The sequence below is a fragment of the bacterium genome, assembly GCA_016786595.1.
Classification (GTDB): domain Bacteria; phylum Bdellovibrionota_C; class UBA2361; order SZUA-149; family JAEUWB01; genus JAEUWB01.
The window spans coordinates 1-42566 of record JAEUWB010000026.1 but is presented as its reverse complement, the minus strand read 5'-3'; the positions used below and the strand labels follow the sequence as shown (position 1 = coordinate 42566).

Here is a 42566-nt window from a genome sequence, read left to right as displayed (position 1 = left end):
TGGAAATTGGAGATCTATTAATCTGTGAATCAACCTATGGAGACCGCTTACATGCAGCCGACCAAGGGGATGCTGAGCTTGCTGGGGCAATTAAAAATTCGATTGCACGAGGTGGCCCACTGATTATTCCTGCATTTGCCTTAGGTCGCACACAGCACTTACTCTATGCAATTTCCAAACTTGAGTCTGAGGGCAAGATTCCAGTAGTTCCTGTGTTTGTTGATAGCCCAATGGCTGTTGAATCAACGCAAATTTATCGTAAGTATAGTGAGCAGTTTGATAGTGAGGCTTTAGCTTTAATGAATCGTGGAAAAGACCCACTTGAGCCTAAAGCGTTGCAATTTTCGAAAACCAAGGATCAGTCAAAGCGCTTGAATAGTTTAGAGGGGCCACGAATAATTATTTCAGCCAGTGGCATGGCTACGGGTGGGCGCGTTTTGCACCATTTAAAAAACTGGCTTCCACATCCTGAAACAACAGTTTTATTTGTTGGCTATCAGGCCGCGGGATCGCGTGGCGAAATTATTCAGTCCGGAGAGCGAGAAGTTAAAATTTTCGGAATCAATGTTCCGGTGCGCGCCCATGTTGAAACAATTTCAAGTCTATCGGCACATGCTGATAAAAATGAGTTATTACGCTGGGCCAAATCCGCACACGGCACTCCACGCTATACACGCATTGTGCATGGTGAACCGGCAGCTATTTCCGCATTCTCCAGCACATTAAAAACAAATCTTGGTTGGGATGCTTGTGCAGCTGAGGATTTGGAAGTTTTAGAAATTAATTAGACTTTCTTTTTATGACTTCAATTCCAGAATTAGATCAGGCATCGCTTCAGCGTGTAGCTGAGATTAAAAAATTATCCCCGGGAGCAAAAATTCATTTAATTGGAATTTGCGGCACGGGCATGGCTGCTGTGGCGGCATTGCTTGTGCAACTTGGTTATCAAATTTCGGGAAGTGATAAAGCATTTTACCCACCGATGGGACCTTATGTGCGTTCACTGACGAGCGCGCTATATCAAGGGTTTTCTCTAGATAATTTTAAGATTAAGCCTGACCTGGTAGTGATCGGTAACAGCATTCGCAGTGACAATGTTGAAGTTGATTTCACGCTCAAGCAAAAAATCCCTTATGCTTCGATGCCCGAAGTCTTTGCCGCACTTCTAATTGGCGAAAGAGATTTTTGCCCAAGGTCAATTGTAGTCAGCGGCACGCACGGAAAAACAACAACAACTGCAGCAATTGCAACCCTCTTAGATCTTGCTGGCTTAAAGCCGGGCTATTTTATTGGCGGCGCTCCGCTAAACTTACCTGGAAGTATTCGTGTAGTTGATACAGAACTTGAAGTCAGTAAACGTACGGTTGTGCTTGAAGGCGATGAATATGACAGCGCTTATTTTGCGAAGTGGCCGAAATTCCATTCATACCGGCCAGATTTTTTAGTGATTACAAGCATTGAATTTGATCACGGCGATATTTATGCATCACTTGATGAAATTCGCACTGAATTTAATCGACTGATCAAGCGCGTGCCGAAGGCGGGCGCTATTTTTGTAAATGCAGATGACCCAAAACTTGTCGCCCAAGTTTCACAGTTATTTTCTGAAAATCAAATCCAGGCCCAAGTATTTTTTTATGGCTTAAGTCCAAGTGCAAATTTCCGTTTAGTTTCGAGAACGTCACTTGAGTCCGGAGGGCAAACTTTGGAGTGTTCACTGGACGGTCAGAACCTTGTAATGCAAACCAGATTAACAGGGCCGCATAACGCGCTAAATCTACTTGTCACGGCAAGCATTGGTAAGTGCTTGGGATTAAGTGCTGAGAAAATAAGGCATGGAGTTGCAGAGTTTCGTGGCGTTGCCCGTCGTCAACAAATCATTGATGAGAAAAATGGCATTACTGTCCTTGAAGACTTCGCGCATCATCCGACTGCTGTCGATCTGACGCTTAAAGGTTTAAAAGAAAATTATCCTGGACGAAGGCTCATTGCCGTATTTGAGCCGCGCTCAAATACGAGTCGCCGTGCTTTTTTTCAGGAGGCCTATACAGAAGCTTTTTCTGCATCTGATGTGGCTGTGGTAAAAAAAGTTTCTGATGCTAGTGGTTATGCCAAGGCTGAGCTTGAGACTAAGGCACTCGATGTGGAGCTTCTAATCGAAAAGCTAAAAGCAAAAGGCAAGCACGGGTTTAGCTTTAGTTCGGTGGAGGAGATCAGAGAGTTTTTGCTGCAATTTCAAAGTCCCGGAGATGTGATTGTTTTTATGTCGAATGGAGACTTTGGCGGCTTGATGGAACAATACATTCGATCGATCTAAGTCACTGAAAAACCTGCAAAATCAACAAAATAGCGGCTAGTATAATTGACTTTTTTACTAGATTAATGTCCTATGGCCTATATATTAAGGCTCCATGCAGGAAAATCAGGCGCAAGAAGTATTAGCTAATGACGTTTCTGAGCTCAACCGCGAGTTGGCCGGGAAGTATATTATTAAGCGTTTGATTGGCCGCGGTGGGATGGGCAGCGTTTATCTGGCAAGCGATCTCAAGCTTGGTCGAAACGTTGCAATCAAAACTTTACACTCCACAGTCGATTTAAATCCAATTAACCTGTTGCGTTTCCAAATGGAGGCGCACATCGCAGCCAATCTTGAACACCCTAACATTGTCCGCGTCTTTGAATTAATAGAAATTCAGGATCGCTCTGCATACGTGATGGAGTATGTTGAGGGCAAGACTTTAGCTGAGGTGATTTCCAGTCGCGAATTAACCGATCATCAACTTCTAAAGATAGTAATTAAAATTTGTCGTGCAGTACATTATGCACATGCCCACGGAATCATTCATCGCGATTTGAAACCAGGTAATATCCAAATTACACCGGAAGGTGTGCCCAAGATCATGGATTTTGGTGTTGCCAAAAGCAACAACACGGAAGATGCCTTCTTAAATGAACACGAAAAAATCGCGCAAGGCATTGTGGGCAGTCCGGCCTTTATGTCTCCCGAGCAGGCACAAGAAAAAAATTCCGGCTTAGACAACCGTTCAGATATTTTCTCCCTCGGGGGAATTCTCTATTGCGCATTAACTGGCAGTCCTCCATTTAATGGCGGTTCTGTGTTTGATACCTTAATTCGCGTTGTCAACGAAGACCCCACGCCACCGAGTCAAATTAATCCGCTTGTGCCTAAACAGCTTGAGGCGATTTGCTTAAAGGCGCTCAATAAAAATATTGAAGAGCGCTATCAATCAGCCGGCGAAATGGCACTAGATTTACATCGCTACATCAAGAATTTAGCCGTTTCTGCCTGTAAGTATTCCTGGCTAGAAAAAGCCCGATTTGCAATTGCCTTTCGTAAAGAATTTTTTGCCGTGTGCACATTACTGCTAGTCCTCATGTTTGGTGCATTGGCTTTTACTTCGCATACGCTAAGGAGCACCGCCAAAGAATCAATTGTCGATGAGCTCACCGAAAAGCTCACCAATTTTGCTCAAACTTCAACACTTTTGATCGATCCTAATTTAGTTAAACAGGTCCGTGGAAAAATTGATTACGGTAACGAGGCCAGTCGTTTACTTGCGCGAATTTTAAAGATGATTAAGCAGCGTGTTAGTCGCGTTGAATTTATTTATATCATGCAACGTTCAAATGACCCAAAATATCTTGAATTTGTAGTTGAAGATGATACCTATGACAGTGTCGCTGAGCTAGATCGCAACGGTGATGGTAAACTTGAAGGTATCGAAATTCCAGTCGGTCCAGGGACAATTTTTGAGGAATCACTAAAATTCCCTGCGGCTTTTGAGGCTTTCGAACGGCCCAGTGCCGATAAAGATATTACCATCGCTGATAAGTGGGATGTAGTTTTAACAGGCTATGCACCAATTAAAGACAAGCAGGGAAATTCGATTGCGGTCTTAGGTGTCGATATGAAGGATGACATGGTCAGAGAGAGTTTCTCAAAGATTGACCAGCGTTATTATCATTCGATAATTTTAGCCTTGATGCTTACAATTGCTTTATTTGCCGCATTGCTAGAGCTTACAATCGCCTTGTGGGAGAAGCGGATTTTTTCTTACGCTGAGTAGTTACACTCTAAAGCATCTCGTAGGGATCGATATCGAGCGCCATCCGCGTATCCTTATGACCTTTAATTGTATTTTGCCACTCACTTAGGCTTCGTGCGAGTTCAGAAACTAAGCGCACGGAATTTGATTTGATTAAAAAATGTAAGCGATAGCGGTTACGCAAGCGCTCAATCGGAGCTGGTGTTGGGCCAATAATTTGTAAGGGATTACTCGCAGCTGTTTGTTTTGATGTATGAAACTGACTTAAGAACTCTGCAACTTTCTTTGCGTAACTAACGGCATTTTCGAGTTTCGGTGCAGATACGATGATGCGCAGTAATCTCGTGAAGGGTGGGTAAAATAATTCTTTACGTTGAGTTAATTCATAACGCGCAAAGGCTTTATAGCGACCAGTTTGCAGTGCAACAATTGTAGGATGGTTTGGCTGAAAGGTCTGAACAATCACTCGCCCCGGGTGATTCCCACGGCCTGCTCGTCCGGCAGCCTGTGCAATCAATTGGTAGACACGCTCCGAGGAGCGAAAATCAGGTAGATTAAGTCCGACATCAGCATTAATCACGCCGACTAAAGTTACGCCAGGTAGGTCATGGCCCTTAGCAAGCATTTGCGTGCCAACTAAAATATCAATTTCACGGCCATGCATTTTGCCTAGTAGCTCGTTAAGGATTTTATGATTGCTGACCGAGTCCCGGTCCATCCGCGCAATTCGAGCGGCAGGAAAAAGTATGCCAAGTTCTTCAACCACACGCTCAGTGCCACCGCCACGTTGACGTAATTGACCTATTTTCGGCTCAGCATTTTTCTTGGCGGAAGTTTCATGATCATTTTCTGTTGTTTGCGCTAGTGTACGTTTGGGGTCACGGCAGATTGGGCAGAGCTCGATGATTTTTGTACGATAACCACAGTAGTGGCAGAGTAAGAAATTGCCCTGTTGATGCAAGGTCAAGGGGATTGAACAGTGCTTACAGCTAATCACGGTTGTGCAAGTTTCACATTGTAAATAAGTTGAAAAGCCGCGCCGATTGTAAAGTACAATTGCCTGTTGCTTTTGCTCTAGAGTGTTCTTGAGTGCACTAAATAATTCAGGCGAGATGTTCTCACTGGGACAGTCTTTTTTCCGAATTGCCGCAAAATTTACAATTTCAATCTTTGGAACTGTGCTTTGCGTTGCACGCTCGGGAAGCTCAAGCAGACTATATTTTCCACGTTCGACATTCAATAAGCTTTCAAACGCGGGAGTGGCAGAGCCTAGGAGAATTGTGCAATCTTCAATTTGTGCGCGCTTGAGTGCGACATCGCGCCCATGGTAACGCAGTCCATCTGATTGTTTTAACGAAGAGTCGTGCTCTTCATCGATAATGATTAATCCAAGGTTTTGCATTGGAGCAAAGATTGCAGAACGCGCACCGACTGCCACCCTGACATCTCCGCGCAGCAGTGCCTCCCAAGCGCTCCAGCGCTCAGTTGCATTAAGCTGACTATGTAGCACCACGGGCGTTTGCGAGAGGCGTTTCGTGAAACGGCTTAACAGTTGTGGAGTAAGGGAAATTTCTGGAACAACAACTAGGGCTGACTTGCCCTGGGAGAGTGCGTGCTCAATTACGTTTAAATATACTTCTGTTTTTCCGCTACCGGTTACGCCATGTAGGAGAAAGGGGTTGAAGTGTTGCTCGTCAATTGCCACATTAATTTTTGTGATAGCGTTAATTTGATCTGAATTGAGCTTGATTTCGCTATTCGTATCAGCCTCAATCAAGGTTGGCCCAATTGCTGGAATATATGGGAGATAAGCGGCTAAATTTTTATCGATCAAAGCTTTTAACCCGGACTTCTTTTTAACTGTTGCGAATAAGACAGTTTGATCGAGTGGAGTTTTCCTAGCAGCAAGTTGAGTTAACAGTTGTGCTTGTGCTGGCGAACGCTTTGAAAATTTTTCAAAAGCGGATTGATCTTCAAGAAATTTTTTCCCTGTCGTTGTAATTTGCACTTGAAAAAATGTTTTTGGGATTTTTACACGTTGGGGTAAGGCCGTGTCATAGATTTCTGCAAGTGTTACACCATAGTATTCACTCATCCATTGGAACAGTTGTGTTTGTGATTGTAGGCAAGCGGGTTTAAATTTGAGGACCGGTTTTAAATCGGATTGATGCTTTGTTTTTGATTCAAAGTTATTTCCAGGGAAAAGTGCAATTTGATGGTCGACTTTCTTTTTTTTGGAAAAGTCTACTATTTCCGACTTATTTTGATAGCCAATTATCCAGCCGCGGCGTTTGCTTCTTCCAACTTCAACTAATACTTCTGATCCAACTGCAGGGATGCTTTCTAAACTGTCGACACGATAAGAAAGTTCAATACTAATTCCAGGAATTGCTACAAGACAGATTTGATCGGGATTTGCTGGCTGCAGAGTTGCACTGTCTGTTATGGTCATGATCTGTATTAATAAAACTAATATCTAGGCTTAGGCACTATTTAATAACCTACCTCAAGACTGAAAAATTCAGCAAATATCCTAGCTTGAACAGTCATTAAAGGAACCTAAAGTTAGATCGAGCAGTGCCCGACAATATATTCTATGTAAAAAGGCCTTAACTATTAATAAGATTCAATGCTAGTCTAGCTCAACATTTGGGTCGAATTAAAACCATTTATTAAGAGAATTATTTGTGATTGCTAAACTGATTAAATCTGCTCTGGGAAAAGGTGGCACTACTAATGATTATGTTGGCATCGATATTGGTACGAGCACAACAAAAGTAGTTGAAATTGAACTCGGTGGTGAGAAGCCAATCTTAAAAAATGCAGGCTTACAACCTACGCCGGCAAGTGCCGTAAAGAATAACGTTGTTTCAAAGCCGGAAGATATTGCACTGGTAATTCGTTCAATTATCGAAGCTAACGGCATTACTGCAACGCGCGCAACTTTTGCCATTCCTAGCCCGGCGGTATTTACCAAGCGTATCAATGTTAGCGCTCATAATTTAAAGCAGCTTCAAGACGCAATGACCTTTGAAGCGCAGAATTATATTCCACATAACCTTGATGCCGTGCGTTTGGACTATCAAGTTGTGCAGACAAAATCTAATGGCACAATGGATGTCTTACTTGTCGCGGTGAAGACGGATATAATTAGTGGTTACACTCAGGCAATTGAACTTGCTGGACTTGAGCCAGTGATTGCCGATGTGGATGCTTTTGCTTTGGCTAATATGTTTATCATTAGCTATCCAGAATGTAATAATCAGACTATTTCCCTTGTTGATATTGGCGCAAAATTTACCAGTGTCACGCTAATTTCTAACGGTGACGTGTTAATTAGTGGAGATGCCTCAGTTGGCTCACGTTTATATACGGACGCGCTTTGTGAGACCTTATCTTTATCGGCAGCAGAAGCTGACCAAGCTAAAATCGGTCAGATTAAAGAAGGTGTTGATGCTGGACAGGTGCAGGAAATTATTGAACGCACAACAGAGCACATCTCTAGTGAAATTCAGCGTCAGATCGGATTTCTTTGGAGTGCATCTGGCACAGATAATACGATCGATGCAGTTTATTATTCTGGTGGTGGGGCAATGACTAAAGGCTTAGGGCAGGCGCTAGCTAAGAAAGTCAACGTAAAATGTGAGATTATCGATGCGATGCGCGCAGTGCAAATTCCCGATCAATTCGACCCGGAGTTTCTTAAAGAGATTTCATCAGCTGTGGCAATCAGTTTAGGTCTTGCCTTACGGCGCAAGGGCGATAAAAAACACAGCCTGGAGGCTGCAGACTAGTTTATGGCGGATACATTAATTAATCACAAATTAGTTCAAGTTAATTTGCTTGGTGAGAAGCCTGATTTCGCAGTGCGCCATGCACTACAAATTTTATTATTTGTAGGTTCAATCATTACTCTGACAATTAGTAGTTTTGTTCTTTATCAAAATGCATCAACTAAAAATGCTTTACTTGAAGGGCAAAAACAAACCTTTGAGACTCAATTAAATAAACTGCGCAAAGTTACTGCTGAAGTTTCTGATTTAGAGAAGAAGAAGCGAATGTTGCGTGAAAAATTAATGACGATCGCAGCCTTAAAAGCAAAAAAGCGCGGCCCAGTGCGCATCCTTGATGAAATCGGCACGTCAGTTCCAAAAGAAGCTTGGATTAAGTCACTTGAGGAGCGCGACACGGGAATTACCTTAAGCGGTGTGGCCCTTGATAACCAGACGATCTCTGCCTTTATGAGTAATTTGTCTAAATCAAAATATTTTACTGGCGTTGACCTCCAGCATTCTACGCAGTTTGAGTTGGAGGGCGTGAAGGTGAAAGAATTCGTTTTAAAAGTTGGACTTAAAGACGCATTAGCTGTGCAGGTAAAAATTGGCAGTGATACTGCAGCTGCTAAAAAATAAAGCAAAAACTATTGCGAATCGGTGTATTTAGGGATTTGACATGAAAACAACTGAAGGCAAATTACAGCGTATTTTGGAGCTTCCTGAGTTATACAAATTGGGAATTTTCCTCGTGACAGTTTGTGGATTAGGCTCACTTTTGTGGTTTGTTTTGGTCGGTCCTGAATTGGAAAAAACTAAAGAATTAAAATCTGCAATCGAAGGCTCAACTGGCTTGCGTGCGAGTTTAGCAAAAGAAGAATTGATTGCTAAGAATCTTGATGTTTATCGCAAAGAAGTAGTTGAGCTTGAAGTTGAATTGAAAAAAGCTCTGGCTGAGCTTCCCGACAAGAGAGAAATTGATGCTCTGCTAGCGCAAATTTCTAACGTTGGGCGTGATGCTGGTCTTGAAATGAGAGTTTTTAAGCCACGTGAGGAAGATAAGCTCGATTATTACGCCTCGGTGCCAGTAGAGATGGAGGTGACTGGAACATATCATCAAATCGCTTCGTTCTTTGATGAAGTTGGGCACATGAACCGTATTGTAAATTTACATGATTTTACTATGACAGGAGATCGTTCGGGTAAAAAATCACGAGACGAAGAACAGATGACGAGCGTTCGAGCTAGTGTAATCGCAACAACTTTTAGATTTTTAGAAGAATCTGAGCGTGTCAGTGCAAGCCCTGCTACTGCGCCTGCTGCTAAAACAGAAGTTAAAAAACAGCCGGCCGCTGGACACTAAAGAAGTTTTAAATAATAAATAGGCACAAAAAACAGGCTAAATTCTTTTGGCTAATACTTAGTGCCCTTGTAGGTTTTTATTATTATTATTAAAGAATTTCCCCTTTACTCTCTTAGCTTTGCAAGCTACAAGCTCTATACCTATATTTTTTAGAATCGGATTTATTAAGGCAGTCGCGTTTATAAATCCTATGTCGATGGGAAGATGTGTTTCGACGCGAACTCGTGGCTGAGGAGAATTACTATTCATGAGTGCTGGTAGCAAAGTTTTTATACAAACAATTGTAGTTGGTGCAATATCTGTAGCTGTTTGCGGATGCGCAACAATTTCAAAAACTTCAACAAGTGATAAATCGATGCAGCAAGCTTCTGCAACGACAGAAGATCACACCAAGGGGCAAATGGCTTCCACCACATTTGGTGTAACCGTTAACCAATTGGCTTTTAATAAATCAATTGCAACGCCTGGAGAAATTCAAGTGCTGCTTTCTGATGAAGCTGCATTCCAGCTTACTCAGACAACGCCAACTGAATACGTGCTAACAATTCCTGGTGCTTCAGTTGGGCAGCAAGCAGCGACTCCTTTACTTGCGCCAAAGAGTACTGTTGCTGGAATTCGCTCTGCGCGAGTTGTGCAAGAGGGAGCAAATGCTGCGCTAAGAATGTTTGTCGACGCTGGCGTAAAGCTTTCAGCACTTGCAACTGGCCGAGGCATTACTGTGAAGGCTTATCCGGTTGGTGGCGAGACAGCTGCAACTACGGCGATGAATCCTGGCGCACGCGCTCAGCAGAAACCTGCTGAAGCCGCAGCACCTGCAACTTCTGATGCCGCCGCACCACAAGCTGGCGCTGATACGACGGCAGCTTCTGCTCCAAGTGAAGAAGCGGGTAGCGAAATTATTTCAGCTGATGGATCAAAGCACTATACTGGTCGCTTAATCTCTTTAGACCTCCAAGACACTGACATCGACAATGCGCTTCGCATTATTGCTGAAGTCTCGAATTTAAATATTATTGCAAGTGACGATGTCGCGGGCAAAGTTACATTACGCTTGATTGATGTGCCTTGGGATCAAGCACTTGATGTAATTCTTAAAACTAATGGCTTAGATCAAGTCCGTGAAGGAAATGTGATTCGTATTGCTCCAGTTGATAAGTTACGTGACGAGCGTAAGGCTTTAACTGAGGCAAAACGTGCCGCTGAGCAGTTAGAAGACTTAGACGTAAATTATATTCGCGTAAGTTATGCGCGCGTGAGTGACCTCAAGGAGCAAGTTGAGTCACTACTTAGCGAGCGTGGAACGATTACTTCTGATGAGCGTACAAACCAATTAATTATTAAAGACATCGCGCGTGCGCAGACAGATGTTTTGGAATTAATTAAGCGCCTCGACTTAAGAACTCCGCAAGTTCTACTGGAAACTCAAATTGTTGAAGCTTCAAGAAATATTTTGCGGGATCTCGGATTTCAGTGGAACTTTTTCAACGCCAATGCACCTCAATATGGCAATGCGTTAGGCTATAATTTTCCAAATTCAGTGTTTGTGCGGGGCGATAATGGCGGAAACGCATTTAGCTTTCCAGCTGCGATTGGCCCTAATTCTGGAACTGCTATTTCTGCAATTTTAGACTCGGCTGATGGAAGTCGACAAATTGCAGCGCGTCTTACTGCGCTTGAAACAGAAGGCAAGGTTCGAGTAATTAGTAAGCCGCAAATTGCTACTGTGAACAATAAGGAAGCAGTAATTAAGAGCGTGGAAACGGTTCGCGTACGTTTGCCGTCCTCTGGTTCGAGTGTTTCAGTCGGTTCTGGATCTAACTCTGGCGGCGGTGCTACGGCTTTCGAGGAAATACCTGTTGGTATTGAAATGAGTGTTACTCCACAGGCATCTCCTGACTACTACGTGCTCTTAGATGTGCGCGCCTCATCAAGTACATTCGGGTCAAAGTCAGTCGATAATATTCCAACAACTGTTAACCGAGAAGCAACGTCATCGATTTTGGTTAAGAGCGGTCAGACTTTTGCACTTGGTGGAGTATATCGCATTGAGGACACAGACCGAATTGAAGGCGTGCCGTTCTTAAAAGACATTCCTTTCTTAGGGTATGCTTTTAGGCATTCATTTGTTGATAAGCGAGATGACGAACTAGTGTTCTTTATTACTCCTCATATTGTTGAGGGTAGTTTCGATCCAAGTTTAATGTAATTTAATCTTTAAAGAGTTATACACTGCGGAGGATTTTATCATGCGATTTTCAAGTGCAAAAAAATTACTTGGATTGCTAGTATTTGGTGGATTGATTGCTACCATTGCGGCATGTGGCACAGCATCTAGCAATGATCAAGGCACGTCATTTTTAGCACTAGGATTTTTTGCTGATTCTACAGGTAGCGAAGGAGACAACGGCACGATTTTTCAAATTCTCGATACAGGCGAGGGTTTACCTACTATCGTTCCTACTCCAGGGGGAGCAGGTGGTTTTATTGGTCTTGAAAATCGTTTAGTTAATCAATTTATCCGGACAACTACGCTGAATTGTAGTTATAATATTCCTGGTTCGAGCTTAGTCGTTCCTGATGACGCCTTTTCATTTACAGCTGTAATTTCTCCTGCTGTGATTAGCGCAAGTTCAAGCACTTCTGGTGGCGGCACTAATAACAGTTTGATTACTGGCACTAAAGCATATGCGCAGGTTCCCTTTGTTACTGCAGATGTTTTAGACTATATCTCTAATCATTTAAATGATCTTCCTCCATTGCCTTTTGAGATGGTTGCTTCCTGCAGAGTTACAGCTATCACGCAAGCAGGGGATGAACTTGAGACTAATCCTGTAAATTATACATTAATTTTTGTTGAAGCTAGCTCATCGACTACATCGTCATCAACGGGCGATACATCCGGTGATACTACATCTTCATCAACTGGCGAAGCGGCTGTTGAATAGAATTTAAATAACGGAGAGTTATGATCCACAAAGCACTAAGAAACATTAAGTTAGTCAGTGTGATATTTGTTGTTACTATCTGCGCAACACTTTTTGCCTGCACGCAGGGAAATACTGACGGTAGCGATGATGCAGAGACTAGCGGCACTGGTAAGGATGGTCGTTTCACTTCGACTGGCTCCTCTGGGTCGCAGTTAACAATTATTGCACCAGAAAAAGTTGCTGTCGGCGATACTTCGGGTTATCGAGTTATTGCTCAAGACCCAAGCAACCGTGCACTTAAAAATCTTTTAATTACTTGCGACTCAGAACAAGGGATTGCCATTCTGGAGCCAACAACTGGTGTTGAGCATACAGATGACAATGGTCAGATGAGTGGTGTGTTGGGTCTAGAACGGCCAGGCAGTTATGTTTTCGAATGTCGTGCATCTGGAGTCCATAACTTAATTGCTCGAACCACGATTATTGGCACTGGAACGATTCCGGAAGGCTTTAATGGTTTCGCTGGTGCTGCCGGTGGCGGACTTGGGGGCGGCCGTGTAACTGATGACGATACTGCAAATATTCGCATTCTTTCACTGGAATTTACTGATGCTGGTGGAACTTCAAAGTTTGGAACGATTGATACTGCGAGAATTGGCGATTGCGATGGCGACTCTACTACTGATGACCCAGAGCCGTTTACAAATACTCAGTATACAATCAAAATTAAAAACACTTCTAAAGTTCAAAGACTTAAAATTGAATCAGTAAAGTTTGAAATTAATGATGGAGCGGGATCTCAAACTGGAACTTTGAACGTCAATGCTGAAGCTGCACCTGACTCTGAGGTTGCTGTGAATGGATTATTTATTAACGGCGTGCCACCTAGCCAAGTATATACTGGCTCAAGTAATGTAGTTACAAGCGGCACACATGCAGTAAAAGTTACTGTCCGTGGTCGTCTTGGAAGTGGGGATAGTATCACACTGCAAAGCACGCAAACTGTGACTTTTGGTTCTGTAGATAACTGCTAATAAAATAGCTCTTATTGGTAATTTTTAAACGGGTTTTGACTTACAAAGTCAAAACCCGTTTGCATTTTTAGGCTAGAAATTGTTTTATTCAGTATTATGGTTGTAAATGCCAAGGAAAGAATCAAAGCGCTTAAGGAATTCTTAAAGCTCAATCCTGGAGCTCAGGAATTCGTAGAGCTAGCAACACTTCTTGCTGAGGACGCTCAGGAGCGAAGCCTCGCGCGGGAATATTGTTTTCGCGGGCTTGCGCATCATCCAAATAATTTTGAAGGGCGCTTACAATTAGCACGCTTATTTTATCTAGATGGGATGAAAGAATTCTGCGTGCGAGAGTTGCGTGAATTACGTACCCGCGGGGTTGAATCTCCAGCACTGGATAAACTTTTAGAGTTACTTGGGGAGGGCCCCGCTGAATCTTCTGAACAGGCAGCAAGTAATGCGGGGCATGATCAAGGTAAAAATGAGGCAGGGCATGCTGAAACACGACAGGCAACTAGTCCTGAGTCGGTCAGTAAAAAACCTGCTGCTGAAAAAATCGTTGGCGAAATCGATATCGACGCTGACTTTTCTGATATCCTGGATGATTTAGACAAGTGAAGATGGAAAAAATTTCTGTCCTCAATGGGCCAAATTTAAATCTCTTAGAGTTACGTGACCCTACATTATACGGAGGGATTAGCTTAGATAAAATAAATCAGCGCCTCATCGAAAAAGCTGTTACTCAGCAAGTGGAACTTCAGTTTTTTCAATCAAACCATGAAGGTGATTTGATTGAAAAAGTTCAAGAATTAATCCAATTGGACCGGCAGAAATATTTAAAAGGCATATTGATTAATCCCGGAGGATTTTCTCATACAAGCGTGGCGCTTCGTGATGCGCTAGAGATGATTACCTGTCCAATTGTTGAAGTACACTTAAGTAATATCTATGCGCGTGAATCCTATCGAAAACATTCAATAACAGCTGAGATTTCGTCGGCAATTATTGCTGGTTTCGGACCAATCGGGTATGAAATAGCACTCGACTTCTTAATGCGCTGACTGGTAGTATTCACAGTTCCTAAAGTATGTTTTTTATTCATGAATAAAAACTTTTAGGGACTAATTTTTAATTCGCAAAATAGCTTTCCCGCTTGAGGATTATGAAAGACGGAAATGATAAATTGAAGAGCCATAAAGCTGCTTCCACGCTTGGATTGACTGATCTTGAGGATCTTCTAGGCTTATTAAGAACCCATGATGTTTATGAATTTGAGCTTGATCGTGGCGGTGAAAAATTAAAGCTCAAGCGTGGTTCGCAACCGACTATAACCCAACAGTCAGTGACAAGCACTGCCCAGCCAGCAGTAGCTAGCCCACAAAATATTTCACATCAAAATGTAAATCCTAGTGCCACAAATGGCTTAGAATCTAAGGGTCCTGCGGCTAAGCCGACAAAAGCTGAAAAGTCTTCTGAATATAAAGAAGTTCGCTCTCCAATGGTTGGAACGTTTTATCGACGCCCCGCACCTGACGCCAAACCCTATGTTGAAGTCGGGAACTTTGTGAAAAAAGGCGAAGTGCTCTGTATCGTCGAGGCCATGAAATTGATGAATGAGATTGAATCTGATGTCACAGGCAAAGTTATGGAAGTTTGTCTCGACGATGGGCAAATGGTTGAATTTAACGAAGCCCTGTTTCGGATTGAGCCGGCATAGGTTGTAATCATAGTCGCATGCTACAGCCTCCATTTCGTAAAGTTTTAATTGCAAATCGTGGCGAAATCGCGGTGCGAGTAATCCGTGCTTGTCATGAATTGGGCATTAAGACTGTATCCGTTCATTCTACAGCTGATGCTGAGGCCTTGCATGTTAAGCTTGCCGATGAAAGCGTTTGCATCGGGCCTGCCGCGTCAACAGATTCCTATTTAAATATTTCAGCAATTATTTCAGCGGCCGCATCAACTGGGGCTGAGGCAATTCATCCAGGTTATGGCTTCTTAAGCGAAAACGCGCGCTTTGCAGAAATTTGCCAGCAGTGTGGCACGACCTTTATTGGACCATCTGCGCGACATATGCTGCTCATGGGCGACAAGGCAAGTGCAAGACGCATGGCAAAAAAATATGAGGTGCCAACTGTGCCTGGGAGCGAGGAAGCGGGAACAGATCCGGAGCTAGCACTGGAAGAGGCTGAGAAAATTGGATTTCCGGTTTTGATCAAGGCCAGCGCTGGAGGCGGTGGTCGCGGCATGAAAATTATTCACAGAAGAGAAGAATTTGTTGATGCCTTTAACCAAGCTAAACGTGAAGTTGAAGCTGCGTTTAACGACCCGCATATATATATTGAAAAATTTCTACCGCGTGCGCGTCATATCGAAGTTCAGATTATTGGTGATAAGGCTAAAAATATTGTGCACTTAGGTGAGCGCGATTGCTCGATGCAGCGGCGCTATCAGAAAATTATTGAAGAGACGCCTGCGGTAAATATGCCCGAGGCAGTGCGTAAGAAAATTCATGAAGCTGCAGTTCGTTTGGCGTCTGCGATGAACTATATCAACGCTGGGACGATGGAATTTCTGTATAGTCCAGACTCGCATGAATTTTATTTTATTGAGATGAATACACGGCTTCAGGTCGAGCATCCCGTGACTGAAATGGTAACTCGTACAGATATTGTTAAGGAACAAATTTGGATCGCGGCAGGTAAAGAGTTGTCCTTTTCGCAGCAGGATGTAACTGTTCAAGGTCATGCAATTGAAGCACGCATTAATGCGGAAGATCCTTTTACCTTGCGACCCTCGCCAGGTGAGATTATTGGATTTCATGCACCAGGGGGCCCTGGCATACGTGTCGACTCTGCGCTTTATGATCGTTATCGCGTACCTCCATACTATGACTCACTGATTGCAAAAATTATTGCACATGGAAAAAACCGTTCCGAGGCGATCGCTAAGTTGAAGGTTGCGCTGAAGGAATGCATTATCGGTGGAATCAAAACTAATATCGAGCTACATTTACGGATTCTGGATCATCCCGATTTTATATCAGGCAATGTGCACACTAAGTTACTCGACGCACTACTTGAAAAATTTAAAGAAGAAAGTAACGCCTAGTTAGCATTAATTCTAAAAGTAGATCATGATGGGGGAAATAATCGTGGCCATAAAAAATCGCCTCAAACTAATAATTGCCTGCTTATCTCTTGTCGCTGTGCAGTGTTTTGCTCAGGAGAACGTGCCACAGATTTATGTTGATGCAGTAACTCACAAGTTTGGGACAGTGAGTGAGGGGTTTAAAGTTAAGCATGATTTCGCAGTAAAAAATCTTGGTCAAGCGCCACTAGTCCTACGTCAGCTTCAAGCCGGTTGTGGCTGCACTGCCGCACTTGCAGATTCTTCAACAATCGCACCTGGTGGGGCAACTTTGATCCACGTAACATTCGATACATCGGGCTTTTATGGCTATAAAAGTAAAGATATTCGTATCGAGTCAAATGACCCGCGCCAACCAGTTTTAGTTCTGAATTTAGAGGGAATTGTTGAGCGTGAAATTAATATCGACCCTCCACGACTATATTTTGGTCAGATTCGTAAAGGTAGCGAAGCTTCACAAAGTGTCAAATTGAACTTGAAACAGAATGTCAAAATTCTTGAAGTAACTTCCCGTTCTGATGATTTTACAATTACTAAGCAAGCTGAAGATCAACTATTAGTTAGTATTAAGAGTAGTGCCAAAGTAGGCTTGCTTAAGAGTAGAATTGTCGTACGCACTACCAGCACATCAACTCCAGTTGTAAGTATCCCAATTTTTGCTGAGATTGTTGGCGACCTAGTTTTAACACCCAGTGATATTTCGTTTGGCATGCTAGTAAATCCTAATTCACAGCAGCTCACTCAGCGCGTTGAAATTCAATCTGCAAGTGCCCAGGCGTTTAAAATTATCAGTGCCAAAAGTTCTCTCGAGGCCGTCACTGTGATGGTCATTAAGCCAGAACTGGAAGCAAATACTCACCAACTCTTACTTGATGTCGATAAAAATTACGTTGGCCCGCTTTCAGGTGAAGTTAGTATCCAAACTAGTTTAAGTGATCCTGCTGAACAAAATATTACTTTACGCTTTTATGGAATGATTACTCGACCAAACACCTAATATGCTAAATTGTGAGACGCTCCGAGGTGCCGGTAAATTATTTCTGAGAGTTTCTCGATTGTTACGCGATTACCGGCTAATCTTGCTATTTGCATTGGTGTTTAACTTTAGCTTACAGGCCGATGCAGAGAATTTAAATTCTGACTCCTCACAAGCTACTTTAAAGGCAGAGCAAGAGTCGCTCTTACAGCAAATTACAGGGAAAGTTGCGAATGATAGTCAAGGAGCAGCTCAAGTCGTCTGGGAGGCTTTGCGATCGGGCGCTTTGCCTGAAGAGCAAATTATTCCTTTAGTGCAAAGGTCTGACCAACTGCAGATTGCTCTCTGTAAAATATGCGCTGAGCTCGAATTAGGCAATCTAAAAACTGGAAATGCAAACTCAGACTTGCAGCAGAGTATCAATAAGCTCGGACTAGCGCAGTGCCAAACGGAGTTGGAGCATTTAAGAAAATTATATTCTGATGCTAAATCTTTTCAAGGCAAGGAAGATGCTGTTGCAGTTGTGGCCTTAAGAGATTTTACTAAATCTGATCTTGAGAAAAAATTCCTTGAAGAAGAAATCACTGTTTTTATTTCCCAACTGGCGAGAAAAAATATTGAGAAGAGTCAATCTAATATTGCCTTACGGCAGCTTGCGGAAATAGATTTGGCATATCGATCGGAGTCTGTTTTTTCAATTGCTAGTTCGGCGATTGAAACTACCCTGGCAAATCTTGAGGGGCAGGAGTTTTGGCCGTTTGCAGACGAGAAAGTTAAAGGCTTGGTTGAACAGCTTGAGGCAAGTAATCCGCAAGCTACTCAGAGCCTATTAGCCATATTCACTTGGAGAGTTTTTGCCGCCTTAAAAAATCAGGATTCTGAAGCAGCGCGTCAAGCGTTTGATCAAATTCTTCTACGCCGACCCGATCCGAGTGAAGATAATGCAAAACTGCGCTTTGAACTTGCGTTGAATGCGAAAGGACCAGAGTTACGCGCATTTGCTCGCAGTCGCATTGATGAGCTTAAGCTGGCTCACCAACTAAATTATTTAATGCGCTTGAGGTTACTTTTTTCAGGTTTTTATGGAATGTTTTTCCCGGTTATTTTAACTTTAGCTTTATTAATTGCAATCTCAAGTTTGATTTTGCCGGGAATGGGCATTAAGTTTCCAGTTTTTCAATACTTAAAAAAAATTATTCCTGAGAAAACAATTCCCGGATACTTGCGACCGCGAGATGGAGTTGATGAATATTCTCGTTTGCTCCATCAATTCGGACTCGATGATGCAGCAACAGATGATGAGATCAAGCAACAATATCGACGTTTTGTGAAAGAGTATCACCCTGATACAAATCCTGACCCAGCGCGAGTAGAGCAATTTATCAAGCTCAAAGCTACTTACGAGAAAATTTTAGCGATGCGAAAAAATCGTTTCGGAAACTAAAATTAGCTATCTATGGCTATAAAATTGCTTAACTGTTTGAATCGTTACAAGAGCGACCGTAGCGAAAAGGGACAAAAAATGCGGCTTGATGCATTGAAGCTAAAGCCAAGATTTACCAAGCTAAGTAATAAGCAAGTCGCTGTTCTACACGACATATTGCTTTTTGAGTGTGCTCATCAGGACAGTAGGCGATTGTCTCGCTATGCTGAATTAAGATTAAATGATCTAAATCGCTTCATTTCACAGCGTAGAAAGAAAAACCCCAATTATTTACTGGATTCCGGCATTGCAGCGACAAATCGAGTGGATTGCTTCAGCTTTGATTTATTGAAGATTTTATCTACTGATCCTCGGCATGCTGCATCGATAGATTGGGATACGGTATTAAGTGAAGAGTCGGCTATTGATGATTTTTTGCAGGAAATTATCTTCACAATTGAGAGAGACGCAGTTTTAGATGAAGTTTTCTCAATTCAAAAGCAGTTGGAAATTTTATTGTCTCGTTCGAAGCTTAATCAACTTGGATGGCTACTGCTTCAATTTGAAACTTTGCCAACAACAGATCGTTTACGTGATTACATATTCAACTCGTTAGAGCTATGGGTACGCTGGAAAGCCAATAGAAATAAATGGTCACGTACATTTTTAAGATTTCCGAGGATACGCACTAAGCAAACAGGCTTAATTAAAATCTCGCATTCTAATGCTAAAAAACTTATTGATGTTTGTCGTGGAGCACTTGCATCTCGAGGACGAGAGACAGACACAGTAACCTATACGGATGCAAATTATGTGACATTTTATCGTTGGAGCAATGACCCCAAGATTGAAATTGCCCTATTTGAGCTTACTCCGACAAGACGCCTGCCAATTGAAACTTATGTGGGATTTGTTGTGGCCAGGAATCATGTGCCGATTGGCTATGGTGGAGCATGGATGTTTGGCTTTAGGGCAGAGATTGGGATTAATATTTTTGATGAATTTCGCGGGGGCAATTCCTACCATGTATTTCAAGCCTTGCTTGATATTTATCAGCAGCACTATTCAGTTAAGACCTTTTTGGTGCAACCTTCGCAATTTGGTGATGATAATGAGGAAGCACTAAAAAGCGGAGCATTTTGGTTTTATTACCGACTTGGATTTCGTCCTGATCACACAAAACTGGCGAATTTAGCTCTACGAGAAGCAAGAAAAAAACAGCAAGATGCGAACTACCGCTCATCAATCAAAACGTTAAAAATGTTATCCCAAAAGCAGTTATTGCTTGCGCTTGGAACCCAGGATCAAACAGCAGATAAGCACCTTTCAACTGTAAAAATTAGCTCTAAGCTAATTGCTCAGCATGGAAAAAATTTTGCTGGCGATCAGCATAAAGCCTATCAATTTGCAAGTCGCTGGTGGAAAAAATTTGGAGGAAAGTCTACCTGTCCTGAAATTGCGCGACTAGTTTGTTTGCTGCCCGATATTAACCAATGGTCAAGGGACGATCAATTAAAGCTGGTAGAAATATTTAATCTCAAGCAACGGGACTTAGAACGACAATTTGTTAAGGCTGTTCAAAAGCATTCACGTTTTAGAACAGCGCTAATCAAACAATTAAAACAGAGCTGATTTATTCTTCGCGCTTTAAAATTCTATGCAGTGAGGTGCGATCTAAGCCAAGTAGTTTAGCTGCTTGAGAAATGTTTCCTTTTGCTTCTGCTAGAGCTTCTTGAATTAAATTTTTCTCAAAATCCTGCACGCGCTCTCTCAAAGTTTGCGGGGATTTAAAGGTAAGCCGCTTACGTGTATCAATCGGAACATCCTCAGCTTGAATGATACGCTGACCTTTATATTGCGCTGTAAAGGCAGCACGTTCGACGATTGCTAAAAGTTCACGAACATTCCCTGGATAGCGGTATGAATTTAGTCGGGCGATAGCTTGAGTGGAAAATGAATGAACATTAAGATTATCACGCGTAGTTAAAAGCTGCAGGTGTTCAACGGCTAAATGTTCAATATCTTCCAAATGTTCTCGCAGCGCTGGCAATTCAATAATTAAGTGCGCGATGCGATGATAAAAATCAAGGCGCAATTTGCCAGGCTTAGTTAAATCATCATGTTTAGTATTGGTTGCGGAGATTAAGCGGAAATCAGATCGCAAGTCTTGATTTGAGCCGATTTGACGATAAATTTTTTCTTGTAGTGTATGCAAGAGTAAGATTTGAGTTGCCTCGGGTAGAGCGTCAACTTCGTCTAGAAAAAGCGTCCCGCCGTTAGCTTCCTCGATAATTCCACCGCGACTCTCTGTTGCTCCAGTAAATGCTCCTTTTTTATGCCCGAAAAGTTCGCTCGAGACGAGGTCAGCAGATCCAGTCGAAGGTTGATAGCGCACGAAACGTTTATTGGAGCGTTTTGAAATACGATGAATTGCTTGAGCAATTACACCCTTACCTGTCCCTGTTTCCCCGATCAGCAGCACGGGCTGGGAATGGGTTGCTGCAAAATGCACTGCTTCTAGCACTGCCTGCATTTTTTTGTTGCGACTCGAAAGGCCTGTTGCTTTTTTTAACTCTAAACTTAAGTTACTTTGGGCTTGATACTCTTGCTTAAGTTTTGCAAAACGAATTGCATCCTCCAGTAATGGCAGTAGCGTTGCGACCTCAACTGGCTTTGTCAGAAAACTTTGGGCGCCTAATTTGATTGCCCGCCTGCCGTAATTTTCAGAGCCATGTCCGGTAAGTACGAGTAAACGTGTTATGGGAGTGAGATCTAAGAGGCTAGAAAGTAGCTTAAGCCCACTCTCCGGGCCTTCTTTATCGTTTAGCGATAAATCGACGACCATTGCTTCGGGGTGAATTTTGTCGGCTAGCTGCAGTGCTTCTTCTGCCGTTGCTGCGGCGAGGCATTTAAAACTTGCGGCATGCCTTTCGAGGCTACGAATTAGTGTTCGCGAAGCCTGTAAATCGTCATCAACAAAAATTATTGTTCCTGACTTTGCTTCCACATTTATGTTCTTATTTTATTCAGACCATCGAGTGCCGCTACCTTGTAGCACTCACTGAGTGTTGGATAGTTAAAAACGCATGACGTCAAATAATCAAGACCGCCGCCGAGGTGTAGTACGGCTTGACCGACATGAATTAGTTCAGTCGCCCCCTCGCCTATGATATGTACGCCAAGAAGTTGCTTGGTCTCGAGATGGAAGATTACCTTAAGCATGCCAACCTCATCGCCAATGAGCATGCCACGAGCCATTTCTCGATAACGTGCAATCCCAGTTTCGTAGGGGATTTGCTTTTGTGTTAGTGAATCTTCGGTTTCGCCGACTAGAGAAATTTCAGGAATTGTATAAATGCCGTAGGGTAGCGGAATTTGCTTTGCATCGTCATGCACCCCGAAGGCATGGCTTGCAGCGATTCGCCCTTGGTGCATTCCTGTGGAAGAGAGCGCGGGGAATCCGATAATGTCACCTACTGCGTATACGTTTGACTGGGTTGTTTGATAATGCTCGTTGACCTTGATTCGTCCATAGCTATCTGGCTCAATCCCAAGAACAGCGAGATTTAACCCATCAACTGCGCCTTGTCGGCCAGCAGAAACTAAAACTACATCGCTGACAACTTTTTTACCACTCATCAAGCGTGTTTCCACTTGTCCATCTTCGCGGCGTGAAACACCAGAAACTTGCTCTCCTAGTCGCAAGGTAATTCTTAGCGAGCGTAAATGATAATGCAGAGCCTCGACAATTTCTCGGTCAACAAAGCTCAGCAATTGTTGTTTCTGTTCAATTAATGTTACTGGCACACCGAGCACAGCAAACATCGAGGCATATTCAACCCCGACGATACCACCGCCAACAATTGTCAGATTTCTAGGTAATTCTTTGAGGTTTAAGATTCCATCGGAATCTACAATTTTATCACCGTCGAGTTCGAAACCGTCGGGATGGTGTGGTTTCGTTCCTACGGCAATCACAAAATTATCCGCGCTTTTAGTGAGGATGCCGCCATCTTGCTGCACAAGAATGCGATTCTCATCAACAAAACTTGCTTTTCCGTAAATTATTTCAATCTGATTTCTGGCAAGTTGTGCATTGATCACATTTTGTTCATGATTGATAATATTATCGATCCGAAAAGTTAAATCATCCATGGTGATGCGCGATTTAACACGATACGAAGAACCGTAGATCGATCGCTCTCTAAATCCTGAAAGATATAAGACAGCTTCTCGGAATGACTTGCTAGGGATTGTGCCAGTATTTGTGCAAACCCCTCCAACGACTGACTCTTGCTCAATGATTGCTACACGTTTACGAAGCTTTGCCGCTTGTATTGCTGCCTTCTGGCCTGATGGACCACTACCAATTACGATTGCGTCATAGTGATGGTCAGCAGGATGATGTTTGCCGTTTTGTCCGTTACTAGTCATATTTATCTTTCTTTATAACTTCTATTTAATTTAGATGCCCGAATCTATTAAAAAATAGTTGTTTTTTTAATGAATCATGACTCTTTCAAGGGGGAAATCAAGTTATTCAATTGCTGTGCGGGTTACACATAGACTGAGAGGTAACCTGACAATAGCAATATAGTGCGAATTAACAGCTTTAGTTGTCTCTCAAGTGGACATAGAGATCAGACACAGGGAGACTCGAATTTGAAGTCCTTAAGCCATAATTTTGTTCAACTGGGCTAAAAGAAGACGCATAGATATAGTAGTAAATGCGTGAGATATTTGGGATTTTATCTTTAAGAAATGGCCAAGTCGTTTCAGCGTAGGCGAGCTGATTATTCGGACCTTGTTGCCCTGATTCAGTTACCCAAATTGGCATATTCAGACTATTCAGGAAATCTGCGATATCTCCACTTGCAGAAACTTTTTCAAATTGTTCCCCATAATAATGAATGTTCCAGACGTCAACTAAGTTTCGTGCGCCAAGATCGCGCAGGGTGCGATTATAATTTAAATGATCGGGATAGTTTTGCTGAATTGATTGGGTTGCGGCAATGACGATCTGCGTTCCAGGGTCTGCAGCTTTAATTGCATCACGAGAAAATTGCAGCAACTCAAGATACTTTGCAGGATCAGTTAAGCCAAGAGCTGTATCGGAAGCTACGACCGTCAAATCTGGCTCGTTCCAAACTTCCCAGCCGACAATTTTGTTATTACTCGCATAGCGCTGCACAGTTGGCTTAAGCCAACGCTCAACCCAAGTCTTCCTAGGATTAGCATCAATCCAATTTGCAGGATTATTCATCCAATTTGGGGTATGCACGACCACAGGCAAGATATCAACACCTGCTGGCACTTGATTTAAGATCGAATCAAAAAAAGAATAATTAGGACTTGCCCCGGGACTGGGTTGCACAGCATCAGTCCAAGCCAATAAGACCCTGACATAGGGTATTTTTAGATTTGATTTAATATCGCGATACTGAGTGTTAATTGAGCCAAAACCCGACTCAACAAAGAAATTATTTACACCAATTAATGAGCGATCGAGTGGCTTACGTGAAGGTTTGTCTGTTAATTCCTTGATTTTATCTGAGACCTGGCAGTTTGCTAGGGAGCAGATGATTAAAGCAAAAACTGAGATTTTTATGAGCTTGAATATGTTCATATTTGAGCCAATCAAAATAAAAGACAGTAAATTAATTTTTTAACGACGCTTTAATGCTCTCGATAAAATTCGGGAAGATCCCACTTGTCCTTAAAGCATTATCACATTCAAGCATGCTAGGCGAAATGTATTGAGATTTTTTGCTACTTAGAACTTCAACAAAAATGAAGATATTGCTCGGCGTTGCTTCGACATAACAACGCTCATAGACTTGCGGGATTGTTCCGAAAACTGCAGTTACGAAGCGCGGGTGATAAAGCTCTTTGCCGAACTTAAATGCAAGCGTTTCTGCGGGTATGATTCTAAAAATATATTCACTCGGGAACTCAAATTTGAGTTCAGAAAGTAGACCGCCAAAATTTAGAGACAGATTGTGGCGGATTTGTTTACGCTGGACAAATTCTTTGAAGCTAGTGCTCAGACTAAAGCTGTAAGGGCGGTCTTCAATCTTTCCCTCTACATAGATTAAGTTTTCTTTTGATTTTCCACTGGGATCGGGGCGTCCACGAAGATCGTTAACTGTCTCTGCTTTGATGTTATAAAAGGGAAGTAATTGCTCACCTAGGGTAATAAAAGACCCATACAGCGAATTACTTTCCGAACTCTGAGCCTGGAGTGTCGCCTTAACAACTAGTTTTTGCTGTCGTCTGATCCAGGAATAACCGCTTGTTGTGATCAAATTAAGGTCAAACATCTTGCACTGAGTACTGCCTAATTTCTTTCGCGAACAAGTTCAATTCCCACCCAGCAAGCTTGCGGAACTGAGAATTTTTGTATTTTAACTTGAATTTTTCTGATTGCAGGGAAGTTTTCAAAACTAAGCTTAACAATATCAGCTCCAAGCTGTTCAATTAAAGGCCATTCTCCTTTTGTGCCAAGTTCAAGTATGTCGTGGCTCAGCTTAAAGTAACAAACAGTTTCAGCTAAATTGTTTGACTGTATTGCCGCGCCCTCAGCTACAAAGGCGGTTACAGAAATCAATAGTTTTTGAGTATTCGCGCGCTCAAGTTTTGAACAACCAACCTTGGCCCAGACTTCGAGTTCATGAATTAGGACTTGGTCCATGATTCTGCCTATTTACTGTATTGCCCCAGCATTTTCTCATCGACAACCACATTTAAATCTGCACGAAGTGAGGCGGTCATGAGCCCACTGACTTGGGAGTTACTTGCAGTTTGTGCAGCCTCACGTAAAGTTTTTGCCTGCTCGGCAAACTGTGCCTGATCCGCAGCAATTTCACGCTCGAGGAAAAGCACATAGTAGGCATCAGCTAGAATGGTTGGTTTAGAACTTAGCGGATTAGTCGCAGACAAACTAAACACCGCATCACGGAGTTTTGTATTTGCCCAAATGCCTTGACCTTCCTTGTTTCTTGAAACCTCTGTTTGGGAATCAAGTGTAAATCCTTGCTGACTTGCTTGAGTTTGAAAGAGGTTGGCTAAATTTTCTGTTTTAGCATTTTTTAGTTTTGCGATTAAATCACGCGCCTCTTGTTCGGCAAGCTTTTTAGATTGTTCTTTACGGTATGCCGCCTCAACCTGAGTTCGGACTTCTGCCAGTTCTGGGATAAAACGGTCCTTTGTTTCGAGAATTTCAACAAAATAAACTGCCGCGCCAAGCTCGAGCTTCTTTTTATCTCCAGCTTTTAGGTTTAAAGTTGCTTCAAGCAATTCAGCTGGAATTTCACTAGCGCGCGTTTTTTCACTGACTAGGCCAGCGCTACTAATCACTTTTAAACTCTTTAAGCGTTGGTCGGAGTTGGCTTTTGCTTGGATAAAATCCTCAAGTTTTTGCTCTGGGTCTTTTAACCATGCGGTCAAGAGTTTGTCCGCTTCGATCTGCAAATATAGCGGAGCTTCCCGCTCTTGGAGTTTAAGTGTTAACTCGGGCTTCACTTCTTCGATTGACTTTTGTCGCTTAGCTTTAATTGCTTCGACTTTATAGATACTAATTCCTTCTTTAGTCTCAACTGGTTCGCTGATTTCGCCTGCGATTAGTTCTTCAACTGCTTTGAGAGTAGTTTTATCGAGTGCTTCGTATGTTGAAAAAGGCAAGAGGCCTTGATTATTTTTATCAGCACTGTCTGAAGACTCAGCCAGAACTGTTTCCACAAAGTCTTTCCCGTTGCGCAGTTGCTCAACAATTTTCTTTGCGCGGTCGCGTAACTTGTCAATAGGTTTTACAGCAGATTGTTCGACTTGGTCAGTGTCTTGATCTGATTTCTTTTCAAGATTAAATAATTTCTCTACTTCCGATGGTTTTTGATCGTCAGTGAGTTTTAAAAAGATTTTCCTTAATTGCAATTCTGCAGGAACGGCAAAGCGTGATTCTTCTTCGGCATAAAGATCGGCTAGATCCTGCTCACTAATTGGCACTGCCTGATGAAAAATTTCTGGATTAAGTCGCACAAAGCGCAATGAGACTTGATCGGGTACTTCGTAGTCCTTTCCATTTAAGTCATAATAACTTCTCAGGGCATCGTCAGTTACGGTAATTTTACTTTCCAGGGCATTGGCTTGAATACTTGCAGTTTTAATAGTGTAGCTTTTATTTGATTGTAGAAAGGCAGACTTAATCTCGCGGTCACCAAACCAGGTTAGATCGCTAATCATTTTACTTAGCTCTTCACGAACAATTTCTTTGCGTAACGCTTCCTCTAGACCATATTCTGTTAAGCCAACGCTACGTAAGTAGTTTTTAAATGTAGCTTCATTATAGTTACCATTGAAAATAGGAAGTGCAAGAATTCGCTTTTCAATTTGCTGAGTACTCGCTGAAAGTTTCGCTTGCTGAATAAAGCTATCAACGGCCTGTTCTTCGATCATTCGATTTAGTACTTGTCGAGGTAGATCGAACTGCTTACGGAAGGAGTCAAATGCCTGACCAAATTGACGACGATAAAGTGCAGAAGTGCGTTCTAATTCTTTACGAAAATCACTGACTGGGATTTCCTTTCCTTGAATCGAGGCCAGCACTTGTTGTTTGGGGGCATGATCAAAGGGGTTAATGCCAAAGCCCGCCATCAAGACTGTGCACATTCCGATAACAATAAAGGCACCAATTGAGTTTTTGTTTTTTCTAAAAATTTGAAGCATAATCCATCAACACAAAGTAAAGTAAAAATATGAACCAAGAGTGCATACCGATTTATTTAAAAGTCCGCACAGAGGATATAGTTTATATCAAATCTGTGGTCGAAGCCCATGAAGGCTTAGGCATTGTCCGCACGCTCAATCCAGACAGAGGAGAATTAGTGCTTTTAGTGATAAAAGACCAGCAAGTAGAGGCAATGTCTTTAATTTCCGAGTTAAAAACTAAAGTCGAGCTGCATTTTATTGATAAACCAGAGAGTGTCAGAAATGACTGGTTGATTAATTCCGAGGAATAATTGCGGGAATATGGCACAGGCTCAGTTCAAAAGAATTGTCGGATTTGGTGCAAGCACTATCTACGGGTATGGGGATAGTGCAGGGGGATTTTTAGAACGAATTAAGCGTTGGCATCAGTCTCAGGGCGACAGAAATTTTGTCTACAATCTAGGAATTTTTGGAGACACTTTAACGGGCATGGCTGAGCGCTTCAGCAAAGAAGTTCCGCAGCGCAAACCAAACTTAATCATCGTCTATGCAGGTTATAATGAAATTCGCAGGGTCTCTAGTCCAGATCAGGAGATGCTAGTAGCGCTTGATCAGCAAATGGCAAAACTGAGGCAAATCCTTAAGTCTGCAAAAGCAATTTGTGAAACACTTGTAATCAATGGTTTTCCCTTTGACCAAACAAAAACTACTCCTTTCGTAAATACAGATTCCTATTATTTGCTAGCTGATGCAGAGTTATATTGTCAGCAGGTAATCGAGACTGCAAAAGTAGAAAATTGCTTAAGCATTGATTTATTCTCTGCGTGGTCAAAACTTGATTATCAACGCTTGCTCTATCAGGATGGGCTACATGCCAATGACCTGGGGCATCAAAATATGTTTGAGTTGGCGCAAGCCAAGATTGTACAATGAGTTTAACCTTAAAAGAACAAGAGATTTTAGCAAAAATTCATGTGGGCTCAGAAAATGACCCTGCGCAACCTGAATACCCTCCGTATGCTCCGATGTTTCCAGCAACAACTACTACGCGATTGCACGTTCCTGGTTTTACTAATCTCTGGATAAAAAACGAAAATGAAAACTTAACAGGCACCCACAAGGATCGGATGGCCTGGGAAATAATTGTTACTTATCGAAATTTGCTGATCTCTAAACAGCGCGGAGTATTAGAGTACCTCCCTGCGATGTCGATTATTTCTTCTGGATCAGCAGCAGTTGCAATTCAAAATTTATTAAGTGCATACGAATTACCTGCATTACGAGTCTTAGTAGATTTTAGACTTGATCCTCGAATTTATCAGAGCTTAAAAAAAACTGGCTGCTTAATTTATCAAACAGACCTAAGCACGAAGCCACTAAGCAGCACTGAAATTTTAGAATTAACTGATAACCAACAGGGCTTTGATATTACTTCAAGTGATGCGCTCGATCCTAGTACGCGATTCTATGATTGGCTCAGTTATGAAATCCTCAATAATAATCCCGAGTATTGTTTCATTCCATTTGGTACAGGGCACTTATATGAAAACATTTTGAACGTTGCTAAAAAAGAGGTTTTGGGCCGCAGTCACGACCCGCGGTTCTCGGGTTCAATTGAAATTGTTCGAAATTGTAATTTTTATGGCGCAACTACCAACAATGCCCAATCGAAAGCTAATAAACTTTATTCACCACACCTGCCCTTTGCTCGCTTTGATCAGCAATGGATTAGAACTTATCGTGCCGCCGGGTTTTGTGGAGTAAAATCAGACGTACATTTAGTAGAGGAAGTATTTATTGACCAGGCTCTTAGCCTTGCACAAGTGCAAGGCATTCAAGGGGAGGCTTCGGGATTGGCTGGATTGGCTTTGCTGCTCCAGTTTCAAGATTTAATTCCCAAAAACAGTAAAATTGTCATTGTCAATACGGGGAAAACAAAACTGGTTGACTATGACGAATAATTTTTAGTTGGTGCTTGATATTTTCAATGTCGCCATTTCGATCGAAGGAATATTTGCCAAAAATCCCGGAAAAATTTTGCGCATAAAGCACATTTCTAATGTCATTTGTTGCCAGGGAATTTTCAATAATCAATTTTAAGGCTTCATATGTTGAGGCAAACACAAAATCCGAGCTCTGTAGTGGTCCATAGGTATGAAGAAATTCCTGATAAATTGTGCGACCATGATCGGATAAATTTATAGTTAACGCCGGCGCATCAACGTAAATAATTCCTTCTGCAAGTTGCCCGGTAAGTTTAATAAAAGTCGGGTTACCTGGCATATACACGCCATAGATTTGAATTTTCCAATTTAGTTCAGAGATTTGCTTTAAAATATTAATATATATGCGAACTGAGTTGGTATTAATCAAAATTCCACTGACATTTTGCGTTTTTAGTTTAAGTAAGGGCACTTTATAATCTGTAGCTTCAGAGAGAAAAGCTTGATCGAAAATTTTTAAGTTTGTTGGTGCCGCAGCTTGGTGAAGTGCTTGACTGAATTCTTCGGGAAAGCCCCGGCTTTCAGTGATCGTTCCAAAACGTTGGTGTTTTTTAGCGACAGTGCTGACTAACAATTGTGCGGCTAAAGCATCGCTCGGCCAAGTGCGAAAAATATAATCTCCTGCAGCTGAGACTTTATCTCCAGTAGCAACTGGGGTAATTACAATAATTTTATTCGCTTCAAAAATTGGAGCAGTTGCCAGCATTGATTCTGTGCAAACAACCATGGCAAAATCAACCTTATCAACGCTCACTAATTTATGAGCAGCAGTTACTGCATCCTTTCCGAGACATTTGTCATCTTCGAAGACAAACTCAATTTTTTCATGCGCAAGTTTTTGCACAGCAAAGAGTAAACTATTTCTTACATCTAGACCCCAGGCAGAAACATCGCCGCTAAGTGGAGCAATCACGCCAATTTTTATCTTTTTAGGATTGCCTAACTGTAGATTAATGGGGTGAGCGGATGCTATTCGGCTGAAGAATAAAATTGTAGAAAAAATGACTATGCTTGCAGAGTGGGATCTAGTTTTCATGGCCTTAATTATTAAGGAATTTAAAAATTCTGCTTGAGCGATGTTCGTCAAAATTAATAAAAATATAGCTAATTAGCTGATTTTACTTGAATAAAAATTGACGACCATATATCGTCAACATATGGCTATTGAGCAACTTCGCGAACTTGGGTTTAGTGCAAATGAAATCCAGATCTATCTAGATTTACTTGAAGTCGGTAAGGCTACAGCTCAAAATCTCGCTAAACGCAATAAACTCCCACGCACTACAGCATACTCTGTGCTTGAAGGCTTAACTAAGCGCGGTGTCGTTTCGACTGAGAAAAAAGGTCAATCCAGCTTTTTTATTGCCAATGCACCTTCGTCTTTATTTGCCATGATTGAAGATCAAGAAGAAGTATTCATGCGTAAAAAGAAAGCTGCCACTGATTTACAAAAAACTTTGGAGCCAATCTTTAAGCGCACGATTCTTAATCTCCCTAAATTAAGATTTTTCGAAGGCAAGGCCAATGTGCATGCGATGCTCTATGAACTTTTTCCTGTATGGCAGGAAAGCATTATGCGTACAGACAAAACATGGTGGGGATTTCAAGATCATACATTTGTTGTTCAGTATCCGGATTGGCTGAAATATACTTGGGACAAGCGTAAGCCTGGAGAGATTTACCGAGCGATTTCAAATGACGCAGCGCCCGAACGAGAACTTCGGGGAAAAATCAAAGAGCGCACAGTGAAATATTTGCAGGATTCACCAGAAGTCTTCGAAAGCACTATTTGGGCAATTGGTGATTATCTAGTTTTAATTTCATCCCGAAATCGCCCGCATTACGCACTGAATATTAAAGACCAAGCCTTAGCCCAAGGATTAAGACAAATCTTTAAATCTTTTTGGCGAATGCTTTAAGGCGGCCCTGCTTAAGCCCGATCTCGAGTAATTTTTTCCGCCTACGCGAATCCGACGAAAAGGTCGTCACGCATGGCAGTCTGCTCACGTCTAAGGTCATTGCCGCGCTTGCTGGTAGTTAGCAGGTGAGTTTGGCCGAGGGCGAGCCATTTCTGAAAACCTCTCCCCACCCAGAGACAATCAGAATAGCACTTAAAAAGTCCATACATGACACGAGATGCGAACAGATTAACACGGCCGCAGGGGCAGACCGAGAGTAGCGAAGCCGAAAGGGTTACTTTCAGCTCCTTACAATCAGAGGCAAATTTTGGGTTTTAACCCTTGAGCTTAGCGGTCAAGATATCGTTAACGACTTTTGGATTAGCTTTGCCTTGAGTTTGCTTCATAATCTCCCCAACAAAGAATCCAAACAGCTTGGTTTTGCCAGAACGGTAGGCACTGACATTCTCTTGATTGGCAGCTAAAATCGCATCAATTGTTTTTTCAATCTCTCCGACGTTACTATTTTGACGTAAGTTCTTTTTATCAACGATTGAATTTGGTGCTGCTCCAGTTAAGAACATTTCATCAAAAACTGTTTTTGCGATTTTTCCAGAAATAATGCCTTCATCAATCAGGCGCACTAAGCCAGCTAAGTTTTCTGGGCTAACAGGGTTGTCCTCAAAGTTAATCCCTTCCTTATTCAGGCGCCCAAATAATTCAGTGGTGATCCAATTTGCCAAGGCCGGAGCATTGCGATGCGCGGCTACTGCCTGATCAAAGTATGTCGCAACCATCCGTTCTTGCGTAAGAATTTCTGCCAAGTCGTCTTCAATTCCATACATTGTCTTTAGTCGCGTAAAGACCTGGGTAGGTAGTTCCGGCAAGCTTGCGCGCACTCGTTCAATCCAGTTGTCGCTGATCACCAGTGGGGTAAGATCTGGGTCTGGGAAATAGCGGTAATCCTGCGCGTATTCCTTGGTGCGCATTGTCCGAGTTTCCTGTTTAGTTTCATCCCAAAGTCTTGTTTCCTGGACAATTGCTTGATTATTTTTAATTGCCTCAATCTGACGAGCGACTTCAAAGTCAATTGCGCGCTCAACAAATTTAAATGAGTTGATGTTTTTAATTTCAACTTTTGTGCCGAACTCTTTTGTCCCCCGTAAGCGCACTGAAACGTTAGCGTCGCAACGCAGGCTTCCTTCTTCCATATTGCCATCCGATACATCTAGGTAACGCACAATTTGTCGCAGCCGTCGCATATAGGCACCAGCTTCAGCTGATGACCTAAGATCTGGTTCAGAAACTACTTCGAGCAGCGGCACTCCAGCTCGATTTAAGTCGACAATTGAGTAGCCAGAATAGTCTTGATGCACGTTTTTTCCGGCATCTTCTTCCATATGGATGCGTGTGATCCCAATTGTTTTTTTCTGATCAACGACAGAAATTTCAAGTGAACCTTTTGTGCAAATGGGCTCTTCATACTGAGAAATTTGATAGCCTTTGGGCAAATCTGGGTAGAGATAATGTTTGCGTGCAAAAATGCTCTGCTTGGCAATGGAGCAATTCGTAGCTAGTCCAAGCTTAATTGCATACTCGACGGCACGCTTATTCAATACCGGCAAACAGCCCGGTAGGCCGAGTGTGACAGGATCAGTTAAAGTATTTGGTGCAAGTCCAGCTGTTGTCCCTGAAGCAGCAAAAATTTTACTATCAGTTTTTAACTGCACATGTACTTCTAAGCCAATTACAGTTTCAAATTCAGTTGTCATATCAAATCCGTTATCGTTATTCTTCCTAGCGTGCAATTTTCTGAGTTGTGTCGTAGCCAACTTCTTTCATGAATGCCTGTGATACCCTGAGCATCAGTGATTCGCTGAAGGCCGGGCCGATGAGTTGAAAGCCAATCGGTAGTCCTTGCGAATCGTGTTTGCAGGGCAGCGAAATTCCAGGAAGCCCAGCAAGGTTTGTTGGAATCGTTAAAACGTCAGCCAAGTACATTGCAATTGGGTCGCTCATTTTCTCGCCGATTTTAAAGGCCGTCGACGGAGATGTTGGTGTCGCAATTAAATCACAGTCATTCGCAAATGCAGCTTTAAAATCATTGCAAATTAAGGTTCGCACTTGCTGGGCTTTGCGATAGTAAGCATCATAGTATCCAGCTGAAAGCACATAAGAGCCGACTAGAATTCTGCGGCGAACTTCCGCGCCAAAAGACTCGCCACGCGACATCTCATAGACATCTGTCAGGGAAGTTGCCCCCTCGGAGCGATAGCCGTAACGAATCCCATCGTAGCGCGCTAAGTTAGATGAAGCCTCAGCTGGCCCAATGATATAATAAACTGAAACCCCGTAACTTGAATGTGGCAGTGAAATCTCTTTAATTTCTGCACCAAGTTTGGCTAAAAGAGCAATCCCTTCCTCTACAGCTTTGCGAGTGTCTTCTTGAATTCCATCAATAAAGTATTCGCGCGGGACTCCAATTCTAAGCCCTGCAAGGTTAGTTGTGTTATTCAGCGAAAGCTCATTTACAAAGTCAGGAACATCAACCTCCATTGAAGTTGAGTCTTTTTCATCGTGTCCAGAGATGACCTGTAAAATTCTTCCGATATCTTCAACTGAGCGCGCCATCGGGCCAATTTGATCAAGCGAAGAAGCAAAAGCAATTGCTCCGTAGCGACTGACTCGACCATAAGTTGGCTTAAGTCCAATCACACCAGTTAATGCAGCAGGCTGACGAATCGACCCACCAGTATCTGTGCCAAGCGATAACGGCGCCTGACCGGTGGCAACTGCAACAACCGACCCGCCGCTAGATCCACCTGGAACACGTGTTAAATCATAAGGGTTTTTTACAGGCCCAAACGCGGAGCGCTCGTTTGACGCGCCCATAGCAAATTCATCTAAGTTTGTTTTGCCGATAATCACAGCCCCAGAATTTCGTAAACGCTCAACAACAGTTGATTCATAAGGCGGAACAAATCCCTTTAAAACTTTAGAGGCGGCAGTTGTTTCAATGCCTTTTGTAATTAGCATGTCTTTAACTGCGACAGGAACGCCAGCAAGTAGTGGGACATTTTTCTTATCTTTGGCGATTCTCGCATCAACTGCCTGAGCTTCAGCTAAGGCCTGCTCTTCGCAGATTGTTAAGAATGAATTGTAAGTTTCATTGGTTTTTTTAATTTGCTCAAGGTGTGCTTTAGTCAATTCAACAGCTGAGAATTTTCCGCTGATGATACCCTCGCGCATCGCTGCTGCAGTTAATGAAACAAGTTCGCTCATAAATTTAAATCTCTAAATAATTAACCAATAATTTTAGGTACGCGGAAGCCACCGTCAGCAAAATCAGGAGCGTTACGCTCGAGTGCTTCAACTGGGAGGGACTCCTGCGAAACATCCTCGCGGAATACATTTGTGACTCCGTGCACATGCGATGTGGGCGGGACTCCTTCAGTGTTCACCTCTTGCAGCTGTGCAACATAGTCAAGGATGGCATTTAATTCGCCTTTGATATGTTCGATTTGCTCGTCATTGAGCTTGAAGGCTGCAAGCTTTGCGATATGTTTTACTTCAGCAGTAGAGAGACTCACTTTGACCTCGCATTAAAAAATAAAAGAATATGTAGTGCAGCTTTGATAACAATTTTCTAAACTATGATCTAGTTCAGCAAGGAAACTGGGCTGTTTGTTAAAATTAAAGAAAAAGCATGTGTTTAAACCTGACAAAGCCGTTTTTGATTGCTGGAATAGATGAAGCAGGTCGCGGCCCACTGGCAGGCCCCGTTACGGCAGCTGCCGTAGTGCTTCCAAAGGCTTATCTCAATCACGAGCTACGTGATTCAAAAAAAATTACGCCAAAGAAACGCGAATTACTTTACTCGGAAATAGTGAATTCGGCTTTAGCCTACACAATTGTTTCAATCGGAGCGCGTCGCATCGACAAGCTTAATATTTTACAAGCAACAAAGCTGGCGATGTTGCTTTGTGCTCAGAAGCTCAGCCAGCACCTGCGCGACGTAAATCTCTATTTTTTAGTTGATGGAAACCATTTTTTCTTACCTGAGCAGGCAACATCATACCTGGGAGAGCCGATAATAAAAGGGGACGATCAGATTGCAGCTATTTCAGCTGCCTCGATTCTTGCAAAAGTTACGCGAGATCGTTTGATGAGTAAATTTGCTGAACGTTATCCTGCGTATGAATTTGAAAAGCATAAAGGCTATGGCACTGCACTACACTGTCAACGGATTGAAGAATTCGGTCCTTGCACGATTCACCGGCAGTCCTTCATCCGTGCAATTGTCTCACGGAAACAAGGAGCTTGGGGTACTCGGCGAGAGGGCGGCAGAGCTTTATCTACTGCGCCAAGGTTATAAGATTTGGTTTAAGAATTGGCGCTGCCGCGCAGGTGAAATTGATATCATCGCGCTCGATCAATCGGAACTTGTCTACGTAGAAGTGAAAACACGTTACCCTGGGTTCGTAGCTAAGCAGCTTTTATTTGAAAACATTACTGCCACTAAGCAGAAAAAACTCCGTAGACTCTCGCAAATTTTCGAACTCTTAACCCCGCGTGCACGCTCTGCGAAATCCCGTCGCATTGATGTGATTGGGGTAATTCTTGACCCTACTTTGAAAAAAGTAGTTTCTATTGAACATCTTAAAGCCCAGGTGTAAGATATTTTGCTCCATTGAAAATGGTCCTGAGCTTGAGGAATTATGATTGACCTAGAATTATTGCGCGAAGATTTTGCTGGAACTAAAAATAAATTAGTAACGCGGACGATCCCGGAGGATTTGGATTCATTTCCTAATCTCGATAGCAGACGTAAGGAAATTATCGTTGAACTTGAAAGTATTCGCGCTAACAAAAACTCTTTAGGCCCTGAAATTGCCAAAGCCAAGAAAGAAGGCAGAGATGTAAGCGCACTCTTGTCTAGCCTTAAAAATTCAGGCGATCGCGAAAAAGAACTAGCTGCCGCACTTTCCGAAATTGAAGCACAATTTGAAGATTTACAATTACGAATTCCTAATCTCCCTGATCAAAGTGTCCCACAGGGGAAAAGTTCAGAAGAGAATGTCGTAGTAAAAGAGTGGGGCACTAAACCGACATTTTCATTTTCCGCTAAAGCACACTGGGAAATTGGTGAAGCGCTTGGAATTCTGGATTTTGAGAGTGCTGCGCTTTTATCCGGGGCACGGTTCTCGCTTTATCGCGGAGACGGCGCTCGATTGGAACGCGCATTAATTGCCTTTATGCTCGATCAGCACCGACAGAATGGATATGAGGAAATAATTCCGCCGTTTTTAGTTACTGCCGATACGATGACAGGCTCTGGACAACTGCCGAAGTTTGAAGCTGATCTCTTTAAGACAAATTCTACGGAACGAACGCTTTATTTAATACCGACAGCAGAGGTTCCACTGTGCAACATGCATCGCGAGAAAATTCTAGAAGAAGATCTACTACCCATTTATTACACTTCATATACTCCATGTTTTCGCGGTGAAGCAGGCAGTTATGGTCGTGATGTGCGCGGTCTAATTCGTTTACACCAATTTCAAAAAGTTGAACTTGTAAAAATCACAAACCAAGAGACATCTTGGGATGAGCATGAAAAAATGACACGCAATGCTGAAGGTATTCTCGAAGCATTAGGTCTGGCCTATCGACGTGTACTGCTTTGCACGGGCGATATGGGCTTTTGTGCAGCTAAGACTTACGATCTTGAGGTTTGGCTTCCAGGACAAAATGGTGGCGAATATCGTGAAATCAGTAGCTGCTCAAACACTTGCGATTTTCAAGGTCGCAGAACTAAAACTCGTTATCGACCAAAGGCCGGCGGAAAACCAAAGTTTGTGCATATGTTAAATGGCTCGGGGCTGGCAGTGGGCCGTACATTTCTTGCCATTCTTGAAAATTACCAGCAAGCAGATGGCTCAGTTATAATTCCGGAAGTCTTGCGTCCTTATCTTGGCGGACAGGAAAGAATAGCCCCAGCGCTTTAGAGCTAGCTCTAAAGCGGACGCACAATTTTAGGTTAAGAAATATTCAGTGGAAGAGCCGTCCAGTAATAAATCAGTTGCCCAATTTTCAATCTTTGCATGGTCACTGACCGCTTATGCCGTAATTGTAATTCTTTGGGGGGCATTTGTTAGAATTTCTGGTTCGGGAGATGGTTGTGGCGAGCATTGGCCACTTTGCCATGGAGAGTTGATTCCATATCAAGAGTTACGAGAGACACTTAAAACTTGGATTGAGTTTGGACATCGTATCAAATCTGGCCTTTTTGGTGTTGGCGTAATCTGCTTAGTTTTTTTTGCCTTCAAGCTATTCCCAGCAAAAAATATTATCCGCAAATTAGCTTTGTGTTGTCTGTGCTTTACAGTTTTAGAGGGATTTTTAGGGGCACAACTTGTACTGGCCCGTCTCGTTGCTGATGATGCCTCGCTACGTAGAGTGATAGTCATTGGTCTACATCTTACAAATACTTTAGTTTTACTTGCCGTGCTTACCAGTATTGCCAAGTTAAGTAAGCTTAGTACTAAATTCAATCACATTTCCGAATTACTTCCAGCGGGGAAGGCAAAGAGTTCTATTGTTGGATTTGTTTTATTAGCTGTGACAGGTTCATGGGCCGCATTGGCCAGTACACTCTTTCCTAGCTCGTCACTACTGTCAGGAATTATGGCAGATTTTGACACAACTAGCCACGTGCTCGTGCGTGTCAGAATCTTACACCCGGTGCTGGCCTTGATTGTTTGGGGCTTAGTCAGGTCGTGGATAAAATATCTCGATCAGAATATCTCGCCGCGGATACGAGGCCGAGCGTGGTTTTTTATTTCTGGAAATATAGTTTTTGGATTGACCACATTGCTTTTATTGTCACCAACGTGGATGAAAATGCTACATTTACTGTTAGCAAATTTGTCTTGGATTGCATTAATTATTTTGATGATCGAAGAAAAACGTCTTCGACTGGAACGTAATTTACCCTTGGACCAGGTGCTATCCGCCAAAAATTAGGCCCCAAAATTTTTTGCAGAAAGAGTAAATTAAACTAATCACGATCAGGAGTGTCAGAATAAAACCGCTCCATTTAAAAAATTCATAAAGAAAAAAGGCCCAGAGCGTGGGCTTGTCTGTATCTTGTCTTTCGAGCTCCTCGAGCTCTTTTTGGCTAACACCCATACGCAACAATCAATCCATTTTGGCCGAATATAGTATCGAGAACATAGATTAGCATATTCTTTACTTAAAAACACGGTGGTCTACTATGAATTATAAATTGTTATTAATTATCGCATTTTATTCGATATTTCCCTCATCGACACGGGCTGAAATCTGGTCATGCGCGAGTGTAGACGTTAAGGAATTAGCAAAAGCGCCGCCAATTTTAACTGAAAACCCGGTACAGACGAAAAATGTGAGTTGTAAAGTATTAGATACTAAACAAGCGTCATTTCAGAAAATAAGCGCCGATAAATTCTCAGCCCTAGCGCGCCCTTCCATTACTGAGGTAAAAAACAATCGTGAGATGAAGCAAACAACGAGCCTCAAAAAAAATAGTGAACAGTAACGAATTTTTTTCTCAAACTACTGACCTTAATCAGCAAGTGGTTCATCTCCACGGTGCATGGAATTTAAAGAATGCAGCAGCACTAACTCAAACATTAAAAGGTACCAAGCTAAGCTCTGTCCTGATTGATGCTCAAAACTTAGAAACTCTTGATACTGCAGGAGCGTTGCTCCTCAGACGACACTTCCCTGATGCCGAGCTGAAGAACTTCACAGCAAGTAGCAGAGCCTTAATTGAGCTAGTTGCAGCCGCAGAAAAGCGAGATGATCGCTCCAAGCTTGGTGAAGAAAGGCGCTTTCTTGGTCGTTTGGGTAAAGCAGCCGAAGACCTTGCTGCGGACACTCAGCGGTTCCTTGCTTTCTTTGGAGAAACAGTTGTTAATTTTGTGCGCACTGGTCTTACGCCATTGCGCTTTCGTTATAAAGAGTTATTTGTTCAGCTCGAACATGTCTGTGTGCGGGCGTTGCCAATTGTAGCTTTAATGATGCTACTGATTGGGGTGGTGATTGCTTATTTATTTGCTGGACAGATTGAAAGATACGGAGCAAACATTTTTATTGTCGATGGGGTTGCAATTTCACTCTGTCGTGAACTTTCACCTGTGCTTGTTGCAATTATTGTTGCAGGGCGTTCAGGCTCAGCATTTACCGCGCAGATTGGCACAATGAAGCTTAATGAAGAAATTGATGCAATGCGCACACTTGGCTTGTCTCCCTTTCGGGTTTTGATTTTTCCACGACTCTTTGCCCTAATGATTAGTCTGCCGCTACTTGTTTTCATTGGCGATATTGTCGGCTTGATTGGAGGTATTGCCGTATCCGAAGCAAAGCTCGGCATTTCTCCATATACATTCGTTGATCGGCTGCAAGTGCGCTTGCCGATTAGATCTTTTTTGGTGGGAATTTTCAAGGCCCCAGTCTTTGCAGCATTTATTGCTTTAATTGCCTGTCGCCGCGGATTGATGGTCGAAGGCAATGCGCAGAGTGTAGGGATAAATACGACAGCAACTGTGGTTGAAAGCTTGATGGCTGTGATTCTACTTGATGCACTATTTGCCGTAGTTTTTGTTGAGTTAGGAATCTAAGTTAATGACAAAGATTGGATTATCAACTCAGCAGGAAGTTGTTTTAACGGTAGATGAGGTTCACACTAATTTTGGAGAAACTCAAGTCCATCGTGGCATTTCATTTGCAGTCCAGCGCGGATCGATCGTTTCATTAATTGGGGGAAGTGGCTGTGGTAAGTCTACCTTATTAAGAGAAATTATTGGGTTACACAAGCCAACATCCGGATCAATTAGGCTATTTGACGTCGATGTATATCAAGCTAGCGAAGATGAGGTTGATGCTTTAAGGCGGCGCTTTGGAGTCCTGTTCCAACACGGAGCACTATTTTCAGGGCTGACAGTATTGCAAAACGTGCTGGTCCCATTCTGGGAGCAATTTCCGCTTGAGCAAAATATCGCTGAGCAAATTGCTTTGCTGCGGCTTGAGCTTGCTGGGCTAAAAGCATCAGATGGTAGCAAAATGCCAAGTGAGCTTTCTGGAGGGATGCGTAAGCGAGCTGCACTTGCCCGCGCATTGGCGCTCGAACCTGAGTTTCTTTTCTTAGATGAACCAACTTCTGGCTTAGATCCGATTAATGCTCGTGCCTTTGATAAATTAATTTATACGCTTTCGCGTTCACTGGGCTTGACGGTGATGATTGTAACGCACGACCTCGACTCAATTATTTCTATTTCGGACCGCGTAATTGTGTTAGATCAAGGAGTCGTTGTTGCCGATGGTTCAGTTTCGGCGGTGATGCAGGATCGGCACCCGTGGATTCAAGAGTATTTTTCTTCGCGGCAAATTGAGCAGCATGCTAAAAGAATAAGCTAAATATGGATGCAGAAGCACGTTACACTTTAATTGGAGCAGTTGTCATTACTCTTAGCGTATTTTTAACTGCTTTTGGTTTTTGGTTAGGTACCAATAAGCCTGAATCTGAATATAATTTTTATACGGTCTATTTTCGTAATCAGACTTTAGATGGTTTGCAGAAAAATAGCGATCTAACCATGAAGGGAATTAAGGTTGGCAGTGTTGAGGATTTTTCAATTCTTGATAATGACGTCGAACGCGTGCGCGTATTAGTTCGAGTTTTACGAGGTATTCCAATTAAGCAAGGTGCAGAAGCCGTGATCCGACGTAACTTTCTCACCGGCCTGGCATACATTGATATCCGTAACGCCAAGCAGGACGCATCCATTTTAACAGAGCGACTTCCTGGCGAACGCCACCCAATCATTGCCGAAGGACGCACCGGGTTAGATGAAATCGCCGATACTATTCCTGATTTAGTCAAAGATCTTCGACGTTTTGTCTCTGAAGTCTTATCCGAAGAGAACCGTGATTCCATTCGTCTTACGTTAGCAAATATTAAAGAATTTTCTGAAGCACTAAACAAGAAATAAGGCTCAATCATCGCGCTTTTGGGCAAAACGGAGCAGGCGGCGCATTCACTGAATAAGACTTTTTCCAAAATTGACGGCGCAAAAGTTGCTAGTGCTGTTGAAGGACTCGATCGCATCGTTAATCAGTCAGCTGGATTAGTCGAGTCCTTAGCGCGGCTGACAGATGTGTTGTCCTTGCAACTTGGAGGACTCACTCGAGAGTTGGCAGTTGCTGCTGCTAAAGTTTCAACTGCGGCTGAGCGCTTTGAAAATCCACGCTCGGTAATTGTTGGGCCAGCCCGTGGGAACTTGGGACCAGGAGAGTAATTTAAACTTATGCGTAGCACCCTAGCATTGATTAGCAAGACTAGTTTGATTTTTTGCTGCCTAATAATTTTTTGCGGATGCAGTTCTTCGTTACTTGGAAAAACACATGAAGAAAGATTGTATCGACTGGCAACAATTAAAGAAACGACTGATCGATCTCAATCCAACCAAGCACATGACATTATTTTAATTATTAGCGATGCAACTACGTCCCCAAGTTTGAGCTCGCAGAAAATTTTAACCCAACAAAGCGAGCAGGAAGAAGGTTCTTATCAATATGCGCGCTGGGTTGAATCTCCAGCAAAGCAGCTGATTGGCCTTGTTACAAATTACCTCGAACAAAATAATCGTGTTAAGGCGATTACGACCGAAGCAGTTTTAGCGCGTGGAGATTATATGCTGGCGCTTGAAGTACAACGCTTCCATCATTTGCTTTACACTAGTCCTTCGAAAATTTCAGTGAAAGTCCGCGCTCAGCTTGTGAATTTAAAAACGCACTCAATCGTTTCTAGTAAGTCGTTTAACTTAGAAGAGGAGGTTAAATCTAAGTCTTCAAAGTATGCTGTAGAAGCGTTCCAAACGGCAGTTGATAAACTGGTACCACAAATTTGGTTGTGGGTAAGTGAAGTTACTTGAGTTGCTTTTTACTGCGTAAAATTCCTGGCAGGCTCGCCGTGAGCCTGCCGAACGGAGAGGGAGGGATTCGCTGTGTTTGTTGGCTACGCCTACGGCTGCGCTGTTCGAATCCCACCAGAAACACTTCGTGTTTCTTTTACTGCGTAAAACTCCTGGCGGAGAGGGAGGGATTCGAACCCCCGGACCCCGTTAAAGGGTCGCCGGTTTTCAAGACCGGAGCGATCAACCACTCTGCCACCTCTCCAGAAATTTTCAATTGATTTATTAGCAAGCGACAAAGAGAATTGCTAGTCA

Annotated in this window: 41 protein-coding genes and 1 tRNA gene; 30 read left to right on the top strand and 12 right to left on the bottom strand. The window is 42.7% G+C overall.

Annotation, left to right across the window (positions count from 1 at the left end):
• The 3 genes from JNK13_04505 to JNK13_04495 all read left to right on the top strand — a co-directional run.
• On the top strand, nt 1-788 hold a 788-nt coding region (locus JNK13_04505), incomplete at its 5' end, for an MBL fold metallo-hydrolase (protein MBL7661997.1).
• A gap of 11 nt (nt 789-799) precedes the next feature.
• Nucleotides 800-2317 carry a UDP-N-acetylmuramate:L-alanyl-gamma-D-glutamyl-meso-diaminopimelate ligase gene (locus JNK13_04500; GenBank protein MBL7661996.1) on the top strand — a complete coding sequence of 506 codons (1518 nt, stop codon included), beginning with the start codon at nt 800-802 and terminating at the stop codon, nt 2315-2317.
• Nucleotides 2318-2411: 94 nt separating this feature from the next.
• A complete protein-coding gene (locus tag JNK13_04495) occupies nt 2412-4088 on the top strand; it encodes a serine/threonine protein kinase (protein MBL7661995.1) in 1677 nt (558 codons plus the stop codon).
• A gap of 7 nt (nt 4089-4095) precedes the next feature.
• On the opposite strand, the gene priA is transcribed toward JNK13_04495, so the two are convergent.
• Nucleotides 4096-6519, bottom strand: a complete 2424-nt coding sequence (gene priA / locus JNK13_04490) for a primosomal protein N' (protein ID MBL7661994.1) — start codon at nt 6517-6519, stop codon at nt 4096-4098.
• Nucleotides 6520-6754: 235 nt separating this feature from the next.
• Here priA and pilM point away from each other — a divergent pair, with 235 nt between their 5' ends.
• The 13 genes from pilM (at nt 6755) to JNK13_04425 (ending at nt 20324) form a co-directional block, all read left to right on the top strand.
• Nucleotides 6755-7861: a type IV pilus assembly protein PilM gene (gene pilM / locus JNK13_04485; GenBank protein ID MBL7661993.1), complete on the top strand. Its 1107-nt coding sequence runs from the start codon at nt 6755-6757 to the stop codon at nt 7859-7861.
• 3 nt (nt 7862-7864) lie between these two features.
• Nucleotides 7865-8479, top strand: coding sequence for a PilN domain-containing protein (locus tag JNK13_04480; protein MBL7661992.1), 615 nt, complete (start codon nt 7865-7867; stop codon nt 8477-8479).
• Nucleotides 8480-8519: 40 nt separating this feature from the next.
• Complete coding sequence (locus tag JNK13_04475; protein ID MBL7661991.1) at nt 8520-9203, top strand: type 4a pilus biogenesis protein PilO; 684 nt, start codon at nt 8520-8522, stop codon at nt 9201-9203.
• 247 nt (nt 9204-9450) lie between these two features.
• The gene (gene pilQ / locus JNK13_04470) at nt 9451-11409 is read left to right on the top strand and encodes a type IV pilus secretin PilQ (GenBank protein MBL7661990.1); all 1959 of its coding nucleotides are present in this window, start codon (nt 9451-9453) and stop codon (nt 11407-11409) included.
• Nucleotides 11410-11449: 40 nt separating this feature from the next.
• A complete protein-coding gene (locus JNK13_04465; GenBank protein MBL7661989.1) occupies nt 11450-12148 on the top strand; it encodes a hypothetical protein in 699 nt (232 codons plus the stop codon).
• Between the two features lie 20 nt (nt 12149-12168).
• Nucleotides 12169-13164 (top strand): hypothetical protein, encoded by a 996-nt coding sequence (locus JNK13_04460; GenBank protein ID MBL7661988.1) that lies wholly within the window; start codon nt 12169-12171, stop codon nt 13162-13164.
• 96 nt (nt 13165-13260) lie between these two features.
• On the top strand, nt 13261-13761 hold the full coding sequence (locus JNK13_04455) for a hypothetical protein (protein ID MBL7661987.1): 501 nt from the start codon (nt 13261-13263) through the stop codon (nt 13759-13761).
• 2 nt (nt 13762-13763) lie between these two features.
• A complete protein-coding gene (gene aroQ / locus JNK13_04450) occupies nt 13764-14204 on the top strand; it encodes a type II 3-dehydroquinate dehydratase (GenBank protein ID MBL7661986.1) in 441 nt (146 codons plus the stop codon).
• 101 nt (nt 14205-14305) lie between these two features.
• The gene (gene accB / locus JNK13_04445) at nt 14306-14860 is read left to right on the top strand and encodes an acetyl-CoA carboxylase biotin carboxyl carrier protein (protein MBL7661985.1); all 555 of its coding nucleotides are present in this window, start codon (nt 14306-14308) and stop codon (nt 14858-14860) included.
• A 17-nt stretch (nt 14861-14877) separates the two neighbouring features.
• Nucleotides 14878-16254: an acetyl-CoA carboxylase biotin carboxylase subunit gene (gene accC, locus JNK13_04440; GenBank protein ID MBL7661984.1), complete on the top strand. Its 1377-nt coding sequence runs from the start codon at nt 14878-14880 to the stop codon at nt 16252-16254.
• 43 nt (nt 16255-16297) lie between these two features.
• Nucleotides 16298-17290, top strand: coding sequence for a DUF1573 domain-containing protein (locus JNK13_04435; GenBank protein MBL7661983.1), 993 nt, complete (start codon nt 16298-16300; stop codon nt 17288-17290).
• Between the two features lie 1132 nt (nt 17291-18422).
• On the top strand, nt 18423-18713 hold the full coding sequence (locus JNK13_04430; protein ID MBL7661982.1) for a DnaJ domain-containing protein: 291 nt from the start codon (nt 18423-18425) through the stop codon (nt 18711-18713).
• Between the two features lie 12 nt (nt 18714-18725).
• On the top strand, nt 18726-20324 hold the full coding sequence (locus tag JNK13_04425) for a hypothetical protein (protein MBL7661981.1): 1599 nt from the start codon (nt 18726-18728) through the stop codon (nt 20322-20324).
• A 1-nt stretch (nt 20325) separates the two neighbouring features.
• On the opposite strand, the gene JNK13_04420 is transcribed toward JNK13_04425, so the two are convergent.
• From JNK13_04420 to JNK13_04395, 6 genes are all read right to left on the bottom strand, one after another.
• Nucleotides 20326-21699 (bottom strand): sigma-54-dependent Fis family transcriptional regulator, encoded by a 1374-nt coding sequence (locus JNK13_04420; GenBank protein MBL7661980.1) that lies wholly within the window; start codon nt 21697-21699, stop codon nt 20326-20328.
• 2 nt (nt 21700-21701) lie between these two features.
• On the bottom strand, nt 21702-23126 hold the full coding sequence (gene sthA / locus JNK13_04415) for a Si-specific NAD(P)(+) transhydrogenase (GenBank protein MBL7661979.1): 1425 nt from the start codon (nt 23124-23126) through the stop codon (nt 21702-21704).
• A gap of 178 nt (nt 23127-23304) precedes the next feature.
• Nucleotides 23305-24318 carry a cellulase family glycosylhydrolase gene (locus JNK13_04410; protein MBL7661978.1) on the bottom strand — a complete coding sequence of 338 codons (1014 nt, stop codon included), beginning with the start codon at nt 24316-24318 and terminating at the stop codon, nt 23305-23307.
• Nucleotides 24319-24349: 31 nt separating this feature from the next.
• Nucleotides 24350-25012, bottom strand: coding sequence for a hypothetical protein (locus JNK13_04405; protein ID MBL7661977.1), 663 nt, complete (start codon nt 25010-25012; stop codon nt 24350-24352).
• 17 nt (nt 25013-25029) lie between these two features.
• Entirely contained in the window at nt 25030-25383 is a 354-nt protein-coding gene (gene folB, locus JNK13_04400) for a dihydroneopterin aldolase (GenBank protein ID MBL7661976.1), read from the bottom strand.
• Nucleotides 25384-25391: 8 nt separating this feature from the next.
• A complete protein-coding gene (locus tag JNK13_04395; GenBank protein MBL7661975.1) occupies nt 25392-27413 on the bottom strand; it encodes a SurA N-terminal domain-containing protein in 2022 nt (673 codons plus the stop codon).
• Between the two features lie 29 nt (nt 27414-27442).
• Between JNK13_04395 and JNK13_04390 the strand changes: the two genes are divergently transcribed.
• Genes JNK13_04390 through JNK13_04380 form a run of 3 tightly spaced genes read left to right on the top strand, consistent with a single transcriptional unit; the run spans nt 27443 to nt 29356 of the window.
• The gene (locus tag JNK13_04390; protein MBL7661974.1) at nt 27443-27706 is read left to right on the top strand and encodes a DUF4911 domain-containing protein; all 264 of its coding nucleotides are present in this window, start codon (nt 27443-27445) and stop codon (nt 27704-27706) included.
• A 10-nt stretch (nt 27707-27716) separates the two neighbouring features.
• The gene (locus JNK13_04385; GenBank protein ID MBL7661973.1) at nt 27717-28328 is read left to right on the top strand and encodes a hypothetical protein; all 612 of its coding nucleotides are present in this window, start codon (nt 27717-27719) and stop codon (nt 28326-28328) included.
• The gene (locus tag JNK13_04380) at nt 28325-29356 is read left to right on the top strand and encodes a pyridoxal-phosphate dependent enzyme (protein MBL7661972.1); all 1032 of its coding nucleotides are present in this window, start codon (nt 28325-28327) and stop codon (nt 29354-29356) included. The genes JNK13_04385 and JNK13_04380 overlap by 4 nt, the downstream gene beginning before the upstream one ends.
• On the opposite strand, the gene JNK13_04375 is transcribed toward JNK13_04380, so the two are convergent.
• Nucleotides 29316-30311, bottom strand: a complete 996-nt coding sequence (locus JNK13_04375; protein MBL7661971.1) for an ABC transporter substrate-binding protein — start codon at nt 30309-30311, stop codon at nt 29316-29318. The genes JNK13_04380 and JNK13_04375 overlap by 41 nt on opposite strands.
• A 244-nt stretch (nt 30312-30555) precedes the next feature.
• Here JNK13_04375 and JNK13_04370 point away from each other — a divergent pair, with 244 nt between their 5' ends.
• Nucleotides 30556-31317: a hypothetical protein gene (locus JNK13_04370; protein ID MBL7661970.1), complete on the top strand. Its 762-nt coding sequence runs from the start codon at nt 30556-30558 to the stop codon at nt 31315-31317.
• Between the two features lie 314 nt (nt 31318-31631).
• Here JNK13_04370 and gatB read toward each other — a convergent pair whose 3' ends face one another.
• Genes gatB through gatC form a run of 3 tightly spaced genes read right to left on the bottom strand, consistent with a single transcriptional unit; the run spans nt 31632 to nt 34886 of the window.
• Nucleotides 31632-33068 carry an Asp-tRNA(Asn)/Glu-tRNA(Gln) amidotransferase subunit GatB gene (gatB, locus tag JNK13_04365; protein ID MBL7661969.1) on the bottom strand — a complete coding sequence of 479 codons (1437 nt, stop codon included), beginning with the start codon at nt 33066-33068 and terminating at the stop codon, nt 31632-31634.
• A gap of 25 nt (nt 33069-33093) precedes the next feature.
• Nucleotides 33094-34578, bottom strand: coding sequence for an Asp-tRNA(Asn)/Glu-tRNA(Gln) amidotransferase subunit GatA (gene gatA / locus JNK13_04360; GenBank protein ID MBL7661968.1), 1485 nt, complete (start codon nt 34576-34578; stop codon nt 33094-33096).
• Nucleotides 34579-34598: 20 nt separating this feature from the next.
• On the bottom strand, nt 34599-34886 hold the full coding sequence (gene gatC, locus JNK13_04355; GenBank protein ID MBL7661967.1) for an Asp-tRNA(Asn)/Glu-tRNA(Gln) amidotransferase subunit GatC: 288 nt from the start codon (nt 34884-34886) through the stop codon (nt 34599-34601).
• Between the two features lie 116 nt (nt 34887-35002).
• Between gatC and JNK13_04350 the strand changes: the two genes are divergently transcribed.
• From JNK13_04350 to JNK13_04305, 10 genes are all read left to right on the top strand, one after another.
• Nucleotides 35003-35671: a ribonuclease HII gene (locus tag JNK13_04350; GenBank protein MBL7661966.1), complete on the top strand. Its 669-nt coding sequence runs from the start codon at nt 35003-35005 to the stop codon at nt 35669-35671.
• Nucleotides 35595-35972 (top strand): YraN family protein, encoded by a 378-nt coding sequence (locus JNK13_04345; protein ID MBL7661965.1) that lies wholly within the window; start codon nt 35595-35597, stop codon nt 35970-35972. Before JNK13_04350 ends, JNK13_04345 begins: the two co-directional genes overlap by 77 nt.
• 42 nt (nt 35973-36014) lie before the next feature.
• On the top strand, nt 36015-37304 hold the full coding sequence (serS, locus tag JNK13_04340) for a serine--tRNA ligase (protein MBL7661964.1): 1290 nt from the start codon (nt 36015-36017) through the stop codon (nt 37302-37304).
• A 46-nt stretch (nt 37305-37350) separates the two neighbouring features.
• Entirely contained in the window at nt 37351-38322 is a 972-nt protein-coding gene (locus JNK13_04335; protein MBL7661963.1) for a COX15/CtaA family protein, read from the top strand.
• Between the two features lie 250 nt (nt 38323-38572).
• Nucleotides 38573-38875, top strand: a complete 303-nt coding sequence (locus JNK13_04330) for a hypothetical protein (protein ID MBL7661962.1) — start codon at nt 38573-38575, stop codon at nt 38873-38875.
• Nucleotides 38865-39959, top strand: coding sequence for an ABC transporter permease (locus tag JNK13_04325; protein ID MBL7661961.1), 1095 nt, complete (start codon nt 38865-38867; stop codon nt 39957-39959). Before JNK13_04330 ends, JNK13_04325 begins: the two co-directional genes overlap by 11 nt.
• 4 nt (nt 39960-39963) lie before the next feature.
• Nucleotides 39964-40755 (top strand): ATP-binding cassette domain-containing protein, encoded by a 792-nt coding sequence (locus JNK13_04320; GenBank protein MBL7661960.1) that lies wholly within the window; start codon nt 39964-39966, stop codon nt 40753-40755.
• A gap of 2 nt (nt 40756-40757) precedes the next feature.
• A complete protein-coding gene (locus JNK13_04315) occupies nt 40758-41330 on the top strand; it encodes an MCE family protein (protein MBL7661959.1) in 573 nt (190 codons plus the stop codon).
• An 18-nt stretch (nt 41331-41348) separates the two neighbouring features.
• Nucleotides 41349-41636 (top strand): hypothetical protein, encoded by a 288-nt coding sequence (locus JNK13_04310; GenBank protein ID MBL7661958.1) that lies wholly within the window; start codon nt 41349-41351, stop codon nt 41634-41636.
• A 9-nt stretch (nt 41637-41645) separates the two neighbouring features.
• Nucleotides 41646-42272 carry a membrane integrity-associated transporter subunit PqiC gene (locus JNK13_04305; protein MBL7661957.1) on the top strand — a complete coding sequence of 209 codons (627 nt, stop codon included), beginning with the start codon at nt 41646-41648 and terminating at the stop codon, nt 42270-42272.
• A gap of 153 nt (nt 42273-42425) precedes the next feature.
• On the opposite strand, the gene JNK13_04300 is transcribed toward JNK13_04305, so the two are convergent.
• Nucleotides 42426-42516: transfer RNA gene (locus JNK13_04300), tRNA-Ser, on the bottom strand.
• Nucleotides 42517-42566 lie beyond the last annotated feature (50 nt).

Coding starts and splice junctions, on each gene's coding strand:
- JNK13_04320 (MBL7661960.1), top strand. CDS start 39,964: ATGACAAAGATTGGATTATCAACTCAGCAGGAAGTTGTTTTAACGGTA.
- aroQ (MBL7661986.1), top strand. CDS start 13,764: ATGGAAAAAATTTCTGTCCTCAATGGGCCAAATTTAAATCTCTTAGAG.
- JNK13_04315 (MBL7661959.1), top strand. CDS start 40,758: ATGGATGCAGAAGCACGTTACACTTTAATTGGAGCAGTTGTCATTACT.
- JNK13_04460 (MBL7661988.1), top strand. CDS start 12,169: ATGATCCACAAAGCACTAAGAAACATTAAGTTAGTCAGTGTGATATTT.
- JNK13_04350 (MBL7661966.1), top strand. CDS start 35,003: ATGTGTTTAAACCTGACAAAGCCGTTTTTGATTGCTGGAATAGATGAA.
- JNK13_04405 (MBL7661977.1), bottom strand. CDS start 25,012: ATGTTTGACCTTAATTTGATCACAACAAGCGGTTATTCCTGGATCAGA.
- JNK13_04370 (MBL7661970.1), top strand. CDS start 30,556: ATGGCTATTGAGCAACTTCGCGAACTTGGGTTTAGTGCAAATGAAATC.
- JNK13_04430 (MBL7661982.1), top strand. CDS start 18,423: ATGGGCATTAAGTTTCCAGTTTTTCAATACTTAAAAAAAATTATTCCT.
- JNK13_04410 (MBL7661978.1), bottom strand. CDS start 24,318: ATGAACATATTCAAGCTCATAAAAATCTCAGTTTTTGCTTTAATCATC.
- JNK13_04425 (MBL7661981.1), top strand. CDS start 18,726: ATGGCTATAAAATTGCTTAACTGTTTGAATCGTTACAAGAGCGACCGT.
- JNK13_04395 (MBL7661975.1), bottom strand. CDS start 27,413: ATGCTTCAAATTTTTAGAAAAAACAAAAACTCAATTGGTGCCTTTATT.
- gatA (MBL7661968.1), bottom strand. CDS start 34,578: ATGAGCGAACTTGTTTCATTAACTGCAGCAGCGATGCGCGAGGGTATC.
- accC (MBL7661984.1), top strand. CDS start 14,878: ATGCTACAGCCTCCATTTCGTAAAGTTTTAATTGCAAATCGTGGCGAA.
- pilQ (MBL7661990.1), top strand. CDS start 9,451: ATGAGTGCTGGTAGCAAAGTTTTTATACAAACAATTGTAGTTGGTGCA.
- JNK13_04475 (MBL7661991.1), top strand. CDS start 8,520: ATGAAAACAACTGAAGGCAAATTACAGCGTATTTTGGAGCTTCCTGAG.
- JNK13_04305 (MBL7661957.1), top strand. CDS start 41,646: ATGCGTAGCACCCTAGCATTGATTAGCAAGACTAGTTTGATTTTTTGC.
- serS (MBL7661964.1), top strand. CDS start 36,015: ATGATTGACCTAGAATTATTGCGCGAAGATTTTGCTGGAACTAAAAAT.
- JNK13_04455 (MBL7661987.1), top strand. CDS start 13,261: ATGGTTGTAAATGCCAAGGAAAGAATCAAAGCGCTTAAGGAATTCTTA.
- JNK13_04385 (MBL7661973.1), top strand. CDS start 27,717: ATGGCACAGGCTCAGTTCAAAAGAATTGTCGGATTTGGTGCAAGCACT.
- JNK13_04390 (MBL7661974.1), top strand. CDS start 27,443: ATGAACCAAGAGTGCATACCGATTTATTTAAAAGTCCGCACAGAGGAT.
- folB (MBL7661976.1), bottom strand. CDS start 25,383: ATGGACCAAGTCCTAATTCATGAACTCGAAGTCTGGGCCAAGGTTGGT.
- JNK13_04480 (MBL7661992.1), top strand. CDS start 7,865: ATGGCGGATACATTAATTAATCACAAATTAGTTCAAGTTAATTTGCTT.
- sthA (MBL7661979.1), bottom strand. CDS start 23,126: ATGACTAGTAACGGACAAAACGGCAAACATCATCCTGCTGACCATCAC.
- accB (MBL7661985.1), top strand. CDS start 14,306: ATGAAAGACGGAAATGATAAATTGAAGAGCCATAAAGCTGCTTCCACG.
- JNK13_04380 (MBL7661972.1), top strand. CDS start 28,325: ATGAGTTTAACCTTAAAAGAACAAGAGATTTTAGCAAAAATTCATGTG.
- JNK13_04330 (MBL7661962.1), top strand. CDS start 38,573: ATGAATTATAAATTGTTATTAATTATCGCATTTTATTCGATATTTCCC.
- JNK13_04465 (MBL7661989.1), top strand. CDS start 11,450: ATGCGATTTTCAAGTGCAAAAAAATTACTTGGATTGCTAGTATTTGGT.
- gatB (MBL7661969.1), bottom strand. CDS start 33,068: ATGACAACTGAATTTGAAACTGTAATTGGCTTAGAAGTACATGTGCAG.
- priA (MBL7661994.1), bottom strand. CDS start 6,519: ATGACCATAACAGACAGTGCAACTCTGCAGCCAGCAAATCCCGATCAA.
- JNK13_04495 (MBL7661995.1), top strand. CDS start 2,412: ATGCAGGAAAATCAGGCGCAAGAAGTATTAGCTAATGACGTTTCTGAG.
- JNK13_04500 (MBL7661996.1), top strand. CDS start 800: ATGACTTCAATTCCAGAATTAGATCAGGCATCGCTTCAGCGTGTAGCT.